This window comes from Nocardia sp. NPDC003999 (assembly GCF_053604885.1).
The window spans coordinates 1-57,671 of the sequence record NZ_JBSGIB010000033.1; the positions used below are offsets into that span (position 1 = coordinate 1).

General features: G+C 66.8%; 41 protein-coding genes and 2 pseudogenes (1 of these 43 running past the window's edge). 11 read left to right on the top strand and 32 right to left on the bottom strand.

What is annotated here, in order from left to right:
• From ACWESM_RS34805 to ACWESM_RS34815, 3 genes and pseudogenes are all read left to right on the top strand, one after another.
• Positions 1-475, top strand: a pseudogene (locus ACWESM_RS34805) (hypothetical protein); the annotation flags it as partial.
• A gap of 338 nt (positions 476-813) precedes the next feature.
• A pseudogene (locus ACWESM_RS34810) lies at positions 814-1,128 on the top strand (toll/interleukin-1 receptor domain-containing protein); the annotation flags it as partial.
• Positions 1,129-1,668: 540 nt separating this feature from the next.
• Positions 1,669-3,570: a hypothetical protein gene (locus ACWESM_RS34815; RefSeq protein WP_452495431.1), complete on the top strand. Its 1,902-nt coding sequence runs from the start codon at positions 1,669-1,671 to the stop codon at positions 3,568-3,570.
• A gap of 112 nt (positions 3,571-3,682) precedes the next feature.
• On the opposite strand, the gene ACWESM_RS34820 is transcribed toward ACWESM_RS34815, so the two are convergent.
• The 4 genes from ACWESM_RS34820 to ACWESM_RS34835 all read right to left on the bottom strand — a co-directional run bounded on the left by ACWESM_RS34820 (position 3,683) and on the right by ACWESM_RS34835 (position 6,941).
• The gene (locus tag ACWESM_RS34820; RefSeq protein ID WP_452495387.1) at positions 3,683-3,886 is read right to left on the bottom strand and encodes a hypothetical protein; all 204 of its coding nucleotides are present in this window, start codon (positions 3,884-3,886) and stop codon (positions 3,683-3,685) included.
• A gap of 992 nt (positions 3,887-4,878) precedes the next feature.
• The gene (locus tag ACWESM_RS34825) at positions 4,879-5,433 is read right to left on the bottom strand and encodes a hypothetical protein (protein WP_397280960.1); all 555 of its coding nucleotides are present in this window, start codon (positions 5,431-5,433) and stop codon (positions 4,879-4,881) included.
• 3 nt (positions 5,434-5,436) lie between these two features.
• Positions 5,437-6,351, bottom strand: a complete 915-nt coding sequence (locus ACWESM_RS34830; protein WP_452495389.1) for an ABC transporter substrate-binding protein — start codon at positions 6,349-6,351, stop codon at positions 5,437-5,439.
• Positions 6,336-6,941 (bottom strand): ABC transporter substrate-binding protein, encoded by a 606-nt coding sequence (locus ACWESM_RS34835; RefSeq protein ID WP_452495391.1) that lies wholly within the window; start codon positions 6,939-6,941, stop codon positions 6,336-6,338. The genes ACWESM_RS34830 and ACWESM_RS34835 overlap by 16 nt, the downstream gene beginning before the upstream one ends.
• On the opposite strand from ACWESM_RS34835, the gene ACWESM_RS34840 reads away from it, so the two are divergent.
• From ACWESM_RS34840 to ACWESM_RS34850, 3 genes are all read left to right on the top strand, one after another.
• Positions 6,909-7,094, top strand: a complete 186-nt coding sequence (locus ACWESM_RS34840) for a hypothetical protein (RefSeq protein ID WP_452495393.1) — start codon at positions 6,909-6,911, stop codon at positions 7,092-7,094. The genes ACWESM_RS34835 and ACWESM_RS34840 overlap by 33 nt on opposite strands.
• A gap of 529 nt (positions 7,095-7,623) precedes the next feature.
• Positions 7,624-8,979, top strand: a complete 1,356-nt coding sequence (locus ACWESM_RS34845; protein ID WP_355074381.1) for an MFS transporter — start codon at positions 7,624-7,626, stop codon at positions 8,977-8,979.
• 178 nt (positions 8,980-9,157) lie between these two features.
• Positions 9,158-9,481: a hypothetical protein gene (locus ACWESM_RS34850; protein ID WP_452495396.1), complete on the top strand. Its 324-nt coding sequence runs from the start codon at positions 9,158-9,160 to the stop codon at positions 9,479-9,481.
• Positions 9,482-9,726: 245 nt separating this feature from the next.
• Here the strand turns inward: ACWESM_RS34850 and ACWESM_RS34855 are convergent, their stop codons facing one another.
• From ACWESM_RS34855 to eccA, 11 genes are all read right to left on the bottom strand, one after another.
• On the bottom strand, positions 9,727-10,206 hold the full coding sequence (locus ACWESM_RS34855; protein WP_452495398.1) for a TetR/AcrR family transcriptional regulator: 480 nt from the start codon (positions 10,204-10,206) through the stop codon (positions 9,727-9,729).
• 144 nt (positions 10,207-10,350) lie between these two features.
• Entirely contained in the window at positions 10,351-11,880 is a 1,530-nt protein-coding gene (locus tag ACWESM_RS34860) for a long-chain fatty acid--CoA ligase (RefSeq protein ID WP_397280967.1), read from the bottom strand.
• Positions 11,881-12,143: 263 nt separating this feature from the next.
• The gene (locus ACWESM_RS34865; protein WP_364433891.1) at positions 12,144-12,848 is read right to left on the bottom strand and encodes a hypothetical protein; all 705 of its coding nucleotides are present in this window, start codon (positions 12,846-12,848) and stop codon (positions 12,144-12,146) included.
• 133 nt (positions 12,849-12,981) lie between these two features.
• Positions 12,982-13,905: an alpha/beta fold hydrolase gene (locus tag ACWESM_RS34870; protein WP_364433993.1), complete on the bottom strand. Its 924-nt coding sequence runs from the start codon at positions 13,903-13,905 to the stop codon at positions 12,982-12,984.
• A 35-nt stretch (positions 13,906-13,940) separates the two neighbouring features.
• Positions 13,941-14,825, bottom strand: coding sequence for an SCO6745 family protein (locus ACWESM_RS34875; RefSeq protein ID WP_397280969.1), 885 nt, complete (start codon positions 14,823-14,825; stop codon positions 13,941-13,943).
• A 607-nt stretch (positions 14,826-15,432) separates the two neighbouring features.
• Positions 15,433-16,122: a TetR/AcrR family transcriptional regulator gene (locus tag ACWESM_RS34880; protein WP_355074393.1), complete on the bottom strand. Its 690-nt coding sequence runs from the start codon at positions 16,120-16,122 to the stop codon at positions 15,433-15,435.
• Between the two features lie 222 nt (positions 16,123-16,344).
• Complete coding sequence (locus ACWESM_RS34885) at positions 16,345-17,346, bottom strand: phosphotransferase family protein (RefSeq protein ID WP_355074454.1); 1,002 nt, start codon at positions 17,344-17,346, stop codon at positions 16,345-16,347.
• A gap of 34 nt (positions 17,347-17,380) precedes the next feature.
• Positions 17,381-17,527 (bottom strand): hypothetical protein, encoded by a 147-nt coding sequence (locus tag ACWESM_RS34890; RefSeq protein WP_355074394.1) that lies wholly within the window; start codon positions 17,525-17,527, stop codon positions 17,381-17,383.
• A 2-nt stretch (positions 17,528-17,529) separates the two neighbouring features.
• Positions 17,530-18,756 (bottom strand): acyl-CoA dehydrogenase family protein, encoded by a 1,227-nt coding sequence (locus ACWESM_RS34895; RefSeq protein WP_364433898.1) that lies wholly within the window; start codon positions 18,754-18,756, stop codon positions 17,530-17,532.
• 91 nt (positions 18,757-18,847) lie between these two features.
• Entirely contained in the window at positions 18,848-19,663 is an 816-nt protein-coding gene (locus ACWESM_RS34900; RefSeq protein ID WP_452495401.1) for an SDR family oxidoreductase, read from the bottom strand.
• A 489-nt stretch (positions 19,664-20,152) separates the two neighbouring features.
• Positions 20,153-21,973: a type VII secretion AAA-ATPase EccA gene (eccA, locus tag ACWESM_RS34905; protein ID WP_356967624.1), complete on the bottom strand. Its 1,821-nt coding sequence runs from the start codon at positions 21,971-21,973 to the stop codon at positions 20,153-20,155.
• 226 nt (positions 21,974-22,199) lie between these two features.
• Between eccA and eccD the strand changes: the two genes are divergently transcribed.
• Genes eccD through ACWESM_RS34925 form a run of 4 tightly spaced genes read left to right on the top strand, consistent with a single transcriptional unit; the run spans position 22,200 to position 29,412 of the window.
• Positions 22,200-23,657, top strand: coding sequence for a type VII secretion integral membrane protein EccD (gene eccD, locus ACWESM_RS34910; RefSeq protein ID WP_364433905.1), 1,458 nt, complete (start codon positions 22,200-22,202; stop codon positions 23,655-23,657).
• Entirely contained in the window at positions 23,650-25,047 is a 1,398-nt protein-coding gene (mycP, locus tag ACWESM_RS34915) for a type VII secretion-associated serine protease mycosin (RefSeq protein WP_364434000.1), read from the top strand. Before eccD ends, mycP begins: the two co-directional genes overlap by 8 nt.
• Positions 25,048-25,058: 11 nt before the next feature.
• Complete coding sequence (gene eccCa / locus ACWESM_RS34920) at positions 25,059-29,093, top strand: type VII secretion protein EccCa (protein ID WP_452495403.1); 4,035 nt, start codon at positions 25,059-25,061, stop codon at positions 29,091-29,093.
• 25 nt (positions 29,094-29,118) lie between these two features.
• Complete coding sequence (locus tag ACWESM_RS34925; RefSeq protein WP_452495405.1) at positions 29,119-29,412, top strand: hypothetical protein; 294 nt, start codon at positions 29,119-29,121, stop codon at positions 29,410-29,412.
• A gap of 45 nt (positions 29,413-29,457) precedes the next feature.
• Here the strand turns inward: ACWESM_RS34925 and ACWESM_RS34930 are convergent, their stop codons facing one another.
• From ACWESM_RS34930 to eccB, 11 genes are all read right to left on the bottom strand, one after another.
• Complete coding sequence (locus ACWESM_RS34930; protein ID WP_397280984.1) at positions 29,458-29,988, bottom strand: type VII secretion system-associated protein; 531 nt, start codon at positions 29,986-29,988, stop codon at positions 29,458-29,460.
• Positions 29,989-30,014: 26 nt separating this feature from the next.
• Positions 30,015-42,746 carry a WXG100-like domain-containing protein gene (locus ACWESM_RS34935; protein WP_452495407.1) on the bottom strand — a complete coding sequence of 4,244 codons (12,732 nt, stop codon included), beginning with the start codon at positions 42,744-42,746 and terminating at the stop codon, positions 30,015-30,017.
• On the bottom strand, positions 42,746-44,302 hold the full coding sequence (locus tag ACWESM_RS34940) for a hypothetical protein (RefSeq protein ID WP_452495408.1): 1,557 nt from the start codon (positions 44,300-44,302) through the stop codon (positions 42,746-42,748). The genes ACWESM_RS34935 and ACWESM_RS34940 overlap by 1 nt, the downstream gene beginning before the upstream one ends.
• 71 nt (positions 44,303-44,373) lie before the next feature.
• Entirely contained in the window at positions 44,374-45,774 is a 1,401-nt protein-coding gene (locus ACWESM_RS34945) for a sensor histidine kinase (protein ID WP_452495410.1), read from the bottom strand.
• A 9-nt stretch (positions 45,775-45,783) separates the two neighbouring features.
• Positions 45,784-46,443 (bottom strand): response regulator transcription factor, encoded by a 660-nt coding sequence (locus tag ACWESM_RS34950; RefSeq protein WP_356967639.1) that lies wholly within the window; start codon positions 46,441-46,443, stop codon positions 45,784-45,786.
• 147 nt (positions 46,444-46,590) lie between these two features.
• Positions 46,591-46,854 (bottom strand): hypothetical protein, encoded by a 264-nt coding sequence (locus tag ACWESM_RS34955; RefSeq protein WP_452495412.1) that lies wholly within the window; start codon positions 46,852-46,854, stop codon positions 46,591-46,593.
• A 212-nt stretch (positions 46,855-47,066) separates the two neighbouring features.
• Positions 47,067-48,683 carry an MFS transporter gene (locus ACWESM_RS34960; RefSeq protein ID WP_452495414.1) on the bottom strand — a complete coding sequence of 539 codons (1,617 nt, stop codon included), beginning with the start codon at positions 48,681-48,683 and terminating at the stop codon, positions 47,067-47,069.
• Between the two features lie 102 nt (positions 48,684-48,785).
• Positions 48,786-49,226, bottom strand: coding sequence for a YbaB/EbfC family nucleoid-associated protein (locus ACWESM_RS34965; protein WP_364433932.1), 441 nt, complete (start codon positions 49,224-49,226; stop codon positions 48,786-48,788).
• Complete coding sequence (locus tag ACWESM_RS34970) at positions 49,186-49,593, bottom strand: YbaB/EbfC family DNA-binding protein (RefSeq protein WP_452495416.1); 408 nt, start codon at positions 49,591-49,593, stop codon at positions 49,186-49,188. Before ACWESM_RS34970 ends, ACWESM_RS34965 begins: the two co-directional genes overlap by 41 nt.
• Before the next feature lie 53 nt (positions 49,594-49,646).
• A complete protein-coding gene (locus ACWESM_RS34975; protein ID WP_452495418.1) occupies positions 49,647-50,729 on the bottom strand; it encodes a hypothetical protein in 1,083 nt (360 codons plus the stop codon).
• A gap of 110 nt (positions 50,730-50,839) precedes the next feature.
• Complete coding sequence (gene eccB / locus ACWESM_RS34980) at positions 50,840-52,246, bottom strand: type VII secretion protein EccB (RefSeq protein ID WP_452495420.1); 1,407 nt, start codon at positions 52,244-52,246, stop codon at positions 50,840-50,842.
• Positions 52,247-52,383: 137 nt separating this feature from the next.
• Here eccB and eccE point away from each other — a divergent pair, with 137 nt between their 5' ends.
• Positions 52,384-54,132 carry a type VII secretion protein EccE gene (gene eccE / locus ACWESM_RS34985; RefSeq protein WP_452495434.1) on the top strand — a complete coding sequence of 583 codons (1,749 nt, stop codon included), beginning with the start codon at positions 52,384-52,386 and terminating at the stop codon, positions 54,130-54,132.
• A 57-nt stretch (positions 54,133-54,189) separates the two neighbouring features.
• Here eccE and ACWESM_RS34990 read toward each other — a convergent pair whose 3' ends face one another.
• From ACWESM_RS34990 to ACWESM_RS35015, 6 genes are all read right to left on the bottom strand, one after another.
• Complete coding sequence (locus ACWESM_RS34990; RefSeq protein ID WP_356967652.1) at positions 54,190-54,483, bottom strand: hypothetical protein; 294 nt, start codon at positions 54,481-54,483, stop codon at positions 54,190-54,192.
• A 42-nt stretch (positions 54,484-54,525) separates the two neighbouring features.
• Entirely contained in the window at positions 54,526-54,843 is a 318-nt protein-coding gene (locus tag ACWESM_RS34995) for a WXG100 family type VII secretion target (protein ID WP_356967654.1), read from the bottom strand.
• Positions 54,844-54,921: 78 nt separating this feature from the next.
• On the bottom strand, positions 54,922-55,704 hold the full coding sequence (locus tag ACWESM_RS35000) for an ESX secretion-associated protein EspG (RefSeq protein ID WP_364433948.1): 783 nt from the start codon (positions 55,702-55,704) through the stop codon (positions 54,922-54,924).
• Positions 55,701-56,705, bottom strand: coding sequence for a PPE domain-containing protein (locus ACWESM_RS35005; RefSeq protein ID WP_452495423.1), 1,005 nt, complete (start codon positions 56,703-56,705; stop codon positions 55,701-55,703). Before ACWESM_RS35005 ends, ACWESM_RS35000 begins: the two co-directional genes overlap by 4 nt.
• 36 nt (positions 56,706-56,741) lie before the next feature.
• Positions 56,742-57,047 (bottom strand): PE domain-containing protein, encoded by a 306-nt coding sequence (locus ACWESM_RS35010; RefSeq protein WP_356967660.1) that lies wholly within the window; start codon positions 57,045-57,047, stop codon positions 56,742-56,744.
• A 13-nt stretch (positions 57,048-57,060) separates the two neighbouring features.
• Positions 57,061-57,671, bottom strand: the end of a protein-coding gene (locus ACWESM_RS35015; RefSeq protein ID WP_452495425.1) for a hypothetical protein. 730 nt of this gene lie beyond the right edge of the window; only the last 611 of its 1,341 coding nucleotides appear in the window; its start codon lies beyond the right edge, outside the window; its stop codon occupies positions 57,061-57,063.

A 57,671-nucleotide genomic window follows, 5' to 3' on the forward strand; every position in this document is an offset into this window, starting at 1 on the left:
GGTGCTCGACGACGGTTTCTCGTACTGCACGGAAGCCGTGCTCGGCCTGGATTGGTTCGCGCAGAACTTCTATCAGCCACGCACGCTCGGCGTGGCGTCGCGCACCGCAGGGCGGTGCCACCCCATCAACTACTTCGAAACACCCCCTAGCCGCGGGGCCACTGCTGCTGGCCTCGGCCCGCCACCACTTCACTTGGGCCCGCGAGCAAGCCCACACCGGAGATACGGCCTGGAGCTCGGCCTTCGTCGAGAAGGCCAGCTGACGCCGGCCCTGTCCACACCGCCTGCATCGACCGGACCCGTGATGCACAAATTGACCCGAACCCGACGCATCCCCGGCAGCATCACCACCCTGCTCTTCAGTCGGTTCGGCAGATCGCTGCAGGACCTTATCTCCGGCGGGCGCCTGGTCTTCCACTCCTTCGCCGCGCTGGCCGAATTCATCCGCGAGCTGATCATCGACGGCACCGAGTAGGGCTTGGCCCGCCGCACGGACCCACCGGCAACACCTCGTCACACCACCGGCGATTACCGCCGAACAGATCCACCAGGCCCGTGCCAGGCGGAGGAGACCGTCTCCTCGGTCCCGAAAACTGATCGGCGTATCGCGAGCGATGATCTACAACTACCTGCGCGGATTCAACAGCTACGACTCAGTGGCCGATTTGCCGCGTCATTCGCCGATAATCAGTTCCGAGATGCTGTTCCATCGGATTGCTTCTGCGCTTCGACCGACGTTGCCCGTGAAGCCGGTGTAGGGGCTTTCAGCAGTCTTTGGCACCGGCACGGGTTTGGGTGCGCCATGCTGGTGCGGTGGCCGATTCGCGGAGCAGACAATATGACTACAACGCGTTCATTTCCTACAGCCACGGCGAAGACCGGGTGGTTGCGACCGCGGTACAGCAGGGTCTGCACCGTTTGGCCCGGCGCTGGTACACATTACGTGCGTTGCGGGTATTCCGAGACGACACGAGTCTGCCCGCGAACGCAGACCTGTGGGCCACCCTCGAACTCGCGATCCGGAAGTCCGAGTTCTTCATTCTGCTGGCCTCCCCGCAGGCCGCCGCGTCCACGGGGGTGCGGCGGGAGGTGGAGTTCTGGAAGCAGATCGGCACGCCGGAGAAATTCCTGATAGTCGTAGCCGCCGGTGAGATCCACTGGGACGAGCGGCTCGGCGACTTCGATCGATCGCGCACCACGGCGCTACCACCGCAGCTCGACGGATGGTTCCGCGGTGAGCCGCTGTGGGTCGACCTGCGCGACCTCGATTCCCGTCGGCTCACGTTGCGCAACAGTCCATTTCGGTCCGCGATAGGCAAACTGGCCGCACCCGTGCACGACAGGAGCCCGGACGACCTCGACAGTGCGGATCGCAGAGGGTTGAGGCTGCGCCGAGCGGCCCTCGTCATCGTCGTTTTTTCGACCGTGGCGACGGTAGTGGCTGTGGTCTTCGCGGGACAGCAGCTGCTGGAAGCCAGAAACCAGGGCGATATTGCGCTTTCGCGTCGGCTCGCGGCGGATGCCGCGGGGGTTCGACCGACGCAGCAGAACCTCGCCAGGCAGTTGAACATTCTGGCCTACCGGTACGCGCCGACCTCCCAAGCGTGGTCCGGACTGCTGGCCGCGGTCGCCACCCCACGGGAGACCTACCTCGGTTTCACCGATTCCGTGGCGGCGATCAATTCCGGCCGGATGCTGCTGGCTACCGCAGGCGAGTCACAAACCGTCACACTGTGGGATCTGACCGCTGCGGACAGGTCCAACGCGTTGAGCAGGCTGGCCCTTCGATTCACCTATTCGGTGACTTTCAGCCCGGACGGCCGGCTGCTGGCCACCGGCAGTCTCGACGGCACCGTTGGTCTGTGGGACATTACGAATCCGGCCGACCCAATTGCTGTCGCGCAGTTCGTCGGCCCGCCTGTCGTATCACTTCGATTCAGTCCAGACGGCCGCACATTGGCGGTCGGCGGGCAGATCCGGCGCGAGGGCTGGCGGGTTGACCTATGGTCGATCGCTGATCCCGCGCATCCGAGCCGGGCCGGCAGCATCACCGACGGTGTATCCGGTGTTCTGTCGATCCCCTTCAGCCCGGATGGGCGCATGCTGGCCGTCGAAGCTCCCGACGGCGCGATCCGCCTGTGGAACGTGGCCGACCCCCTCTCCCCGGCGCCGGGCGCGGTTCTGTCAGGCCGTCCGGAAGGAGTGTGCGTCGCGGATTTCGGACCGGATGGACGGTCCCTGGTGGCTGGCGGTAACGACGGCCGGGTGGCGGTATGGAATTTCGCGGGTCCTGCCGCCCCTGCGATAGTGAAGAAGCACGAGAGTCCTGTATGCACTGCGGTCTTCAGTCGCGATGGTCACCACTTGGTCACCGCGAGCCGCGACAGCGCCAGATTGTGGAACACCGCGGACCTGGCGAGGATTCATATCGAGAAGGTTCTGGACGACGGCGTGAACATGGTGTCAGGGGCCGTTTTCACCGCCGACGGCCGCGATGTCGTGACCGCTTCCTTCGGCGGGCGGGTCCGTACCTGGCGTCTTTACGGCCCCGCGCTCACCGATCTGACGGACCAGGCCGCCGCGATCGCGGTGCGTCCGGACGGACGGCTGCTGGCATCCGGCAGCAGCCAAGAGGTGGTGCTCCGGGATCTCGTCGATGTCGACCGACCAGTGGTGACCGCCGTCCTGCCTGTTGCTACCGGCGTGGCACTGGCGTTCAGCCCTGATGGGCGCACGTTGGCCGTCGGCGGCTACGACACCTCCGTGTTCCTCTGGGATGTAGGCGATCCGGCTGCCCCGGTGCAAGTCGGGACCGTGAACATACGCAACAGTATGACCGGGCTCAGTGCAGCGCTGTCGTTCGACCCAACAGGTACCGAACTGGCGATTGGCGTACCCGACGGACTCGAGATCTTCGATGTCGGTGACAGAACCCATCCGGTGCCCTTGGGCACGCTCGACAGCGAGTTCCGAATAAGCCGGGTGGAGGCCGTCGAACGGGGTTTGATTCTCATCGCCGGTGGCGACGGCAGCATGTCGATCGTAGACGCCACCGACCCGCGAACTCCCCGGATCGTCGCCACGTACCCGGACAAGAAGAACCGGGTCTCCGCGACGACCCTCAGCCGCGACGGTCGTGTGCTTGTATTCGGCGACGAGGACGGCCGAATACGGGTATTCGATCTGACACATCCGGACAAGGCGCGGCTGACCGCATCCATCGGCAGCCCGTCAGGTCTCTCGACGTATGCCATTGGCCTGTCCTCGGACGCGACCGTGCTCGCAGTGGGCGACAATCGTTCGGTTCGACTGTTCGACCTGCGCGACCGCTCCGCACCGCAGGAACTGTTCGCCTGGTCCCTACCCGCCGAGCTGTCCGTCCACCTGCGCGCGCTTCGGTTCGACGAGCGCGGACGGGTGCACGCCCAATACGACGATCACCCACCTATGTCGTGGGACACCACGCCAGACGAACTCATCCCCCGCATCTGCGCGCAGGTCAGCGGGCCGCTCTGGGAAGGCGACTGGGGACTCTACCTACACGGCCGTCCCTATCGGCCGCCCTGCTGAACACGCCCGAACACCGGGTGACCGAAAAACACCGAACCGCCGTTGTCGCGGAGCAGTTCCCATCGAATGCCGGACTGGCCGCCGCCTCGAAACGGTGGCGCGACTCGATGCGTCATCCGTTCTCGGTCACGGTGGTGTCGGGGTGACGGCGGCTGGTGTCAGGCTTGACGAAATGTCCAGTAATTGCTGAGCGGTCGCGCCGGTTGTCCTCGTCGTGAGGCTCATCCTCACCGAGGGTGGTCTTCGGGTTCTCCACTGCGGTCTCCTCGCTCACGTATTCGCCGGTATCGGCGGAGCGGTAGCTCTTCTCGGCCACGTGAACCTCCTTGATCGTGTTGTCGAAGCCGTTGTCGAGGCACTATGTCGTGTCCTTCACCGAATAGCACCACCGCGCCGCTGTAAACGGCCGGCCCCCTCGTCTCGGCACCCGGTACCAAAGGCCTCCACACCAGAAACTCGCTGCGACCAGCTGCGACTCACCAGCACACGCTAGACATGCTGAGCCGAATACCGCAGACACGCATTGATTCTGAAGGTCATTGCTGCCAAACTTGCTGGAGGCGCCTCCGGTACACCTCGATCGGCGTGGTGGCATCGTGCACGCGGCCGGAGCCTGGTGATCGGACCGGCTCGCACGACGAGCGCAGTGGGCGGCCGCGCCCTCAAACCTATCTCGCCCGGTTCGTCCACCTCATCGCCAAAGGCCGCGATGCGTCCGCCAGGGCACTCGGTCGTCGCGTGCCCAAGCCTGCCGATGGACTCGGAGGACCGAATGCGGTTCATAGACCAGAACAAGCAGCATCGAGCTGGCCCTGTACTACGGGCTTTGGTGCTTGCCGATCGGCGCCCGCTGCGGGTAACCACCCCGACCACGAAACACCTGATCGGAGAGATGAGCCAGAACCTGACACAGAGCGGATTCCGACGCTCGATGAGGATGCTCTTCCGGTGGAGACCATGCGGCCGTACTGGACCAGTGCAACCACCACGTGTAGTCGGCTGGTTTCCGCACACGACCATTCCGGCGGCTGAACGCCGGGCAGTTCTGGCCCCGCCGCTTATGTCAGAAAGCCCCATTGCGTAGAGCCAGCGCCACCAAGGCTGTCGGAGGGGAACGCTACCGTTGCCTGATACGCGCCTGCACCGAAACGGGCGATAAGACGAAGGAGGCATCATTGGACGAAAGGCTCTCCGCCACTGGGCAACAGGCCTCCGGCTTTCGGAGGCGTACGAGACCGTCGAACGAGCTTCCCGTGACCGTGGGCATTGATGCTGCACTCGTGCGCACCGGCGACATCGCGATCGCGCTCAGCGGTGCACGCGCCTACACCCAGGGAATCGAATTGTTTTTCCGGTTGCACGTTCGCCAGCCCGGCTCTGGAACGAAAACACCTGCAGGATCGCCGATCCCACCAGGAACACCGGCACCGACACACCCGCCGCGGGCAGCGCGGCGAACAGGCCGCTCAGCCACCGCACGCGCGTGTAGGCGGAGATCAACGTGACCGCGAGCGCCAGCAGCACCGCCAGGACCAGCGCGCAGGCGGCGAGCAGCGCGGTCTGCGGCAGCACCGACACGATCAGCGGCCACACCTGCTCGCCGGTGCGGGTGGATGCCCCGAAGTCACCGCGGGCGGCCGCGAACAGCCGGTTCAGGTATTGGCCGAGCAGATCGTGGTCGAGTCCGTAGTACTCCCTCGCGTTCTGCTTGTCCTGCTCGGTGACGAGGTCACCCTGGGTGGGGTCGAACAACAGATCCACCGCGTCGTAAGGCAGCACGTAAAGCAGCACGAACGTCACGGTGTACGCGCCCCACACCACGAACACCGCTTGGCCGAGTTTGGCCAGCACATAGCGGAACATCGGTTACCTCGGCTCGATCCAGGTGTCGTAGAAGACGTTTCGCGACTGCGCCTCGTAGCCCACGTTGTGCACCTTCGGATTCGCCGCGGTGACCTGGGCCGGGTTGTACACCGGCACGGTGAGCACCTGGTCCTCCAACAGGAACCGTTGCGCCGCCTGGGCCGCGGCCGCCCGCCGCTGCGGGTCGATGGTCTTGCTGACCGCGCCGAGCGTGTCGATCGCCTGCTGGTAGACCGGATCGCCCTGGGCCAGCTTGGCCATGTTGCCGAACTGCGGCGAGTACACCTGTTCGAGCACCGCGACGTCCGCGCGGCTCTGGTTGGCCACCTGGATGTTCCAGCGCTTCGGCTGGGTGATGGCGGCCTGGTAGTCCGGGATCGGCAGCACGTTCAGCTTCAGGTCGACGCCGATCTTGCGCAGGTCCTGCTGGATCAGCTCGTAGGCAGGCTTGTTGTTCACCAGGTTGTTGATGCCGATCAGCGCCAGTTCCAGCCTGCGGCCGTCGCGGTCGACGCGGATGCCGTCGGCGCCCCTGCGCCAGCCCGCGTCCTCCAGGATCTGCTCGGCCCTGCGCTGGTCCTGCTTCAGTGTGCCGGAGAAGTCGACGTAGCCCGGCACCCGTTCGGACAGCACCGAACTGGACACCTTGTAGCTCGGAGTGAGCACGGTCTTGCTCAGCGCGTCGCGATTCCAGGCCAGCTTGACCGCTTCGCGCACCGCGCGGTCGTTGGTGGGGAACAGGTCGGTCTTGAAGTCGAAGGCGATGTCGCGACCGGGAATGAGCTGCGGCACGATCCGGTAGCCCTCGCGGGTCAGCGGCGCCTCGTCGGTGTTGTTCACATCCAGGATCGCGTCCACCCGGCCCGCTCGTAGCGCTCCGGTGCGCACACCGGCCTCCGGGATCACCGAAATCTCCACCGCGTCCAGATACGCCTCGCCGTTGTGTTTACGGCTGGCAGGCGCCCAGTTGTACCGGAACGCTTCTTCAGCACCGTCTTCTGCTGGTAGACGTGCTCGGTGACGGTGAAAGGCCCGGTGGTGACCAGATTCTGCGGCAAGCTGCGCTGCTCTTTGGGCAGCTGCAGGGTGGTGTGCCCGAGGATGCCGGAGAAGTAGAGCGAGAGCGCCTGCAGGAAGCCCGCATTCGGGCGGGTGAAGGCTACCTCGACGGTGCGCGGGTCGAGCACGCGGGTGCCGGAGTAGCCGACCCAGTACGCGATCACCGGCACGATGCCGAGTTCCTTGTTGCCGAAACCGAGCAGGTCGAAGTTCTCCTTCACCGAATCCGCGGTGAATTTCGACCCGTCGCTGAAGGTGACGTCGTCGCGCAGATGGAAGGTGAATCGGGTGAGCTCGGGATCGATGTCCCATGAGGTGGCCAGCCACGGTTCGATGGCGCCGGTCTCGGGGTTCTGGTAGGTCAGCTTGTCGGTGATATTGCTGGTGATCAGCGATTCGGGGTAGGAACTGCCCGAATGCGGATTGAGGTTGGCCGGTGCGTCCAGCACCGCGAACCGCAATGTCCCGCCGCGACCGGCGTGCCGCCGTCGCCGCCGCCCGCGACCCGGTTGGCCGGCGCCGCGCATCCGGCCAGCACCGCGGCGGTGATGGTGACGGCGATGAGCGCCGCCGCCCTCGAGAACCTGCGTGATGACATCTGACAAACTCCTGACGAGTGGCCGTCCCCTTGCGGCGAATGCCGTGGGTGGCGAAGTGGTGGCCGAGAACCCCGGGAACAAACCGTCCGGGGCGGCGCGCGAAGTGGTTTCGCGTCAGCGACAACAGTCGGCGAACGCCTGCCGCACCGCCGAGCGCGTGGACACCGCGAATCGCATGGTCACGCTCCTTCACCGCTCGACGGACAGCGGACCGCACCGGCGATCCACAGTGCAGTCTGCACAGCGCCGGTAGCCGGAACAACCAAGCTCGTCTTCGAGAATCGTTCAGTTTTCGTGAAACCAGGAATGCCCGGTCTCCGCACGGTGGAACGGGATCACCGTGTGGTCCAGCGCCCGGCCGGTTCCCCGCTCACACAGTCGCGTGAGCATCACACCCCGGACCGGCCCATGCCGGAGTGCATGCCGAGAATCTCGCGGAATCTATTGAATACGACGTCAACTTCAAGTAGCGTGCCGACCACTGACGGTGACCCGCGTCACATCAGGTTCGTTTCTCACCCTGGAGATAGGTATGACTCCGAATTCGGATTCCGGCAGCCCGGACCAGAAGAAATTACGGCGCCTCATGGCCGCTGCCCTGGTGGGCAGTTCGATCGAATGGTACGACTTCTTTATCTACGGAACAGCCGCTGCCTTGGTATTCGGCAAGCTGTTCTTTCCCCATGCGTCGCCGCTGATGGGCACCTTGCTGTCCTTCAGCACCTTCTGGGCGGGCTTCATCGCACGGCCACTGGGCGGACTGATCTTCGGGCACATCGGCGACACCTTCGGCCGCAAGCCGGCACTGGTCTCGTGCCTGATCCTGGTCGCCGCATCCACCTGCACGATCGGCCTGCTGCCCACCTCCAAGACGATCGGCGTGGCCGCGCCGATTCTGCTGGTGGCATTGCGGTTCCTCCAGGGCATCGCCGTGGGAGGCCAGTGGGGCGGGGTCACTCTGCTGCTCACCGAAACCACCAAGCCGAACCGCAAGGGCCAAGCGGGCACCTTCGGCCAGATGGGCGTGCCCTTGGGACTGCTACTGGGCACCGGCGCGTTCCTTCTGGTCAGCGCATACGTCAAGGGTGCCGACTTTCTGAGCTGGGGTTGGCGTATCCCGTTCCTGGCCAGCGCCGCGCTGTTCCCGGTGGTGCTGTTCATCCAACTCCGCATCGAGGACTCCCCCGAGTTCCGCCGGCTGCAAACCAAAGCCGCCGTGGCCTCGACCGCGGTCGCGCAGGCCCCGATTCTCGAAGTACTGCGCACGCGCTCGAAGCGGGTTCTGCTCGGCGCCGGGCTGTTGTTCGGAACAAACGCCATCTTCTACATCAGCGTCGCCGGTGTGCTCGATTACGGTGTGCGCGAACTCGGCCTGGCCCGCAACAGCCTGCTGGCCGTCTCTCTGCTCTCCTCGGCCATCGGAGTGCCCATCATCTATCTCGCCGGCTCGCTGTCCGACCGTGTGGGTCGCCGCCCATTGATACTGATCGGGGCAGCGCTCATGGCGCTGTGGGCATTCCCCTTCTTCTGGCTGGTGGGTAGCGGCTCACTCACGGCGATCATGATCGCAACCACTGTCGGCAGCGGCATCGGCTCCGGGCTGGTGTACGGCCCGTTGGCGGCGTATCTCGCGGAACTGTTCGAGCCCCGAATCCGCTACTCCGGCATAACGCTGTCCTACCAGCTGGCCGCCATCCTGGTCAGTGGTGGCACGCCCTTCCTCATGACCGCGCTGCTGGCGGCAACCGGTTCGACAGCGTCGGTCTCCGCCTTCCTCATGGTCATGGCGCTGTGCACGCTCGGCTGCGCATGGGCACTGCCGGAAACCGTGTCGGCCGGTCAGCCCGCGACGGCCGGCGGGAACGCCTCCGTCTCCGTTCCGTCCTGATCAGCATCGTCTGATCAATCCGGGTAACTGCCAACAGGATTCACGTAAACGCCACCACTGGGCGTTGGCCTGCTGCAAAGTTGTAAACGCTCACGTACCCGACTTATACGCGAGCGTTTACAACTTCAGGTTCATGATTGGATCAAAGACCCCCATGAGGACGAGAACATCCGCCGCGGTGGCCGGCGCTGCTGCCATCACAGCCCTGGCCGTTGAAACCGCAGGCGGATTCCCCGGAACGGACCATGCCGACAGCGCGCCCGCTGGGGATACGCCGGTGGTGATCACGGTCGACACCACTGCGGACGAAACCGCGGCCGATCTCGGAAGCCGATTGTGCCGCACGGCTTCTGGTACCTGCACCCTGCGCGCCGTGGTGCAGGTGGCCAATGCCCGTCCGGGCAGCACGATCGTGGTGCCGGTCGGCCGCTATGTTTGGCGATACCGCCCGACCCGCAGAAAGTGCAGTGCCGCAACGCCGATCCGACCACGGGAGACCTGAACGTCACCGCGCCGACCGTGCGGAACTCCACCATCAGGGCGAATATCTCCGGTATCGCATCGGCCAACTGCGCGACGGCGTTCGCGCGGTTTGTCTCCGAGGGTGGCGACACCAGCGACGACGCTTCCTGCGAGTTCACCGGGGCAGGCGACACAGTCGTGTCCTAGTCGGCAGGCGTAGCCAGCCCGAGTAATGCGCGGTGAATGTACATCACCGCGTCCTCGAGCGCGAGCAAATCCCCGCCGTCACGCAAGATCCGGCGCACGGCCTCGTTGGTCGCCTCGGTCACCGCCAGATATGCACGAGACCCGGCCACGGCGGTCTCCAAATAGAACGAGCCGGGCAAACGACGGTTCCCCACGCAACAGGGTGAGATACGCCTGGATCCCGCGCCGGAGGGCCTCGAGTGGCTCCACCGGTTCGGAGAGCACCTGCCTCATCACCTGCTCCAGATGATCGATCATCAGATCGCGACCCGTCTCCGCTGCGGCGAGAAAGCACGCCTCTTTGTCCGGGAAGTGCTGATAGAACGTCCAGCGCGAAACCTTCGCCGCGGCAGCGATATCCGCGACCGTCGCAGTGAGATAGCCGCGATCCGCGACAACGACGGTCACACCGAACAACAGCCGCTGACGCTGCGACCCCGTCACCAGATCACGAGCGAGGCTGTGCGGCCCGTGCGGCAAGGTCGTCAGAGTCGGTTCCAGCAACTTCCTGCGTCGCACCCACATCTTCCATATCAGAGTGCGCGCACGGCTCGGCACAGACTTCACGAGCCGGGTGACGCAGGGACGACAGGCCTGTCCTGCCGACACCTGCGTCACACCCATCAAGGCGCGGGGAGACCTCGACGGCGTAAGCCGCCCAGCTCACCGACGGGCAACCGCTCCCCTGTCCGCCGGATCGTTCAGGCCTGGCAGCGACTTCCAGTCGATCGCCCGCTTCAGGATCTTTCCGGTGGCGCCCTTCGGCAACTGGTCCACGAACGCGAACAGGTGTGGAACCTTGTATGCCGACAGCTGCTCCTTGGCCCAACTCCGCAGTTCATCCGGTGTCGGCTCCGCTCCGGGCGCCAGGGCGATCACCGCGGCGACCTCCTCGCCGTAGTGCTCGTCGGGCACACCGATCACCGCCGCTTCGACGATATCGGGGTGCCCGTACAACACTTCCTCGACTTCACGGGGATAGACGTTGTAGCCGCCCCGGATGATCATGTCCTTGGCCCGGTCGATGATGTAGACATAGCCGTCGTCATCGACCTTGCCGAGATCCCCGGTGGCGAGCCAGCCGTCGCGCAGGTCGCATGCGGTGGCCTCCGGCCGGTTCCAGTATCCCCGCATGATCGTCGGACCGGACAGGTACAACTCGCCTACCTCACCGGGAGCGAGTACCGAGCCCGAGGCGTCCCGGACTTCGATTCGCATGCCGGGCAACGGAAGACCCACAGAACCCACCCTCGGGTCCTTCCCGACGGGGTTGAACGTCGCTATTCCCGACGATTCGGTAAGCCCATAGCCTTCCATGATCTCGCAGCCGAACCGGGCGCGAAAAGCTCGGATGACCTCCCCCGGGAGTGAGGCACCGCCCGACGAAGCCATCCGCAGACTCCCGAACTGCTCGGGCCCGAAGTCCCCTCCGGCGTGCAGCATCGCGTTCCACATCGTCGGGACACCCGACATCAGGGTGATCTCGTCCGCGCGCACCATCTCGAGCATGCGGCCGGGATCGAACCGCGACAGCAGCGACAGCGACGCACCCAGGTGCAGAGCGGTATTCATGACGACCGACTGTCCGAATACGTGGAACAGCGGCAGCGCGGTGCCCATCCGCTCCTCGCTCGTCACCCCGAGGTAGTCGATCAAGATTGTCGACGCGGCGTGCAGGTTGGCGATCGTGAGCTCTACGCCCTTCGGCTTGCCGGTGGTACCGGAGGTATACAGCAGAACCGCGACATCATCCGGGGCGAGATCGACGGGTTCGGACAGCGGCTCCGTCCGATCACGCTGTGCGCCCGGCTCGAGCACCCAGAGCGGGAGTCCGCGCTCCCGCGTGGCCGTCTCGGCCGATGTCGTCGCCTCGTGCCACGCGATCACCAGGCGTGCCGTGGAATCGTCGAGGACATAGCCGATTTCGGCTCCGGTCGCCATCGTGTTCATGGTGATGACGATGGCGCCGACGAGGTGCGCACCCAGGTAGGCAACAACGAATTCGGGGACGCTCGGGGCCACCAGCAGTACGCGGTCGCGACTGTCGATCCCGGCGGCACGCAGTGCACCGGCGAAGGCCGCCACCGAGTCCTTCAGCCGGCCATAGCTCCATTCCTCGCCCTGCGCCCTGATCGCGATCGCCTCGGGCCGATCGAGCGCGTTCTTCCACATCGGACCGGCGACGTTGACCATCCGATTCCTCCTTCTGGCCTAGCTGGTAATCCCCCTCGCACCGTAATTGAATTCGGCGTCAAGTTCAATAACTGTCAAAAGGGAAATCTGCGACAACCGCATCGGCAAGGAAACCGTGTGATGCGACCAGAACAGCCGCTAACGGTCTACCGGAGAGGCCTCGTCCGCACTCCAGCCGAGGTTCGGCAGCTTCGTGGCGGCGAAGTCTGTCATGAAAGCCCAGACCCTGCCCAGCCGGCGAAACCGGCTGGGCAGGGTTGGCGTCACTTCGCCGGGGCCGGGGCCGGCATCGGCTGGTTGATCGTCGTGAAGTACTGGACTGCCGCCATGATCGCGACCGGAGCGGTGACGAGAATCTGGCCTGCCAACGTCCCCAGCGCGCCGAGGGCCATGATTCCGCCCACACATCCGATGGCGGCTGCCGGAATGAAGCCTCCGAACAAGCCGATAATCGCCGCGGAAGCGACGGTCGCCCCGGCGATCCCGCCCAGCACGCAACCGACAGCCGCGCCGCCGATGCCGCCGACGGCGGTACCGATCGTCGCGCCCATGAGGATCGTGGAGGACAGTCGCGCCCAAGCGGCTTGTTCCCGGTCGTACTGGGTCTTCCAGGGAGCCTGGTCTTCGTAGGGCAGCGCCACCGGCTTGTAGGCGGCGTGCTCGAGGTCGAACTGCGGCGTCAAGGTAGCAGTGCGGTCGCGGATATCGGCGGCGATCGGGAAGACGAAATCATCGACCCGGAAAGACAATTCCGAACCCGCCACCACAGCACCGCCGGGGGCCTTGATCTTCAGCACCCCCTCTTCGACGGCAATCGAGCCGGCCGCGAGATCGATCACCGATGACCGCTCTCCGACCGATACCTTGTAACCGACCGCCGCGGTATCGGCCGGTGCCGCCGATACCGTTCCGGCGGTTATGCCGAGCGTCGAGACGAGCAGCGACGCTGCTGCAATCGTTTTCCTCATCTTTTTCCTTCTTCTTTGTGCCTCGAACCAGACGTTCGAGAGACTGCGAACACGCACGGGTGCGATTCGATTCGGTTCCGCCGACGAAACCGTCTCCGACCGCTCCCGCGCATCGCGCCCGACTCCATCCACATCAGATGGAATCGAGGAATTTCACCAGCGCCTCGTTGACTTCCGCTGGTCGCTCCTGCTGAATCCAATGGCCGGCGCCTGCGATCACAATGTTTTCGCGCAGATCCGCGAGGACCGATGTCATCGTTTCGGCCGGCATGAACATGCGAACCGCATCTTTGGAACCGGTCAGGAAAAGCGAGGGCTGCGTGATGACGTGACCGTCGAGCGGGGCCGTGAGCTCCCAATTCCGGTCCATGTTCCGGTAGTAGTTCAGTCCTCCGCTGAAGCCCGTGTGCTCGAACGCCTCAACGAATACCCGCAGCTCGTCCTCCGACAACCACGGGGGACGCGGTAGTTCTCCGCTCGGCCGCCGTGCCAGAGCCTGCGGCGAGGGAGTGTCGTTATTGAGGAGCGTCCATCGAACGTCCTGCGCGAGCATGGCATCCGCGACTCCCGGCTCCTGGAACCAGCACATGTAGAACGAATCTCCCAGCCGGGAACGCAGAATCCCCAGCGGTGGAACCGGCGCGCGCGGCGCCGGTGGAACGCTCAGTCCAGCCACCGCCCGCACCCGGCCGGGATAGGCCAGTGCCATCTGCCAGACCACGGCGGCACCCCAGTCGTGTCCGATGAACACGGCATCCTCCACGCCGAGGGCGTTCAACAGTCCCACCAGGTCGGCGCAGATCGTCAATACGTCGTAGTCCTCGATCTCGGACGGCCGCGAGCTACCTCCGTAGCCGCGCATATCCGGGGCGATCACGCGATACCCGGCCTCGGCGAGGGCGAAAACCTGATGACGCCACGAGAATGCGAGTTCGGGAAATCCGTGGCAGAGAACAACCACCGGTCCCTCGCCATGATCGACGACCCGCAGTTCGATCCCGTTCGTGGCGATCCGCCGAGATCCGAGCGCCTGCCACGCCGCAACATCGACCGTCATCCGCACCTCCTCCTGCTCGAGCCTCGGCGCCCCGGTCACCGGCCGTCCCGGTACCGGGCGATCAGCTCGGCCGGGAAACCCAGATCGGCCTGCGCAACCGCCTTCGTCAGCGGCATGCCCAACTCGCCCAGTCGCGAACACCCCTCCGGTCCGATTGCTTCGTACGCGTACACGGCGAGTTGGTCAGTCCGGTCCTCGATCGATTGCCGGCGCCGCCGCCCTTCCTCGCTGAGGGCGAGTCCGGGCCCATTCAGAAGCCACCCGCGAGCACGCAACCGCTCGATGCCCGCAGCCCACTCCTCTTCGCTCCAGTACCGGCTGACGCGGAGGACTTCCGCGCTGATGGCCCCCGTCGCGGCATGCGTGATCAGCGCCTCCATACCATCGAGGCCTTCGGTGAACAGCAGCGCGACGTGTCCGTCGCCTCGGAATTCGCGCAGCAGAGTCTGCGCGTGCCACAGCACCAGGTGCGGAGCGTCCGGCCACGGCAGCTGCGCGTGTCCGGCGAACAGCGGACGTCCCTGAGGCCGATCGCAGGCGCGTTCCGCGGCACGGCGTGCGAGATCGGCCGCCTCCCGAACCGTTGGACCGTCGACGTCGTCGCCCCATGCTTGGCGCAGCGAGCGGTCGACGGCCTCGTACCGCGCCTCCAGGACGTGCCCAGGCGTGGCGGTGTGCCAGGCCGCGGGCAGCGCGGAGCGCACCGCCACCGGATTGAAGTTGAAGAATGTCGCGACGGCGACTTCCGCGGGTACCGGGCCCATCGCTGCCGAGCGGGGCGCGAAATATGTCGGGGCCCGCCCCTGCAAGCCGATTTCGGCATAGCACTCCTGCCCGTGCGGGCTGAAGTAGATCATCCCGTGAATCAGTTCGAGAGCACGGAAGGTGAGCCGGGCGGTCTCCGGCGAAACAGTGGACATCGTCATTCTTTCGAATTCGACTGGCAGAAAGGTCACGGAACTCATCGCCGCTCGCCGACCGGGCCGGCTCCCTCGCTTGCGGCGGGTGCGACACCGACCTCGCGAAGCGGCCTGCCCGCGACCAGAAGCCTGCGAGACAGATCGTTCACAGTCAGGAGTGGGGCCATGCGGTTCCCTCGATCGTCGTTGTTTCGGATCTGGGCTTCGACCCTCCCTCCGGAGGGCCGAACATTGAAGCTGAACTCAACATCAAGTTGTGACCTACGTCAAGTCTCGATCCGAAATCAACGTCATTTACGGTCCTGCCGGAACGGCGGAACTCCCGGAGGCGCCGGTGTCGGCTGTCGCCCTACCCGCAGGGCTCACGGGGGGCTTCGACGACCTTGCCGGGGGCGACCCCGGCCGGTGGGCCGGGAGCTATATTGTCGAAGACGACGGTTCGCCGTTCGCCGAAAGTTCGAGTACCACCGTCTGGCACACCGGCCTGCGACCGGTCACACGACACACAAAATCACACAGAAACGACCGGAAAAGGCGGGAAATGATGAGCACCATTCAGCGCGGAGGTCGCCTGAAAGGTGCTTTGTGCGGCTCGGACGGGCCTGGCTCACAGCGGGGAGATGCGCAGCGCGTTGACCCATAACCGGGTTCCGATGCGCGTCAGTTCGTCCAGGTCGACCCTCAGATCCTCCGGTGCGCCTTCACCGGTCACGAAGTAGTCGAACGCGAGTCGACTGATCATCCCGGACAGTGCGCGCGAGGCCAACAGCGGATCGACCTCCGTGTCTGCGAGTCCCCGCGCCTGCAGGGACTCGATGCTGCGGGCGTTTCGCCGAACGAACGCCTCCGCGCGCCGCCGACGCAGTTTGCGGAACTCCGGATCGATGCTGGCTACCTGTTCGAGCAACGCCATCAGCTTGGCATTGCGCTTGTACGCCTCGAAGTACGCCCGGTTGCTCGCCTCGATGATCCCAGCAGGGTCGGCGTCGGGGTCCACATGCGGCATTCCTGGATGCATCATGTCTTCCTGCGCCAACTCGAGGACAGCCGCGAAGATCTCCTCCTTGCTGGAGAAGTACGTATAGAAGGTGCCGGACGAGCATTTGGCCTCTGTGGTGATGTCGACCAGCCGGGTGTCGAGGTAGCCCGAACGCTCGAACACCGTACGGGCAGCTGCGATCAAGGCCGAGCGCGTCCGCAATCCCCGACCGGTGGCCGGAAGCTCGCGCAGCAGCGCGGAGTTCGCCATGGACGGCGGCGGGCCCTCGTGTTCGTCCCCTGCGGTCGATCGTGACATGGGAACAGTTATAGCAACGCAACCATCGGAGCTCGCCAGATCATGCCGCGGCGAACCGCAGGCGACGTGCTGGAGCAGCCAACACCTTCACCCTGCCTGACCGTCACCGGCGGTCGGCTTGGCGACGTCCTCGAGCTTCACGACGTCCTGCGGCCCGCCGAGTTCGTTGACGCGTCATGCCTTCATAGAAGATTCTCCTGATAAGTGTCGATGGCCGGGGATTCATATCCCCGCGGCATCGGCGATAACGATGGCCTTGTGGACCAGAGCATCGATGCGCTCGACGGTCGGGGTGCCGGCTGCCGCCTTGTTCGCGGGGGTGTCCATCGCCCGGCGCAGGACACCTTCGGCGATGATCGCCACCTTCCATAGACCGAGCGCGTGCCAGAACTTCAGCGCCTGCGGGTCCCGGCCGGTCTCGTCGAGGTACATCCGGGCGAGTTCGTCCCGGTTCGGGAATCCCGCGAGTGTGGAGACCGGGAAGTCTCCCCCCGTGTCCTCCCCCGGCTCGGGCCAGTAGGCGAGCATAGAACCCATGTCGGCCAACGGATCTCCGAGCGTGGACAGTTCCCAGTCCAGCACGCCGATGACCTCGCCGCTCGTGTGGGCGACGATCACATTGCGCAGGTGGAAGTCGCCGTGCACGAGCGCGAGTTCGGTCTGCTGGGGCACCGCGGCCATCAGCCTGCGGGTCAGATCGTCGAGTTCGGGCAATTCCCGCGTCTTGGACTTCTCCCACTGGCCGGACCACCGCGCGAGTTGGCGTCGCGCGTACGGCTTATGGCTCGCCAAATCGGACAGTCCGGTCCGCTCCAGGTCGACGGCGTGGATTTGCGCGAGGGCGCGCGGCAGGGACTCCGCGATCTCGCGACGCCGTCGCTGAGGTAGTGACTCCGCGATCTCCATCGTGTCGACGACCTGGCCGTCGATGAAGTTCATCAGCACCAACGGCACGTCGGAGATCGCGGAATTCTCCGCGACACCGAGGATCCGCGGTGCAGGGACGGAAGTGCCCGCGAGCGCGGACATGATCCGCGCCTCCCGCGCGACGTCGTGTGCCGAGGCCAACAGGTGCCCCAATGGGGGCCGGCGCAGCACCCAGCGCCGACCGGCGTCGTCCCGCACGAGGTAGGTGAGATTGGACTGACCGAGACCGATCCGGTGGAAGCCCAGCCGGCCGGCGAACTCGATCCCGAGGTCGCCGAACCAGCGGGTGACCGCCATCGGATCGATGCCGATCGCATCTCGCGCCGAGGTCTCAGGCACCGAGCGTCGCTCCGTTCCGGTAGGGCACCACGTCGCCGAGCCGCTGGCCGCCGATGCCGCGCGAAGCGCCGGTGACGATCGCGGTTCTGCCGCTCAGATCCAGAAAAGACGCTCTGGCACGCGACTGCATGGGAGTCATGCTCAGATACCGTCCGGTCGCAGGTCGCGGTACTGGCGCAGTTCGCGGCGGGCGATAGCGCGCTTGTGCACTTCGTCCGGGCCGTCGGCCAGGCGCAGGGTCCGCAGGTGTGCGTACGACATGGCGAGCGGGAAGTCGTCGGTGACGCCCGCGCCACCGTGCACTTGGATGGCCCGGTCCACGATCTTCAGCGCGATGGCCGGGGCGGCGACCTTGATCGCGGCGATCTCGGTCTGTGCTTCCTTGTTACCGACGGTGTCCATCAGATATGCGGCCTTGAGGGTGAGTAGCCGGATCATCTCGATGTCGATGCGCGCTTCGGCGATCCAGTCCTGGATGTTGGCATTGTCGGCGATCGGCTTGCCGAACGTGACGCGCGACTGGGCGCGCTTGCACATCAGTTCCAGCGCGCGCTCGGCCGCGCCGATGGCACGCATGCAGTGGTGGATGCGACCGGGGCCCAGCCGGGCCTGGCTGATCGCGAAGCCCTCTCCCTCGCCTTTGAGGAGGTCCTCGACCGGAACCCGTACGTCCTTGAAGTCGATCTCGGCGTGACCTTCTCGGTCGGCGTAACCGAAGACCGGCAAGTTGCGCAGCACGGTCACACCGGGTGCGTCGATCGGTACCACCATCATCGACTGCTGCCGGTGCGTCGGGGCGGCCGGATCGGTCTTGCCCATGACGATCATGACCTTGCAGTTCTTGTGGAGGGCGTTGGAGGCGAACCACTTCCGGCCGTTGAGGACGTATTCGTCACCGTCCTTGACCATAGACAGTTCGACATTGGTGGCATCGGAGCTGGCCACACCTGGCTCCGTCATCGCGAACGCGGACGCCATAGTGCCGTCGAGCAGGGGTTTCAGATACTTCTCTTTGTGCTTCTCGGTGCCGAAGAGCTCGAGGACCTCCATGTTGCCGGTGTCGGGGGCGTTGCAGTTGCACGCCTCGGGCGCGATGTGGCTGCGGCCCATGATCTCCGCCAGCGGCGCGTACTCGAGGTTGGTCAGTCCGGCACCGGTGGCAGGATGTGGATGGAAGAGGTTCCACAGGCCCCGCCTTCTCGCCTCGGTCTTGAGTTCCTCGAGTATCGGCGGATGGAAATGTGGATCGCCGGCCGCGCGCATCTGCTCCTCGTACACGGTCTCGGCCGGGTATACGTGTGCATCCATGAAATCCAGCAGTTCGTTCTGCAACTGCTGGGCGCGTTCGGAGATGTCGAACAGGGACATGAGAACTCCTGACGGGTCCGGAGGGAATCGGGGGTGCGGCGCTCGTTGTGGCCGACGACAGCCTCGACGAGGTCGATGCCGCGGGAGGACCTCAGTCCCGCGCCAGCACCTTCGTCTGGTAGCGCCGCATGCCGCGCAGCCATCGGTCGTAGTCGGCGGCCTTGTGCCGGTACATGTCCAGCACCTGCGGGTGCGGCAGGATCAGGAAACGCTCTTCGTCGATCGCGGCGATCACGTCGGCCGCGACCTGGGCCGGTTCGAGCACCTCACCGGCGCTGGTGACGGCGCGGGTTGCCGCGGCGCCGAGGACTTCCCCGGACTCCCCACCGAACAGCAGCTTCGTATTGACGCCCTGTGGGCACAGGCAGCTGACCCGCACCCCTTGGTCTCCGTAGGTGACGCTGAGCCACTCGGCGAAACCGACCGCGGCGTGCTTGGTGACCGCGTAGGTGGCCGACCCGATCTGGGTGAGCAGCCCCGCCGCGGAGGCGGTGCTGACGAAGTAGCCCGCACCCCGCTCCACCCATGCCGGGACCAGCAACTGCGCGGCCCGGATGTGGGCGCGCAGGTTCACGTCGATCGCCAGGCTCCAGGCGGCTTCGTCGGCCTCGAGCCCAGGCGCACCGACGATTCCGGCGTTGGCGAAGTACATGTCGACGGGACCGAAGTGCTTGTCAGCCAACGCGATGAGTTGGCGAATCGCCTCGGTGTCCGATACGTCCGCGCCGGCGGACACCGCGGTACCGGGATGGTCGGCGTTGATCCGGTCGGCGACGGCCTGAGCGGTAGATGCGTGCAGGTCTGCGACGACTACGCGGGTACCCGCACCGACGAGAGCCCGCGCGATAGCGCCGCCGATGCCTCCGCCGCCACCGGTGACAATGGCGACCTTGCCTGCAACCTGCACTACCGAACCTGCTTTCGTGTCGATGGGGGCGCGCCGCCACATCCGAACGGACGGCTCCTACTACCAGCTGGACCCGATGCGGCCCCTGACATCTGTATAGTTGAAGTCGACGTCAGTTTCAAGCACTGCCACGCGCCGAGAATCGGCTCCAGTGCCGCCTCATCGCGAGCCGGACATGACCACACCTCCGTTGGTCACGCCACCCACCCCCGCTCCCTGCGAACGCGCAGGGTGGCGCGAAGCAACCAAGGTGCGCTTCGATAGATGTCGAAGGAATCAGCAGACGGGTCACGAAAGAGGTGACTTCATGCTGTTTCATACCTGTCTCGCGGTAGCTGGTGGAAGGTTCCCGGCATCCGCCTCGACCGTTCCGACACAAGTCGCGCGACGTCCTCGCGCTCGTGGCTGACGTCGTACAAGTTGGCGAACTTCGCCGTCTGGGCAGCAACAAGCTCGGCGAGATGCTGCTACTTCCAGTTGTGTTCGCACTCAGGGCATCAGGGTTGAGAGCACCACTTCCAGTGCCTTGCGCATATCGTCGGCCTCGATGCGCATCAAGGTTTCTTCGTCGAGCGCGCGGTGGTCGAGGCTGTCGTCCATGGCTAGGCGGTATTCGCGCTCTTCCTCTGCACTTTCGATGACATTTCGGATGAATCGACCGTTGCCGGCGAGGTCGACGCCGCGGCGGGGCAGGCCGCTCTGGTCGGTGCCTTCGGTGGCGTAGAGCGTCGCGCACGACTCGCGCAACAGTTCGACCGCATCGTCGGATACGGCAGAATCGCGTCTGGCGGCGATGAATTGGGCTATCTCGCAGAGTTCGCCGGGCGAGTAGGAGTCGAACTTCACGCGCTTGGCGAAGCGGGAGGACAGGCCGTCGTTGCTGGCCAGGAAGCGGTCGATCTCGCCGTCGTAGCCTGCGATGATGACGACCAGGCGGTCGCGATCGTTCTCCATCCGCGCCAGCAGGGTGTCGACGGCCTCGCGCCCGAAGGCGTCACCACCGGAAAGGCCCGCCTGGATCAGGGTGTAGGCCTCGTCGACGAACAGCACGCCGTCCATGGCCGAATCGATCAGCTGGTTGGATTTGATCGCGGTCGAACCCAGGTGCTGGCCGACGAAGTCGGAGCGTTTGGCCTCCACGACCTTGTCGGTCTTCAGCAACCCGAGCCCGCAGTAGATCTTGGCCACCACCCTGGCGATGGTGGTCTTGCCGGTGCCAGGCGGGCCGGTGAAGGCGAGATGCTGGCCGCGGGGCATGCTGTTGAGGCCCTTCTCGGCCCTGATCTTGGCCATCATCGCCGAGGACTGCAGCTTGGCGACCTGCACCTTGACCGCACCCAGGCCGATCTGCGCCGCCAGTTCCGCGCGGGCGGCGGCCAGGATCAGCTCGGCCCTGTGATGCTGTTCCTCCTCGGCCGCCTCCGCCAGCGACGGCGCGGACGCCGGATCCCAACGGTCGGTGCGTGATTCGATCTGTTCCTTGGTGGTCACCATGATCCGGAACTTGGGATCGCGCATCGCGGTGGCGTTGGCGGCGAACCCGGGGACCTGCGTGTAGACGGTCTCGAACAACGCCCGCGCCTCGTCCTCGTGGCCTTGTTCGCGCAACGCCAGCCCACGGCAGTACATGGCCGCAGTCCGGGCCGCCGGAATCGGGCCGCGCTCGGCCAGTTCCAGCCTGCGGGTCGCCTCGCCGAAGAGGCCGAGGTGGGCGCAGGCGGTGCCGACCATGACGTGCGCGCCGGCCGCCATGTATTGGTCCTGCCAGTCGGCCGACCCGGCCAGCACGCCCATCACCTCTTGCCACAGTTGACCGGTGAAATAGAGCACGCCGCGCGCATAGGCGCAGACCTTGTCGTCGACGGCACGGTCGGGATCCTCGGTCAGCTGCCTGCGACGCTCGTCGAGTTCGTCGAGAACGCGTTCGGCCGCATCGAAATCCCGGTCCTCGACGAGATGCATCGCCTGGGCGAGCCAGATCTCGGTGAGGCTGGCGATCGGATAGTCGATGTACTGGCCGATCTGGAACCGACCGGCCAGTTGCCGCGGCGGCAGACCGAGACGGCGCTGCTCACGCAGATGCGAAGTCGTCGAGGTGCGGTGTAACTGGCGTAGCACTTCCTGGGTGGCGTCCCCGGCGGCGACGCGCCCGAGCCAGGCGTCGCACATGTCGGGATCGAGCTCGGTCGCCCGGCGGAAGGCGACCTTGGCGTACTCGAGATTCTTCGCGGCTTGCTGGCCGTCGACCATCAGACCGAGCGAGAGGACGCCCGCATCGAAGACCTGTTGCGCTTGCCGAATCGCTGACATGCCCGGAAATTAGCGCGGACTCGGCTGTCCAGCCCAGCGAACCCGGACGGCGAGCACCGGCCATTCACGGACAGTTCACCCCGCCGCGCGGGCTCGACGCGATAACCGCATGTCGTTGCCACACCGCGGGTTACGACAAAGCGAACTCCGCCTCGGGCCACCGCCGCGCGGCACCGTGATTGCTACCTTCCTGATCGTCGTAACCAGGGAATTCGGGAGTCATCACGTGATCGAGTCAACGGCGATCGAGCCGCAGCTGTGCAGAGTCTCGGTGATCGGCGGGAATACTCAGGTCGATGTCGCGCTGCCCGCCACGATCCCGATCGCCACTTTCATTCCAGATGTGGTGACACTCATCGCCTCTCGCAATCCGGACCTGTCCGAACACGAGGAGGACGGGCCGCTGGTCGCCCGGCACTGGACGCTGTCCCGGCTGGGCCACACCGCGATCGACCCGGTCCGGACGCTCACCGAGGCCGAGGTCTTCGACGGCGACCTGCTGGTGCTGGCCGCAGTGGATTCGGTCGACTCCCCGGCGCTCTTCGATGACGTGATCGACGCCGTGGCCCGGCTGACCGACAACTCGTTTCGCGGCTGGACCGCCGAGTCCGCGGGCCTGGCCGGGCTCGGCGGCGCGATCGCCGCGGTCGCGAGCGCCTGCCTCCTGTTGCTGTACGCGGCGGGACACGGGGCCGGCGGATGGGCTGGGGCGGCGGGCAGCGGGTTCGGGCTCCTCGTCCTGGTCGGAGCCGGGCTCGTCGCCCGGTGGTATGCCGCGACACTGCCCGCCACGGTCCTGGCGCTGTGCGGGTTGCTGCTGATGGGCGCCGGGGCCGCGGCGCTCGTGCCCGGTCTGCCGGGCGCACCGCACCTGCTGCTGAGTTGCGCCGTCACGATACTGCTCGCGACGGTCGCGATGCGGGTGATCGCGGTGCGCCCAACCATGTTCACCGCCGTCATCACGATCGCGGCGTTCGGCCTCGGCGCCGCGGGTACGACCACGGTATGGCAGGTGGCACCGTCCAAAACCGCGGCCGGAGTCATCTTTTTCGCACTGCTCGGCATCACGCTGACGCCGCGGATCGCGGTCGCGGCAGCGCGGCTGCCGGTGCCGCCGGTGCCGACCGCGGGCGGAGTGATCGATCCGCGCGACCATGAGCCCCGACCGACCATCGAGGGCATCGGCGCGATCGGCGCGACCTCGATTCCCTCGGCGGCCGGGCTGGGCGAACGGGCCCGCCGGGCCAACGACTATCAGTCCGGGATGATCGCCGGGATCGTGACGGTGACGGTGATCGCGACGATCATGGTGGTCGCGACGGCCCGGGACCACCTCTGGCAGACCGCGTTGCTGGCGGTGGCGGTCGGCATCGTGCTGGCCCGGCGCGGGCGTGCCTTCTCCGACCTCACCCAGGCCGCGCTGCTGGTGCTCGGCGGCTGCTCGGCGCTGATCCCGCCGATGGTGCTGCTCGGCACCCAACTCACCGATGCCGCGTTGCCCGCTGCGGGCGCGCTGCTCGTCGTCGCGGCACTCGCGCTGCTGATCGGGGTGGCCGGGCCGAAGCTCGAGATCTCGCCGGTCGTGCAGCGGGCCGGCGAGCTGCTGGAGTACCTCATGATCTGCCTGATCGGGCCACTGGTGTTCTGGATCATCGACGTCTATGCCCTGGCCCGCAATGCGTGACCACGCACGATCGGCACCGGCCGCGCTCGCCGTCGCGGCACTTACGATCACGGCGGCGTTGCTGCCCACCGGTCCAGCCAGGGCCGTCGCTCCGCCCGGGGTCGATCCGGGCCTGCTGATCACCGGCGCCCCGGTGGCCCCGCCGGAACCCTCGCAACAGCGACTGCTGTGCTCGGAACCCAACTGGACGGGACCACCTCCGGCTGGGGTGCCCGCCGCCCAAAAGGCGCTCGGGCTGGCCGCTGCCTGGGAATTCGGTCGCGGCGCGGGACAGGTTGTCGCGGTGATCGACACCGGAGTCACTCGCCATCCGCGGTTGACGGTCGACGCGGGCGGGGACTACGTCTCCGATTCCGACGGCACGACCGACTGCGACGGGCACGGCACCCTGGTCGCCGGGATCATCGCCGCACACCCGTCCCCGGACGGTGGCGATGGTTTCGCCGGTGTCGCGCCGGGAGCCACGGTGCTCGCGATCCGGCAGACCAGCCTGGCCTATCAAGCCAAGAACAGCTACGGCAATGACCGGCCCGATGGCATGTCGGCCGGTGGGTACGGCACCGTCGCCACCCTGGCGCATGCCGTGGTCCGCGCGGTGGATCTGCACGCAACGGTCGTCAACATCTCCGAAGTGTCCTGCCGGCCCGCCGGTGCCGGCCCGGTGGACGGGATGCTCGGCGCCGCATTGAAATACGCTTACGACCGCGATGTCGTCGTGGTAGCGGCGGCGGGAAACCTGCAATCGCAGGGCGCGTGCAAGCAGCAGAACGGCGCCGGCTGGGATTCAGTCAGAACGATCGCGACGCCCGCGTGGTTCTCGCCCTATGTCCTTTCGGTGGCCTCGGTCGAGCCGGACGGCTCGCCGTCGCCGTTCACGCTGTACGGGCCGTGGGTCTCGGTGGCCGCCCCCGGCAGCAACCTGATTTCACTCGACAGCAAACCTGGTGCCACCGGCCTGGTCAACGGCACCCCACAAGCCGACGGTCAGGTATCGCCGGTGGCGGGAACCAGCTTTTCCAGCGCCTACGTCGCAGGCCTGGCGGCCCTTGTGCGCGCACGCTTTCCGCAGCTGTCCGCCAAAGAGGTGATGGATCGCATCATCGGCACGGCGCATGCACCCGGCGACGGCCACGACGCCCGGATCGGCGCGGGCATGGTCGATCCGGTAGCCGCGCTCACCGCCGTACTGCCGAATCCGCCGCTCCATGATCCGGCGGCCGGCGAACAGATCGCGGGCCCGGCCCCGATCGCACCGGTGAACCCGTGGCCGCGGCGCATCGGCGTGACGGGCGCCGCGATCTGCCTGACCCTGCTCGCCATCTTCTCGACGCTGTCGATCCCCTTCCGCCGCAAGCAGCGCATGCCGCTCGTTCTGCCCGGTGACGACTGAACGGAACAGCTATGAGTACACAAGGTTTCATTCGGCTGGCCCGGATCGCCCCGCCGCGGCCGCCCGGCGGCGACGTGGTGCTCAACGCACCGCCGGAGATCACCGCGCCGGTGCCCGGCCCGCTGTGGCAGCGCCTGCTTCCGCTGGTCATGGTGGTCGCCATGGTCGGCATGATGGCGCTGATGTTCACCATGAGCGGCCGGTCGATGCTGACCAACCCCATGGCCATGATGTTTCCGATGATGATGCTGATGTCGATGGTCGGCATGTTCGCCGGTCGCACCGGTGGCGGTGGCAAGAAGGCCGCCGAGCTCAATGAGGAACGCAAGGACTATTTCCGCTACCTCGATCAATTGCGCCGTGACGTCCGCGGCACCGGCACTGCGCAGCGGGCGGCGTTGATCTGGAGCCACCCCCACCCGGTCGACCTGCACGCCCTGATCGGCACACGGCGGATGTGGGAACGCCGGCCCGGCGATTCCGACTTCGGGCATGTCCGGATCGGCGTCGGCAGCCATCGCATCGCCACCAAGCTGGCCAGGCCCGAGACCGGCCCGCTCGAAGACCTGGAACCGGTGGCGACGGTGGCGCTGCGCCGGTTCGTGCGCACTCACTCGGTCGTGCACGGCCTGCCGACCGCCATCTCGCTGCGCGCGTTCCCCGCGGTCAACATCGAAGGCCCGCGGGAGCACGGGCGCGCGCTGCTCCGGTCGATGCTGATGGAGCTGGCGACTTTTCACGGTCCGGACTTCATGATCTTCGCCATCGTCACCGCCGACCCCGATGCGGACGCCTGGCGTTGGGCGAAATGGCTTCCACACCTGCAACATCCGCGAGACCGCGACGGGATCGGCGCGGCGCGCATGGTTTACGAGTCGCTATCGGAGCTGGAGACCGCGTTGAGCGAGGACCTGCTCGAGCGCGGCCGGTTCCTGCGCAACGCACCGCCCACCGCGGGCCGGCTGCACGTGGTCGTCGTCATCGACGACGGCTATGTCAGCGGTTCCGAGCGCACGATCAGCGACGCGGGCCTCGACTCGGTCACCGTATTGGACCTGACCGCGCCACCAGCCGGGCTCGCGGTCCGGCGCGGCCTGCAATTGGTCGTCGACGAGGAGGTGATCGGCGCGCGCACCGGCGGGTCGGTGGAGAATTTCGCGGGTCCCGATCGGCTGAGCCCCGAGGTGGCCGCCACCTTCGCGCGCGCCATGGCTCGGTTCCGGATCGCCACCACCGCCCAGATCGTCAATCTCGGCGACGACGTCTCCGGCGATCCCGGTCTGATGTCGCTGCTGTCGATTCCCGACGCCGCGACGATCGACGCCGAGTCCGTGTGGCGGCCTCGATCCGCGCGCGAACGCCTCCGTGTTCCGATCGGCGTCACTCCCGACGGCACGCCCGTCGAGATCGACATCAAGGAATCCGCGGAAAGCGGCATGGGCCCGCACGGACTGTGTATCGGTGCCACAGGTTCGGGCAAGTCGGAGTTCCTGCGCACGCTGGTGTTGTCGATGGTGACCACCCATTCACCGGATCTGCTCAACCTCGTCCTGGTCGACTTCAAGGGCGGTGCGACCTTCCTCGGCCTCGACCCTCTCCCCCATGTTTCCGCGGTGATCACCAATCTCGAGGAAGAACTCTCGATGGTCGACCGCATGCGTGACGCTCTCGCCGGTGAATTGACGCGCCGGCAGGAACTGCTCCGAGCGACCGGGAACTTCGCCAACGTCACCGAATACGAGAAGGCGCGCACCAACGGAGCCCAGCTCGATCCGCTGCCCGCGCTGTTCATCATCGTCGACGAGTTCTCCGAATTGCTCTCGCAGAAACCAGATTTCGCGGAACTGTTCGTAATGATCGGCCGGCTCGGGCGATCGCTGCGGGTGCATCTCCTGCTGGCATCGCAGCGCCTCGAGGAGAACCGGCTGCGTGGTCTGGACTCGCACCTGTCCTACCGAATCGGCCTGCGCACCTTCTCCGCCGGCGAGTCCCGCCAGGTGCTCGGCATCACCGACGCCTATCACCTGCCCGGTCAACCCGGCGCCGGATATCTCAAGAGCGATTCCTCGGACCCGCTGCGGTTCAACGCGACCTACGTGTCGGGCACCTATGTGCCGCCCGCCGGTGACCGTGCCGTCGCCGAGGCGACCGGCACAGCGGGCGCGGTCGACCTCTTCACCGCCGCGGCCGTCGCGGTCCGCGCGGCGCAGCCGGTCCCGGTGGAACTGCCGGACCTGAGCGAACTGCTCGGCGAGACCGCGACCGAAGCCCCCGCCCCCACGCACGAGCAGTCACTGCTGCAGGTGGTGGTCGAGCGGTTGACCGGGCACGGCAGACCCGCGCACGAAGTCTGGCTGCCGCCGCTCGACATCTCGCCCACCGTGGATATGCTGCTGCCCGAACAGGATTGGCGTTCGGAGAGCAACCGCAACGGCAATCTGTGGTTGCCGATCGGCATCGTCGACAAGCCCTACGAGCAGCGGCGCGATGTCCTCACGATCGATCTCGCCGGCGCCCAGGGCAATATCGCGGTGGTCGGTGGGCCGCAGTCGGGCAAGTCGACCACCCTGCGCACCATCATCACGGCCGCGGCGGCCACCCACACCCCCGAGCAGGTGCAGTTCTACTGCCTCGATTTCGGTGGCGGCACATTGTCCGCGCTCACCGGTCTCCCGCACGTCGGGTCGGCGGCAGGTCGCCTCGAAGGCGACCGCGTCCGGCGGACAGTGGCCGAACTCAGCATGCTGTTGCGGCAGCGTGAACGCCGCTTTCTCGACCTCGGCATCGAGAACATGCGCGACTTCCGGAAACTGAAGGCGCGGCTCGCCCAGCTGCCCGAGGACGAACGCGCGGCGCACCCGCTCTCGGCCGACCTGTTCGGCGATGTCTTCCTCGTCATCGACGGCTGGGCGGCGTTCCGGGAGGATTTCGACATCGTCGAAGGCCAGGTGCTCGGTTTGGCCGCGCGCGGTCTGTCCTACGGCATCCACCTCGTGCTCGGCGCCAACCGGTGGGCCGAGATCCGGCCGGTGGTGAAGGACCAGATCGGCACCAGGATCGAACTGCGCCTCGGCGACCCGTCGGACTCGGAGATGGATCGCCGCGCGGCAGTGGGCGTTCCGATCAATCGCCCGGGCCGCGGCATGACTCCCGACAAACTGCACATGTTGATCGCGCTGCCCCGCCTCGACACCGACGTCGACCCGAGAACCCTCGCCGAGGGCGTCGTCGCGGCCAAGGAAGCCTTGGCGCGGGTCTATGGTGACCGCCACGCACCCCCCGTGCGCCAACTCCCGCTGGAACTGGACCGGGCGCAGGTGCTGGAAACCGCACGAGCGCAGGGCCTGCGCCTGGACAACAAGCGGGTCCTGATCGGACTGAGCGAATCGGAACTGGCGCCGATGGTGCTCGACTTCCAGGAGCAACCGCACCTGCTGGTCTTCGCCGACGTCGGGTGCGGCAAGACCACACTGCTGCGCAATATCGCGCAGGGAATCGTGGAGAATTGCAGCCCGAACGATGCCCGGGTCATTATGGTCGACTACCGCCGCACCATGCTCGGCGCCATCGATGGCCCGCACCTGGCCGGATATTCGACCTCGGCGCAAACCTCGGTCCCGACCCTCAAAGAGGTCGCGGGATTTGTGTCCCAGCGGATGCCGGGCGCCGACATCACCCCCACGCAGCTTCGGGAACGCAGCTGGTGGACCGGCCCGGAGGTCTATGTGATCGTCGACGACTACGACATGGTGGCGTCGAACAATCCGCTGCTGCCGCTGATCGATCTGCTCCCGCAGGCCCGCGATATCGGCCTGCATGTGGTGATCGCGCGGCGAGCCGGTGGCGCGTCGCGTGCGCTCTACGACAATGTCCTTGGCCCGCTCAAGGACATGTCGGTCGACGGCATTCTGATGAGCACCCCCAAGGACGAGGGTGTGCTGCTCGGTGACGTCCGCCCGGCGCAGTATCCGCCGGGCCGGGGCATGCTGGTGTCACGCACGCGTGGGCGCGAGCTCGTCCAGATCTGTCAGCTGCCCGCCCTGTGATCCGGTCCGATCGGAAAGGCCTGTGATGAACGAGCCGAGCGTCCCCGCGCACCTGCCGAGGATCGTGGCCGAGCGCGGCGATCGAGCTCCGGTCGTCGCGGTCGGCAGCGTGTGCATCGTCGTCGACGCGCGCATGGTCGATGCCGCGGGTCGCTACACGGTGGCGCCGGCTGATCTCCAGGTACTAGCCCTGGCCGCACTGCTCGCCCGGCCCGGCTTCACGCGCCGCGACGAACCGGTACCCGACCGGCTCCTGACGCCCGAGCAAATCGCCGAAATGCGCCGCCGATCCGACGCTTTCGAGGAATACCGGTTCTGAACGACGGTCGCTGAGCCGGCGCACACCCGCTCAGCGACCACACGCTCAGGTCGCGACCGCGACCGCCGCCTTGACCGCGCCGGCGAGCAGCCGCATCGATGCGGGAGCGCCGGGATTGATCAGGACATCGATGCCCTCCTCCGGCAGCGCCGCGGCGAGTTCGGCCATCGAGACCTCGGTCCAGCCTTCGACCTGCGCGTGCCTGCGGTGCTCGGGCGCCGAGGTCACCAGCACGCAGGGGATCTGATCCGGGGACGCCGCGACGACCGGATTGCCGTTCTCGTCGACCGCGACACCGACCACCGCACCGCGCAGGGTCGCCAGCAGCTGGCCCGGTTCGGCCCGCTTCTCCAGGACCAGCCGCAATGTCGCGTCGATCGGGTCGATGAACGACGCCTCGTCGGCGGGGCGATAGTCCGGATTGGGCTGGAATTCGCCTGCGGTGCCGTCGGTATCGACGAACCAGCCACCCAGCACCGCGTGTGCGGGCGGGCGATCGTCCTCGTCGGCGGGCTGCCAGCCCGGATCGATCAGGAACAGCCATTCCGCGTCGTTGTCGTTGCTCTGCTCGGTCATTGATGAGCCCTTCTCGGTCAGTCTTCTCAGCTGGATTCGGTCGAATCGGGGTGTGGCGGTGGGTGCCGGGTATGGTCGTGCCGGATCTGCTGGCCGTTGCGATAGGACATCCAGCCGGCATTGTGGCTCGCACCCAGCCAGCTGATCCGTATCGGCGGCCCCTCCTCCTTGTCGACCCGCAGGACATGAAAGTTGACGGTGCCAGTGCTCGCATGGACCGGGCGCCCCGGGAACACCCTGCCGAAGACCTCGGCGAAACTGGATCCCGCAACGCCCGCTGCCGCCTTGCATGCCATCAAGACGAACGATTTCGGCGTCTCCAGCGCGGCGGCGAGCCCGGAGGCAAGCGCGGCGCCGAAAGGGTGCGCGGACTGGACGATCGAGGCAAAGGTCCGCCCGTCGACGTCGATGGTCACCCCGGATCGCAGGTTGATTTCGAAGAGGTTCGCATCGGCGTGCGCACTGATATATACCGGTCCATTCTTCCCGTTCGCATAGTCGAGGGCCCACGGCGCACGGACGTTTTCGGTGCGCGACGACTCTTCACGCAGGATTCGTTGCACCACCACACTCAAATCGTCGTCGCCGTCGCGCATTCTGGTGACCACGTTGTGGAAATTCTCCGTCCGCGCCCACAACAGCTCGCCCGCGAGATGGTCTGGCTGATGAAAACTGACGCCGATCGTGTCGCCGTGGTGATCGAGCATCGGGTTGACGAGTACGTCCGCCCCGAAGAAGCCGATTACCCGGTGGTCGCTGGTCACCGCGAAGTACGGTTCCTCACCGAAAAATGCCTCCGTCGACCGCAACTGCTCGACCCAGTCGCCGATATCGGTGTCATTCGCCGTCTGTTCGACGAATGCCGCCCTGCCATCGGTGGCCGGAGCGTCGTACCTCGTCGCGGCGTGGTCGGTCGCGACGGCGTTCAGGTAGGACATCCACCCCGCGTTGTCGCCGACGGCCAGCAGGCCCACCCCGCGACCACTCTCCGCATGGACATCGACATCGCCGCGAGACCCGTAGATCCGGCGGTCGGGGAAAGTCTGGTGCAGTGCGGCCGAGAACTCCTCGCCCGCCGAGCCGTTCGCTACCGCACAAGCGATCATGACGACCGACCGCGACGGACCCGATGTCATTGCCGCCTGAAAGGTCGGCGACGCCTGCACGATGGCAGCGAAGGTCGTACCGTCGACGGCGATCGACCGCCCGGCGCGCGAGCGGACTTCGAAACCGCGGCTGTCGGCGTGCACCGAGATGTAGAACGGTCCCGGCTTGCCCTCCTGGTACTCGGCCACCCACGGAGCCGGGACGAACCGGTCCAACCCGATCCGATTCCGGTCACCGGCGAGCGCGGCGGACCCGGCCTCGCCCGGCCGAGTGCGGAAAACCATCCCGTGGCCGTTCGGCGCGTTCCCCCAGGTACGCAGCACCTCCAACTCGTCGGGCCCGTAAAGGAAGGTGATGCCCACCGTGCGGCCCTGCTGATCGAGGATCGGCTCCTGGATCAGATTCTTCGCACGGAACCGCACCACGGTGTGATCCGCGGTGCCGGACAACTTCTTTCCACCGCCCAGCTGTCCGAGTACACCGAGGTGCTTCTTCCAATCGATCGGATGCGAGACGTGCGCGACCGCGTGACCGTCGCCCTCGTCGGCGCCGGGCAACTCGACGCCGAGCAGTTCGGCTGCGTCGGCCGACTGTGCCGGTTCCGGTGCCTCCGAATGAGTTCCGACAAGATCGTCGACGCCAGGCGGGGCGAGCCGGTCGAGTCCGAACAGGCCGCGCGCACCCGGACCACAGATCGCGAGGGTGGCGAATTTGTTGAGATGCCGCAGTTCCACGTCCACCACCCCGTCGGCCTGGAAGGTGATTCCGGGCAGCGGAGGTTGTGCCGATCTGTTCGTGCCCCATGGGTTGCGCAGCCGCAACGCCACCGGGTTGCCGTCCTCATCTCGCTGCACGCCGAGTGCCGTGTAGCCGTGATTGCCCGCCAGGCCTGGGAATTGGACGGTGTCGTCGCGACCCCAGTTGCGCGTACCCAGCATCACCAGATCGCCTCGGCCCAAGGCGAAGTAGACGCGTTCGGCGATGTGCCTGCCGGTCTGCTGGTCCAGCTCACGGGTGCGCCAGGACGCCGCCCGGTCCACGGAATCGACGAGGCGCTCGATGTTCGAAGCCCAGCGCGTGCGCTGCTGCGGGCTCAACTCACGGTGCAGGAAGCGCCGGAACCCCTCGGTCGAGCCGGGGTTGTCCGGCCGGATCAGCCGGTAGAACTCACGCACGGCCGCCCACACGTCGTTCCCGTTGCCGGCCACCAGTGCCAGCACCTGCGCGCGATCCGCGTCCGCACCCATCGGATTCGCCTCGCGTGCGCGATGGTCGCGCACCCGACCTTCCCACTCGCCACGCAATGCGCAGACCGCGCGAGCGAACTCGTCATCGCTGCCGGCCAGGCTGCGGAGTTCGTCGATGTCCATCCGCATCGGATGATGGAAATAGGCATCGGTGACCGCCCGGGACGGCTGGAACCGCAAGCCGCCGGGCAGCGTGGCGGGCAGCATCGTCGCGGCGGTGGCGCCGGGACTGCCGCCGTCGAGTCCGGCGTAGCCGAATTCACCGACGAAGACCGCGTAGGCCTTCTCCAGGACCGCGGGCCACAACACCCCCAGGTCGGCCGCGTAGCGAGTGCTGTTGTCGCCGTTGACATAGAGATCCTTGGAGACCCGCACCCAAGCCGCGTCACCGTTCTTGTCGAAGAACCGGACGGCGACGGAGTCACCGAGATCGGTCATCATTTCGCGGAGCAAGGGCAGCGGGCTGCGGGCCAGCGCCATCATGTTGGCGGCCAGGAAGCAGTTGCCCAGCGCGCCCTGCCGCACGTCCGACACCCGGGGACCACTGATCTCATCCCAGAGGGGATTGTTCGACCGGCGCAGTTCGGGGACGAGTGGACCGAGGATGTCGCTGTCGAGGGTGTGCCAGGTAGCGGCCTTCGGACGCCCGAGCATCGTCCGGCTCGGATCCGGTGTCCCATCGGAATTGTGCGCGTGTTTCACCGCCACGACGGCACGCGGAGGTAGCCAGACCGGGGTGTCGCCGGACCCTTCGATTCCGATACCGGCACGGGCCAGGAAGTAGGTGGTCTCCCAGAAGAATGTGGCGGCATTCTCCTCGAATGCCTCGGCGAGCAACGTCTTACGGATCCGGATCGGACTGGCGTCGTGCTTCTGATCCAGCGGAACCAGCCCGATGTATTCGGCGCCGGTGCCGGGATGGCTGAATGTTCCCTGCACGGCGCGCCAGCCGCTGCCGACGTCGAGCCGGTGCGCGGTACCGAGTCCGTCGATCAGCACGCATCGATCGCCGCGAACGAACGCCTCGGCGGCCGGGGCGACGTGCAAAGGCAACGCCCCCAGGATTTCCGTGGTCGGTGGGTGATGCTCCGCCGTCGCAGCGGGTGGGCTCGGCGCCGTTGCCGTCGAGCCGGCGTCCGGGTCGGCGAACAGCGCGGCGAGTGCGTCATCGCCCCATTGGATCTCGGCGGTGTCGGCGAGCAAGCCCGCGCCCGGCGCCGGGTGCCGGGCATCCTCGGACATATCCTCGAGATCGGACAGTTCCTCGAGACCGGACCCGTCGCGCAGCCTGCGTCCGCGCACCGCGTGATCGAACGCGTCGTCGAACATGTTGCGGATCAGCCACTTCCACAGGCTAGCGGCGTTCGCGGCCGCTTCGGCGGAGGTTACCGCCTCGACCACCTCGGTGGCTTCCTGGTCCGAGGAAAAACGCAGCGGAGCGCTGAGCGTGCCACCGGTGGTCGATCCGGAGCCGACCACGCCACTCGAAGCGGCGGCCGGGCCTGAGTAGCGAGTGGACGCGTGCTCTGTTCGAGTGCCGTCGCTGTGCAATGTCACCCAACCGGCATTGCGGTCCGCCGCGAGCAGGCGATAGTCGACATTCGGCCGTGCCGTATAACGCATAGTCGACTGCCACACCGAGGTAGCGGCGGCATGAACCGGCACATGCGGGAAGTTCTGGTGTAGCGTGCGCGCGAACTTCGTCGCCGCCGAACCCTTCGCGGGTTTGCAGGCCAGCAGGACGATCGAGGTCGCCGCGCCGGTGCTCAGCGGGCCTCGCAGTCCCGGTGACCACTCGACGATCTTCGCGAACGTCGTACCGTTCACCTCGAGCGTGGTTCCGGTCCGAAGCCGGATCTCGAACGTGTTCGGACCCGCGTGGGCGGTGACGAAGACCGGTCGGTGTCCGGTCCGGGTGAACTCGGCAACCCACGGCGCGTCGACCACCTCCTGTCCGACCCTTTTCGGACCGTCGAAGGCTTGCTTCCCGGTCTGCCCCGGTTGGGTGCGCACCACCTTGTCGTGCCATTCCGTCGCTGCCGCCCAGCGTCGATTCGCGTCGAGTTCCAGATCGCGGTTCTGGAAGCAGACGCCGGTCAATGCTCCGGTCGAGCCGAACATCTCGTGCGCGACGACGTCGGCGTAGGTGAAATTGATCGGCAACTCGAAGGCGTTCTTGCCGTGCAGGACGTCCGGATCGTTGGATACCCGCCACGAGTTCAGATACGTGCGCCAGCCACTGCTCACCGCCGGGGTGACGAGTGCCCCGGACTCCGCGGTGGTGTCGGCCACCGTCTCCTCGGCAACCTCGGGCACCACGCCGGTCGGCGTCCCCGTAGACCGCCCGGGTGACCCACTCACCGCGGCGGACGCATGCTTGATCGTGTTCTGCTGCACCACCTTCGCGCCATCGGGACCGATGGTGACCCAGCCCCGGTTGTCGTTGACACCGAGAGTGGCGATGGTCTTCTGCGCCTTCTTGACGCCGACCCGCACCACGCCCGCGCCCGCGTGCACCGGGGCGGTGGGCAGCAGATCGCGCATCGCCAGGGCGAAATCGGTCGCCGCCGTCCGCTTGCCCGCCTTGCACGAGATCAGCACCAGCGACCGGTCCGTCGCCTGACCACCTGGCCCCAGCGCCTCCCGGAAGTCCTCGGCGGCCTTCACGATCTTGGCGTAGTTGGCACCGTCGACCCGCACCGATCGAGTCGACTCCTGCTTCGTCCCCTTCTTCCAGATGATCTCCACCATGAACCCCTTCGAGTCCGCGTGCGCGTCGATATAGACCGGACCCGGACCGTTCTGGGCATAGTCGGTCTTCCATGGCGCGTCGACGAAATTTTCGCCGAATTCCAAGCGCCGCTTGGTGACCTGGTCCACGGCCTGACCGGTATCGGTCAGCACCACACTGTCCTGCCCGGATGCCGCGCGCGCCCACTTGATCGCCTCGCGCTGCCCCTCCGACTCGAGGACGAACGACACTCCGATCGTGGTGCCGTTCTTGTCGAGCAGGGCTCGGGTGAGTACGTCCGAGACATCGAACTCGGTGTGCCGCTTGCTCGCGCCGCGCACGCCTTCCGCGGTGGTCGTCGTCAGGGGCGAGCTCACCGGTGGATCGAGGACTTCTTTCCATTGCCGCACGATCGGATTGCGGCTGGAACCCAGTGAATTCGACCCTGCGAGCTCGGTGGCGGCGGTGGTCGACGATCCGGTCGCACCGGTGGGATAGCGGGTGCCGGCGTGCTCGACCCGGGTGCCGTCGCTGTGCAAACTCACCCACCCGGCATTGTTGTCGGCGGCGAGGTAGCGGTAACGAACAGTGGGCACGGCCGGGTTCCGCCAGTTGGAGATCCAGACCGCGCTGGCGGCGGCGTGCACCGGCGCGGCCGGAAACCTCTGGTGCAGCGTAGCCGCGAAGTCGGTGGCCGCCGAACCTTTCGCAGGCTCACACGCGACCAGCACGACCGAGCTCGGACCGCCGGCGGCGCGCGCGGCTTCCAGCGCCGGGGACTGCTCGACGAGCTTGGCGAATGTAGCGCCGCTCACCTCGAGCGTCGTTCCGGTTCGCAGCCGGATCTCGAAGGCGTTCGGACCAGCGTGGGCGTTGACGAAAATCGGTTCCCGGCCGACCCCGCCGTATTCGGCCGCCCACGGCGCCGCGACGACCTCGTGCCCGACCCTGGTCTGACCAGCGAAGACATCCTTGCCGGTTTGACCGGGCCGGGTACGCACCACCTTGTCGTGCCACTGTTGCGCACCCGCCCAGCGCTCGGCCCCCTCGATCTCCGACTCGACGTGCTTGTAACTGACCCCGATCGGCGTCCCCGCCGGTCCGATCAGGTCCTGGGTCACCACGTCGGCGTAGGTGAAATTGACCGTCACGCCCAGGAAGTTCTTGCCGTGCAGCGCATTCGGATCATCGGATGCGCGCGACGAGTTGAGATAGGTCTTCCATCCGCTGCTGATCGCGTGGTCCGCCTGCCCTGGCTTGTTCACTATCGGCGGGGCCGTGTGCGGGAGTACCTTCCAGGGAATTCCGGCTGCATGGAGCTGATCCCGCAGGGCTGATTCCGGCTCCCACTTGAAGACCACATGATCGATGTCGGCACTGGTGACGCCACCGTGCACCTGCGCCTCCACATACCCCCACTTCCGGAAGTCCGGATGCGTCAGGTCTCGCCGCAGACCGACATGGGCGGCCGGCAGGCCGGGCCTGCGGGGCGGGTAGACGCCGAAGGACTCCGGTGCGGGATCCTCGAGGCTCGAAGGATAGACATTTTGCTTATGCTCGATGGAATCTCCCACGCACACCGTCGTGCGGGCCCGCACTGCGGACTTCAGGACCACCACGGCGTCGCCGTAGACATTCAATCGTTCGTCGTTCAGCTCGCCGACCGGCTGTTCACCGCCGACGCGAACGTACCCGTAGACGGCCCGCTTATCGATCGGATGGTCATTCACGTCATGGCCGAACCAGCGGGCTTCGAGCAGCGCTCGGTCATTCATTCCGGTGTCGGTGTCGCCCAGATCGAATATCGTTTTGAACCGGCCATCCCGCAGTACTTCCAGCAGCGACTCCTCGAAGATCCGCACGGCGATATCTTTGCCCGCGAGCGCCGCGACCAGCTCGGCCTTCATCTCCGCGCGCGCCGTATCAAGCGAAATCTCGTGCTCGGCAGCAAGTTTCGCCGTGTGCCGATCGATGCTCCCCAGCTGTTTCGCGCGTGCCACAGCGATGGTGCGCTGCTCCTCCGGCAGTGTCGCGAAGTGATTCTCCAACTCGTCGTGCAATGCCTTCCGCTGCGCCGTCAACTTGTCACGCAGTGCGGAATCGTTGCGACTGGCTGCGATCTCGTCGGTCAGCTCCGCGAGCCGCTCGCCCAGCACACGACTCCGCGGGTCCGCGAACACTACCGCCGGCGCGGGTACGTGGCCGTTGACAATCGCCGCTTCGGGGACATCGTCACGCTGGAGCGGGCCGGTCGCCCGGCGTGGCGTCACGCCGATCCGATTCGCGTCCACGGACAACCAGCCGACAGTCGACCCGCCGTACAGCGTGAACTTGGTCGAGTCGAGCGGATCAGGACGTCCGTAGACGGACCCGGCGGGCAACATCGACGTTGTCCCGGCGGTGACGACATGCGCCCCCGTCGCCGTCGAGCTCACCACCACCGTGCCGTCATCGCGCGTCCGGGTGGTGAAAAGCTCAGCCACCAGTGCGCTGTCGAGCACCACCGGACCGGAGTCCGGATGTTCGATCTCGTGCACGAGGTTCTGCTCGTGCGAATAGGTCCGCACCACCGGCATTTCCTCGGTCCCGAACGCGACCAGATGCCCAGTTGTATCGGCTACGAACAGGCCCGGGAAGTCGACGACGGCGAGCGGCGCCGGCGGACCGAACTGATCGTCGCCGAACAGCTGCGGCAGTTCGGTACCGCTCAGGTCGTCCGAAAGCGAACCGGTAGCCGACTCAGAGACATCGGCATCCTGCTGCCCGAGGTCCGCCCGCTGCTCGTGTATCGGCGACGGGATATCCAGGTCCCGTGCGGATGTGTGTGCTGCCACGCTCGCGGGGACGGCGGTCGGCGGCAGCACCGTGCGGCCCATCCGCCGTGCGGCGTTTTCCGCTTGCAGGTGCGACGCCGCGGCCCGCACCGCGGCCTCGGCGGCTTCGCGTTCGGCCGTCGCCGCCCGGTGCGCGTCCTCCGCGATGGTGTAGTCGCCGAGGGCCGCGTCCCGGACCGTGCGGGTTTGCACGGTGCGACGCAGGTCATCGGCATGCTCCGCGCGGTCCTTTGTGGCCAACGCCTCATCGAGCCGGACGGTCGCGTTCTCATGGCTGGTGACCGCGTCGGTGTAGCGGATTATGGTCTGGGCGTGGTGCGGAGCGGTGGCGAACAGCGCGTCGTCGGCGGCCAGGAAGTATTCGACACTGCCCTGCTGGCCGTTGCGCGCGGCGCGGTTCTCGGCCTGGATATCGATGTCACGCACATCCGACTTGCCCGAAATGCTGACATGCAGGCCACCGGCCGCGTTGACGGCGTCGCTGATCTCGATATCGACGCCACGGCCGCCTTGACGGTTGATGATCAGGATCTTGCCGAGCTGCCCCGCCTTGTCGAAGATCGCTTTCAGGTCGGCTTCCGCGGTGGGGCCCCGGTCCGCGAACCACCGGGCATCGACGACCTCGTGCGGAATATTCGCGAGCTTCAACCGGGCCGAGATCTCGGCGACCTCACTGTTGCGGTTGGTGATCACCAGTTCGGGACGCGCCCGGGCACCGTGCCGACCGATGAGTTTGTCGGCGATCGCATCATGCTTGGCCGACTGGTTCGGAGCCAGATTCGCCTCGAGAGTGTCCAGTTTCGATTCCGTGAAGCGCGGAACCGTGACTACCGGCTTCATCCCGTAGTTGTCGACCAGGTGGCCGGACACCCCCTCGGCCGTGCCCGAAGCACCCGAGAGCCATTCGTACCGCTCCGCGAGCATGGTCTTGGCGGTGAGGCTTTGTGAAGACACCGAGTCGCCCCGGATCGTGATCCCGTGCTTGGCCTCGATCGCCTGAGCCAGACCGCCGTTCCACCGGCTCTCGGTCGAGGTCGCCGGATCGAACATCACCTTGTGGGTGGTTTGGTCGATGATGTAGACCTTGTCGACGCCGTCGCCACCTCGGTGCACGATGTAGTGGTCGTTCTCGACGAACTCCCAGTGCGCCGATGCGGCGGAATTCACCCGGTCGATCTGGACGGCGAGGTCGTCGGGGCTCGCGCCGGGATCCTCCTCGGCGAGCAGTCCTCTGACCTTCTCGGCGCCTTCGGCGTTGAGCTTCGCCGGGCCGCCGACCTGCCCGTCCGTCCGATCGAAGTCCGCGGGGCTCAGATCCCCGGAAGCAAGCCGATTGTCGAGGAAGTGCCGAGCCGCCATGATGCGGGAGGCGATATGCGGATCCGCGGCCAGGCTGGGGCCGTCGGAGATGATCCAGGTGGTGTCGGCGTAGTACAGCGCCTCGTCGAGCTCGTCGATGACGGCGATATCCCCGCGCATGAACTTGCCGCGGAGTTGCCCGAATGCCGCATCGTCGAGGGTGCCGATATAGATAGTCGGCTTCGCCGGATCGAGGCCGGTCTCGTCGGCGCCGTTCGGATTCATCCTGATCACGTTGAACACGTCCGGACCGAGCACCCCGAGAACCTGTTTGTACAGATTGACCGCGTCGTTGGCCAGAGTGTCGCGAGTGGTGAAAACGTGCACCGAGTCACCGGCGGCGGCCTTCAGAATCGAATCGGCGAGGAAGACGAACGTCTTACCCTCGCCCGCGTCCATATTGATGGGGCCCTCGCGCATTCCCATCGTGCCCATGACCTGGGTCCAGCGCAGGACCTTGCCCGGCGCCACCTCCGCACCGTCGTCGTCGAACTTCGTTGTCCCCCGCCGGATGGTTTCGACGGCGGCGGTCACCGCGCGGTGATATTTCGCAGCGCTTTCCGCGTCGCGCGCATCGTGGTGGACGCTGCCTCGCAGCGCCTCCCGCAGGTCCTCAGGTGTGGCGTTCTCCCAATCTTCACGCCTGTACATCCGGGTGATGTCTTCGGCTTCCCGGAGGAAGTCCCGCTGCGGCTCATCGGAGACGGCACGGGTGACCGGCTCGGGCAGCTCAGTCGAATCAATCTCTGTCGCAGACGTCTTTCGCGAAGTCAGCGTCGGTTCGACGGCCTGCGTCCACCCCTCGCGATCGGAATCGGTGTACTTGCGTCCCTGCTGGTCGTAATGGGCCAGGTCGCCGTAGATCCCGAGCTTTTCCAGCGCGGCTTTCACCCGAGTCGGCGAGGGCTGGTAGGCACCTGCCCAGTCGTGCACCGCGACCATTTTCCCGTTGACGAATTGCGCTTGGAAAGCCACGTAGACGCCCGCGTTGTGGAATTGCTCGTGGTGCATGTTCTTGCCGACGTACCAGTTGCCGTCATGGTCGCCGACCACGGTCCGCATCGCGGGCGCGGATATTTCGGCCCAGCGCTTCAGAATCGGGCCCTGGCGCGGCACCTCGATCGTCGTGGCGCCCTTGCGCGGGATCACGTCCGATCCGGGATCCGGCTTACCGTTGGATTCCGGATCGGAGGCTTTGGACCAGAGGCCGTCCTTGTCGATCGTGTACCGGTGATCGGGCAGCTCGTCGGTGTTGAACCGGAACACACCCCGGGAGTTCCGTTCGTCGTAACCGCGGACGCCGCCGCCCGCGCCCTCGCCGAGATCGTCGGCGCCGGCCGTCTTCTTCTGGCCGAAGCCAGGGCGCATCGGCAAGTCGCCGTCCTGGAATGGCCGGAACAGCTCCCGGCCTTCGTGCGGGGACTTGTTGCCACGGAGCATCTGCATTGTCTGCTCGAAGCCCAGGACTTCCCGGATGAAGGCCTTGCCGCCCGGCCAGGCCGGATCGAGCAGCGATGTCTCGACCAGCCGCCAGCGCAGGCCGGTGGCCTCGTCGATCCTTCCGACGAGAGCCAGGTCGTCGCTGACGCCTTTTATGCCTTTGGCGCCCGCGCGGGCCCGCGGTTCGGCCACGGGCGCGGCCGAGGTTTCGCGCGCCGGAGCCTTCTCCCCTTTGTCGCCCTGGGGATTCGGAGCACCGGCTGGTTCCTTGACCGGCGTTGTCTTGTCGGATGCCGCGGCCGAATTCTCAAGGGTCGGCCGGGTTCCCTGCGTAGCGTCCGGCCGGTTCAGGGACACCGAATTCATCTCGGGTTGCGCGGATTCCGCACGCCGCTGGACCGGGTTCGACGGCACCTCGTCCGGCTTGGTCGCGACGGTCGAGTCGGCTTGTTTCGCTTGAATGGACTCCGGAGCATCGAATGCGCCACCCGCCCGCGGTTGCGCACGCGCCGAGTGGTCACCGGATACGTCGTGCTCCGGTGCCGTCGGCACGTTGTCCCGGCTTGCAACAACTTTGGTGTCCGCGCCACGTTGCGCGGATGGCGACGAACTCGTGGACTTGTCCCCGCCGGTGGCGTTCGACGCCGCCTGCTGGGATGCGGTTGCCGCGTTGTGTGGCTGCGGTACGAGCTGACCGCCGTCGAGCTGCTGCGACGCGGGCCCGGCCGTCTCGGAAGACTGCCGTTGTGCAGTCGATTCCGATTGTTCATGGTTCGCCAGCGCGTGACCGGTGTTCGGTGCGGAAGAGTCGTCACCACCCGATTTCGCGGACGACGACTGCTGCGACAGGTTGTCCTCGGCGGTGTTCCGGTGCGTTGAGCTCACGATCGAGTCATCGGTCTGGTCACCGCCCTGGTTGGATGCCGAGGACCCACTGCGGTGTTCGGACAGCGATTCGTTCGGCTGCGCGCCACTCCCTCTCCCCGCGTTGCCATTCGGCGAGTCCGAAGCGCTCTTGGGTGCAGCCGCGGGCCCGGTATCCGAGGCCGAGGGCGGCACTTCGGTCGGTGGTGTCGATCCGGCCGGACTGCGCGGGCCGCCGACGGGATCGACGTGCACTTTGCCGGCGCCGGCGCCACGCCAACGTCCCGCGCCGGAGCTGAACGCGCCCGCGGCACCGGCGCCGAGCATCCTCGGGTCCAGTTCGAATTCGCCACCGTTGATGACCTGGTTGGCGATGCCACCGCCGATCATTCCGCCGACACCACCGGCGCCGCCCTCGACGGCGCCGCGCATGAGCTGCTGGAACCTGCTGTCGAATTGCGAACGGGTGATCTTTCCGCCCAGGAGCTTGAACAGATCACCACCGAGCTTGCCGAACATCGCGCCGAACGCACCACCCAGCGCGCCGCCCAGCGCCGCGAACCACAAATCCTTACCGTTGACACCGTCGCGATGTCCGGCCGCCATCTGTCCCAGCTGGATCAGGAGCGTCAGAATCACCTGCTGCCCCATGGCTTTCAGCGCGGCGACGAGCATCTGCCGCAACAGCTGCTTCAGATATTGGAAGACAATGCGGTACCACCCGATCAACGCCGCCTGCGTCGGGCCGGCGGTCGGCGGGAACAGCCACGCGAGCGCGATCTCGTAGACCAGCTGTACGAGGCCGACGATGATCATGATCTTGTTCTGTTGAATCGCGCAACCGACCTGATCGCACGAATCAGCGAGCTGACCGAGCGATTTGGCGATAGCTTGCAACGAGGCCTGATCCGACTCATCGGTGAGGTTCCGCAGGGTGCGCGACATGGCCGAACCCGAACCGGCCGACGGATACGCCGAGAGGATATCGTCCACCGCGTCTTCGATAGTCGAGACCAGCCCGGTCAATCCCGCCGAGGCTTCCGACCAGGCGTCGGCGAGGGCGAACATGCCGTTCTCGCTGCCCTCCGGCCAAGCGCTACCGGCGACCCAGCTCAACCACCGCAGGTCCTCGGGCAGGTTGATATCGGATTGCCGTACCGCATCGGGAATCGACATCACCGGCCGCCGTCTCGCGGACCGAGCCCATGCCACGGGTCGGCAGCGTCGGGCTCGGGCTCGAACTGCTCCTCGACCGGCGGCTCACGACGCTCTTGCCGCTTCTCCTTGCCAGAGACCGACTGACCACTACTCCCCATCGCGGGCGTCCCCGGCATCCCCGGCATCGCGGCCTGGGGCAGTACGCCCGCACGCGACTGGGCGCCGATGCCACCGGCTTTCGGCACCAGCTTCTCCCCGTCATAGGCCGCCCCGAGCACCCGCGGCAGCGGCGCCGACGGAATGCCTCCACCCTTGCCGCCGGTCGCCGGACCACCGGTCTTGTCAACTGGCACACCCGTTCCCGGATCGGTCGCGCGGTACACGTTCGGACCGAGAGCACCGGGGAGCGCGGGCGCGCCGGGGTGTGCCGGGACGCCGCCGAGCGTCGGTCCCGGCATCGGGAGTGCGTCGATCGGGGTCGAGGAGGAAGCCTCTACGCTCAGTGGCGTGGCAGGATCGGGAGTACCGGTAGCCGCGAGATTCGGCGTGGAAGGCCCGTTCGGCCGGTCGGCATCCGGGTCACCGGCCGAGGAGCCAGCGGGATCAGAACCACCGCCGGTGGATCCACCCGAATTCTGTCCGCCTCCATTGCCGGACTGCTGGTCCTGATCACCCGGCCGCGGGCTGGACGGGTTGTTGTTTCCGGTGTTCTTGCCGAAGTTCGGATCGGAGCTGAGCGGGCCCTTGTACGGACCGGGGTCGCCACTGGCGTTCTCGTCTACGTAGTTCTTCAGAATCCACTGGGCGTAGAGGTCCTCGCCCGCGGCGAATGCTCTGCCCGCCTGCTCGATTGTGGTGCCATAGTTGACCAGTAGCTGTCCGAAGATCGGAATCGCCCCGGTGGCGTCCGATTCCCGACTCGCGTTGCCCACCAGCGCTTCGGCCGATGCCGAATAGCCTGTCGCGCCCTCGGCGAACTGTTTACCGAACTCGTCCGCCCCCCATGGACTTCCCAGCCGCTGCAAGGAGTCGCTCAGTGTGCTGAGAATGTCGAACAGACCCTTCGGCGCGCTCGGCAGTTCGGCGAGCCGCTTACCCTTGTCGATCAGATCCTGCGGGTCGACCTTGATCGGGTCGCCACCGGAGTTGTAATTGGCCCGGCCGCCGTAGGGGTTCGAACCGCTGTTGGGCTTGCCGCCAATGTTCGGGTTCCCACCGCTCGGGCGGTTGTTGACCGGTGGGCCGCCGCTCGGCCCCGCACCGCCGCCTTTCGGCGCGGGCTTCCCCGAGCCGCCCTTGCCGGACCCGCCTCCTGGCGCCGGGGCGCGATCGTCCCTGTCGCCCTTCGGATTCTTCTCGTCTTCATCTTTCTTATCTTTGTCGTCCTTATCCGCGTCCTTGACGCGCTTTCCGTCTTCGGGCTTGCCTTCGCCATCGAGATCCCAGGGCAACCCCGACGATTGCCAGACCTCACCCAGATCCAAGAACGACAACCCCGCCGGCAACCCGAACCGCCCCGACTCACCGAACAGCGAAAGGAACGGGTTGCTACCGGCGTCAGGGTTAGGTGCCACAAGGCGATCGTGCCGTCGCCCTCGTGTCGCTCGCGCGGCGCGCCGACGGAGTTCACCAAACCTTCAGGCGTTCACCCGGATGTAAGGTTCGGCGCGACCGCAGCCGGAAAGCTGGCCGTGACGACCAGACCGCACGGTTCGGCTACGTCGACGAAGAACAATCCCCCGTACTGGGCCGCCATGGTCGCCGCGATCGGCAGGCCGAGACCGGAACCGCCGGCCGTCGCCTGGGCTCCGCGAAAGAATCGAGTGGTCAGCTGATCGAGCTCATCGGGTGACACCCCGACACCGTCGTCGCGGACCGACACGATCACCGACTCGCATTCTTGGCTGACGGTGATCGCGGTATGGGCATCTCGGCCCGCGTAGCGTACGGAGTTACTCAGCGCGACATCGAGAATCTGGGCGAGCACACTCGCCGGAACACCCGCTTCGGCAACCTCGGTAGTCGCGTCGAGGGTGAGGGTCATGTCGGCGCGCTGGAACGCGGCATGCCACGCGTCCACTCGATCCCGTGCCACCGCTACCGCGTCACAGTCCGACGTGTTCGAGCGCGCGGCGGCGTGTCCGGGCGCGGCATCGGCCACCGCCGAGGCCAGCAAGCCGTCCAGCAACTCCGTGAGCCGGTCCACTTCGCTCACCACACCGGCGAAGGTGGCCGACGCGTGATCCTGGGCGATCATCGGCTGTAAGGCCTGCAACCGAACCGCGAGCGCGGCCAGTGGATTTCGCAGCGAATGCGCCGTATCGACCACCAGTTTTCGCTCGGCCGCGGCCAGGTCGGCGACGGCTCGGGTAATCGACGCGACACCGACCGCGAGTTCGACGATCTCCCGCGGCCCCCGGCCTCTGGACCGGGGACCCCCCGGCTCCGCGCGCCGCACCGGCAAGGTCGAGGTCAGCGCGTCGACATCGCGGCGCAGCTTGGACACCGGTCGCAGGATCCACCCTGATACCCCGAGCGCCACGCCGCCGAACGCCAGCAGGGCGGTGGCGGTCACGCAGGCGAGTTGAATCCAACTGTCGGTGATACCACGGCGAGTCGCCGAGGTCGAGATCGCGATGACGACCACACCGCCGGCTTGCTGCGAGGTTCCGATGGGCTGGCCGACCACCATCGGGTGCGTACTCCACGGATACAGCGTCTCCGGCGGGATGAACCGGTGTGCGTTGTTCGATACCTCGATGACCCGTGGGTCGGCGCGGTTCACCCCGACATCGACCATCACCGTGCCGCTGCCCGCGATCACCAGGACACCGTTGCCGGTCTGCTCGAAATAGCTCTGCGCCTCCCCCTCGAGGCGTGCCGGATCAACCGACGCCGTCGCCGCGAACTGGTTGGCGACCTGGATCCGATCGATCACCATCGCCTGGGTCCGGCTCGACGCCAACTCCATCCCGATCCCGATCGCGAAGCAGATCATGCAGATCGCCGCCAGCAAGGTGAATACACTGACCAACCGAACGCGCATCCGGCGAGGTCACCGAGTCCAGCGGTAGCCGAAGCCGTGAATGGTGGCGATCAGTCCTGGGCGGTTCAGTTTGGCCCGCAGCGCGCCCATGTGAACGTCGAGCGAACGAGACGTGGACGGGGTTTTCTCGCCCCAGATCTCGTCCATGATCGTGTCCCGGGCCACCGCGACGCCCGCGCGCTCGACCAGCACGCGTGCTATGGCGAATTCCTTCTGGGTCAGCTGTACCGGCAGACCGGCCACTTCGACGGAACGAGCTCCCAGATCCACCGCGACATCACCGGTAACCACCACGGCCGGAGCGGACTCGGTTGTCTGCCTGCGTCGCACGACCGCTTCCAGGCGGGCGGCGAGTTCACCGAGCCGCGGCGGTTTGACCATGTAGTCGTCGGCTCCGGCACGCAGGCACGACACCACCGCCAACTCGTCGCCCTCCGCGGTCAGCATGATCACCGGAACCGTGCTGACCTTGCGGAGCTGGCGCAACACCAGGTAACCGTTGACGTCGGGCAGCCCGATATCGAGCACGACCGCGTCGTAGCCTGCGTGCGAAGTCAGCAGATCGAGCCCGTGTGACAAATGGTCGACGGCCGGGAAACCATGCGCTCGGAGGCCGTCGACAACAGCGCCGGCTACGCCCGCGTCGTCCTCCACCACCACCACACGCACGAACCCGGTCCCTTCCACACGTCCAGACCCGCACCTGAACACGAGGTGAGACTACCGCAGACGATCACGCCTGCCGTCGCGGAGTGGAGCGCCGCCGATCGGTCAACATTGTTGTCCGGCAACGGTCCTCATCGAGGCGATCCGAAGTCAGGCAGTCGCTCTACCTGCACCGGCGCGCGGCTCGGCCTGCGCGGCCGGTGCGACCGCGATCGGCGGATAGCCGCTCGGCCGGGGGACGGGCGGCAGGCTGGTGAATCGTCGACGCAGGTTGTTCAGCTGCCGATAGACCTCGCGCTGCTCCTCGTGCAGCCTACGGATCTCGTGGTGTAGCTGTTCTGCCTGATCGACAAGCTGGGCATAGAAGTGGCGACCCTGCTCGAGTTGGGCCCGTTCGGCTCGCGCGCGGGTCAAGATCTCTTCGGCCGAGGTCCGCGACACAGCCGATCGGGCCGTGGCAGCACTCGGCCGGATCCGGCGCGGAACGGGAGTGCCATCGTCAACCTCTTTCACGACAACCCCAGCCTCTCGATAGAATAGTCAATGCGCCCCGAAAATGAATTATGCGCACCGCATCGAAAGCGATCAAGCTCGCCGCGAATTCTTGATATCGACTTTGCGATTATTTACATATCTCGAATATTCTTTGGAATCTCTTGACAACCCCTCGAGTTCCCAGCACTCCGCCGGCGGGCGCGCGCGGTCAGGGCGACGGTTACGAGCATCATCACGACGACCACGACGATGGTGGCCAGCAATGCGTGCCGGTAGCCGACCAAAAACGCGTTCTGCACCGCTTGGGCGAGCGGCCCACCGAGTGTGTCGCCAACCGCGGCCGCCGTTGCCACGTTCTTGCCGAGCGGTTGCCCGACCGCGACGATGCCTTCGTGCGCGGCGACTTTGGCCGGAATGACGAGCTCCGCTCGATATCCCTGGTCCACGAGACCACCGGCTACTGCCAAACCGAGCAGGCTACCGAGTTGGACGACGGCCGACTGTGCCCCGAACAGGACGCCGTTGCGAGCCGGGGGCAGCGCGGTAGCGATCGCATCGAGCGCGACCGCCATGACAATGCCCATACCCACGCTCATCACCGCGACCATCCCCACGATCCGCTCCAGGCTGCCCGCCGCGTCCGCGGTCAAACCGACAGCCAGGCCATCCAGCACCATCGTCAAGCCGATGATCAGCGGAGTTGTCGCGCCGGTACGGCGTTGCAGCATCGCACCGGCCTTGGCACCCAGCGCGGAGGCCACGCAGGCGGGCAGGAAGATGAGCGCGCCCGCCACGACCGGGTCGGTGCCACGCACCGCCTGCAGGTATTGGATCGTCACGAAGACAATGCCGAATTCCGCCACGACCGCCGCGGACAGCGCGAACATCGCGGGCTGCGCCCGCGGATCGGCTCGCAACAGAATGTCGTGCGGCAACTCGCCGCCACGGCGGGTAGCCGCCGCCACAACCAAGAGCACGGCGCCTGCCCCCAGCAGCGCCACGACGGGAGCCGCGGTCCAACCCCAGTCGGGCGCCTTGAACAGACCGAGCGCGACCAGCCCTGAACCTATCGTCGCCGCAACGACACCCGGCCAATCCACCGGGGCTTGCGGATCGCCGGGCCAGCGCGGGACGAACTTGACGATGCCGACCAGCAGCGCCACCGCGACCACGGCATCGGCGAGGGCGACCCGGGGCCACCACAGATTGTTCAACAGCAGGCCGCTGACCAGCGGAACGACTGTCACGCCCGCGGCCAGACAGCCTGCCCACAACAGCAGCGCCTGGGCACGTTGCCGACCGGCATTGCTGACCAGCACGAGGATCGACAACGACGCGGGGACGATTGCGGCGACACCCGCACCCATGACGATTCTGGCCACCAGCAACGGAATCGAGGTCGCGGCCAGCAGCATGTGGGCCAGCAGACCAGCGAGAAAGGTGACATACCCGGCAATCAGCACTCGCTTGGCGCCGCAACGGTCGGTGAGCACACCACCGACGAGCAGAAACACGATGAGCGACAACACATAAGACTTCGGGATCCACAGCGAGAACTCGAGCACGTCCCGGTCACCCAGCTGCTGCAGCAAGGTCGACACGGCGATGCTGTGCAACGAAACGTCCTGGCTGATCAGGAATCCGGTGCCGCCGACGAGCGACAGGACGAGTGCGCGCCGCCCGCGGCTCGACGGCAGCGCCGGTTGCGTCCGGGTCACTCGGCCTGGACGGCTGATCTCGACTGCCATGGTGCGCCTTCGACTCGATAGCTCGGCCACCCCCGATCGGAAGTCTCGACTATCGGTGGCGATCTCGCCAATCGGCGCGGTGCCGGTCCACTGCGGTCGGCGTCAGCCCAGGTGATCGCGCAGTGAGTTGATTGTGGCGAACAGATCGTCCGGTTTGGGCGCCTCGGCCTGATCGATGTCGAGCGGTGCCATCAGTTCCTTGGCTTTGCGCGCGACCTCGAGCACCGCCGCCCGCGACGCCGCGGTGACCGCGTCCGCGAGCTCCGCCGGGGTCAATTCGCCGATCGAGCCGGAAAACTTGATGTCGGTGGCGATCCCGTCGGCATTCACGGTGACGCGCACCCGCCGTCGCGCAGTGGTGGCGACGCCGACAAGTAGCGCACGTTCGGCTTGCAGATCGGCGATTTCGGCCATCTTGGCCTGAAATTCCTCGACGGCAGCGTTGAAATCATCATCCATCGTGTCGGGTCCTTCTGTCGCGCTCACAATTCGACGGGCGGCTTCATCGGTCGAGAATCCGATGACTATCGCTTCGACGGTCATTCAGCGGGTTTTGCGACTGCGAAGTAAGCGGTGCGGGGGTGTGCTTCGGCAGTTGCGCCCGCAGCGCTGCCAGGCCTTCGAACAGATCCTCTGGCTTGGGCATTCGCGACCGCAACTCGGCTGCCGGGGCCAGGAGCGTTTCCTGCTCGGCGGCCACCTTCGCGGCCGCCGCCTGCGCCGCCTGCACTGTCGCGCGGGCGATTTGGCCATAGCTGAGCGTGTTGATGTCGTCGGCGTAGTACGTCTCGATGATCGAGCCGGAAGCATTGACCACGACGGTGATTCGGCCGTGTTCCACGGTGGCGGACGCGGTCAGCGCGTCGCGCGCACCGCGCAGACTGCGCATCTGGCTCAGGGCCCGGCTCACCGCATCGATCAGTTCAGCGGCATCGGCCGCCGTGCTCGCGTTCTCCGGTCGTATCACTGTGCCGCCACCTCTGCCATCGCTGCCGCCCGTTCATCGAATTCGACCCGTAGTCCGGCGTATCGCGATAGATACGCGATCACCGCCACGGGGTCTTGCTGGCCGTCGAGATCGGGCAGCAGCACCATGAACCTCGCCGGGTCCGGGTCCTGCTCCCCCACCAGCGCGATCAGCTGGCCGCTCCGCAAACGCAAGACCAGCACCGCCTGATCGTCGTCGGGAACCTCCGCAAAGCCCGCCTTCACCGCCCACTCCAGGGCGGAGATGCCGATATCCAGCCAGCCGATGAGCCTGCTCGACCCCGGCGTCGGCCAGGTGCGCGGGTCGACCGCGACCGTGACCGGGTCGGGCCAGGGCCGCCGCCGATCCAGCTCCGCCAGCAGGCGGGCGAAGAAGCCCAGGATCTCGTCGCGGTCGACGCCGTCGGCCGCCTCGACGGCGGGATCGGGCACCGTCTGCGTCGAAACGGCCTGCGCCAGCGCCGGATAGAACTCCTCGACCGTCTGGGCATAGCTGACGCGGTCGATCAGGTCTTCGGCTGCCGCGCCGACGACCTCGGCAGCGGACAGATCGTCGACATGGGCCATCGATGCGCAGAGCTGAACCAGCGCCGCGGACGCATAGTCGGCGAACTCGGGCGCATCGGTCGGCCCGACCGGTGCGGGCACGATGACGGGTTCGAGCGAGAAGAACGGGCGGTCGACCTCCGCCACGGCCGGCCTGTTCGGATAGTCGTCCCCGGTATCAGGTCGATAGCGTAGGTAGAGTTCGGTTTCGGCACTGCTCAGTCCGGGCCGCTCACTGTCGCCTGGTTCGCCCTCGACGAACCCGACCTCCCAGGCCAGGATAGTCGCGAGCTGCGCCGGCGACAGCAGACCGGCGGGCATCGGCTCGTCGGTAACGGTGCAATCGCCGTCGTCGGCCGTGGCGCTGACCAACATCACCCGCAGTTGCTCCGGCGGTGTCGCACAGTGCCCGGCGGCGTCGAGGGCGTCGGATCCGACGATGACACACACCCCGCCGGCAGCGACAACCACGCCGCCATCGCTTCGCCTGCCCACAATCCGCGGCATCAGCAAGTTCCCTTCGCGCTCGACTGCCAGGAAAGTACCCAGCCCACGCACGGGCGGCGACCGGGCATGATCTGGTCGCCACAGCCGTTCACCTTCTCGTCACCCGCGGACACCGGCTACGCCCCGCCGGTGCGGACGACATCCCTGGCGATGAGGGCGGATTGGCGATCCAGCATCGGCCCGGCTGGCAGTTGACTGATGATCTGCCACGGCACCAGCTTCGGCTCGGCGGTCTGTCCGAGCACGACTGCCGTCGCGGCGTCCGGAATACCGAATCGAACGCCGGTGTCGGTGACATAGAACAGGCCATCGCGCCGGGTACTGTCCAGCTCGATACCGGTGGCCTGCACGAATTCGCCGCTGGCAGCGGGTATATAGGCCGTGTGGGCAGCCTCGCCCCCGACGAGACGCACCGGTGTCCGGCCGGACGCCAGCGGCAGTTGCCTGCCGACGAGCAAGCGCAGGGTGGCGGCTTGATCGCTCGCGCTACGCGCCCAGCTCGCGCAGGCCACCGGATCGGTATCCATGGCGACGATGGACGGGACGCCGGCCGGGAACTGCCCGATCGGCAGGGTGTTCAGCACCGGCAGACCGCCGATCGCGTCCGGGGACAGCAGCGGAATGACGGTATGCCCCATCGAGTTCGACGTGCGCAGTACCTGCGCGGTGAACTCCGAAATCTTCTGCAGCCCGTCGGCGAGCACCACATACGGCTGCGCGCCGTTGACGCCTTGGACCCGGATCACCGACCCCACAACGACATTGCCGACGCGCACGGCGCTGGGCGCACCCGCGTCGGGTATCGCCGGAGCGAGGAGTTCGGGGGCGGCGGCGGTCGCGTTGAGCAGTCCGGCACCGATCGGCCGCGGCCGCATGTCGCGAATCTGCAAGGTAGCCACGACCGCTTCACTGCTCATATCGATGCGTGCGTGCTTGCCGTCGTAGATCAGGTAGGTGGCGCCGTCATAGGTCGCGAGCACCGCCTCATCCGGTGAGGCGGGCCGGATCTGCGGGCCGAGCTGTGGCACGCCGTCGAGAACCGTACTGCGCAAACCGTCGGTCGCGTCTTCGCACAGCGTCCACTCGGAGCGATCGCGATCGACCGCCCCCGGCAGCGACGCGGGTGCGCCGGGGATGCCGAGCATCGGTCCGCGCGGTACCGAGGCCAGCTTCGAATCCGGCACCGACGTCGGTGATTCACTGGTGCCGGTGATCAGCCTGGCCGAAGCCAGATTCAGCACCGGGTGCATGGTCTTGTCCACCATGACGTAGAGGGCACCGCTGTCGCCGGCCATGATGATCTCGGCATCGCCGAGTTGCCCCTGCGGCCGCAGGAACGCCAGGACGCCGCAGCCTGCCGTCACCAGCACTGCCAGCACCAAACCCGTCAGCAACGAACGGAATTGGATGCGCATGGGATCGTGCAGCATTCGCACATCGCGGCGAACCAGCGCGTGCTCGAAACGCTGCAACAGAAATCTGTATCCATTGACCTGCGCCCGGGTCGTCAACTGTGCCGGCATTTCAACTCCTCCGTGCGCACGAACACGTGCGCATGAACACCGTGTGCCTGAATGTGCACACTCGTACGACATATGAGAGGCTACCGCACCACACAGGCGAGCGCCGAATGGAGATGTTCTGAATGAATAGCGAGATAATGCCGCCGGAAGATACCCGGGAATCACCTGTTGTGCCATTGCTGACTTCGGGTCCGAGCGAACTGTTCACACGGATTCCATTGTCCATCGTGCTGCCATCGGCGGCCGCGGGAACAACGGCCGCCACCACAGCCATCGCCCTCTGCGCAGATATTGGACTAGCTCTCGGCATCGGGATCACAATTGCGTTGCTCGGTGGCGTCCGAGTTTGGAAAACCAATGTTTGGCGAATTCTGGGAATGCGCGGCTCGCTCTGGTGGCGCAATCGGCGCGGTAGTGGTAATGAACCACGCCCCGAGTCGTTCGATGTCGATATCCCGGACTCCGGTGGCGCCCGCTGTGGCATGCGCTGGGACGGCAGCCACCTGATCACCATGGTCGGGCTCGGCGACACCGTGGTGCGGCCGACCCTGCTCGGATCGGCTCGGATCGAGGCGGGCGCGGCCATCTCACTCGCCGATGTGGCGCGGTGCCTGTCCCAGTTCGATATTCGGCTGGCCGCCGTCGACGTCGTCACGCTCGGTGTCCGCACCCAGGGCCCGCACAACGTCGTCCGGGTCTACGAAAAACTGCTCGGGCCACTGCCTGCCGCCGCTACCCAGACCGTCTGGCTGGTCCTGCGTTTCGACCCGCTCGACAACGTCGGCGCGATCGACAACCGGGGCAACGCACAGGAAGGCATGATCCGCACCGCCCTGGTCGCGACGCGCCGGGTCGCGGGTCGCATCGCCGCCAGCGGCGTCGGGGTATCGATCCTCACCGCCGACGAACTGGCCGCCGCGGAGGCCGCGGTCCTGCACGACAACGACCCACAGCAGTGGGCCGAGGATTGGCGCGTCTTGCGCAGCGGCGGCATCGAACTGGCCGGTTACGCGGTCCGGCCGCACCTGCTCGAACCGGGGGTGCTGGCGGCGGTGTGGACATTGCCCGGCAAGTCGGTGCTGACCCGCTTGCGCATGACACCGGCCGTCGATTCGGACTCGCCGGGCCGGCGTGGCACCATGGTCGCGCTGAGCGCGGTCGTGCGGCGCGACCTTGCCGGCGTCGGTCATCACGACGCCGAGGAACCGCCCGCCGAACTCGGGTTGCGTCCGTTGCGCGGACTGCAGCGCCAGGTCCTGCTCGACGGCGGGAACCTCGAGCCATCCGCCGCGCTACGCGGGGTACCAGCGGCGATGTCGCGATTCACGGTGCAGGCCGCAGGGTGCGGTCAGGTGATCGGCGCTACCGATGACGGGCTCGGTGTCGCGGTGCCGCTGTTCGGGCCCGCGGTCCGGCGGGTGGAGATCGTCGGGTCGCTGCGGCTGACCCAACTGATGGTGCTGCGCGCGATCGCGGTGGGTGCGCAGGTGATCGTGCACAGCGTTCGCCCCCGTGAATGGGAATGCCTGGTCGCGGCGGTCGGCGCGCCTGCCGCGCTGTCGTTGCCCGCGTCCGGTAGCGCGCGATACACGGCCGCGGCGACGATGATCGTTTTCGACGGTATCGCCTCGGCCGGACAGGTGTCGGAAGCGACGGCCGTCCATGTCCGTTCGCCGCGGGAGTCAGCGGCGGTTCTGCGCGGCGCCGATGTCGCGCTGATCGAATCGGCGGACGTGCCCGGGCGGGTGCACATTCGCAGCGCGGGCCGGGAACTGACCGTCCAGGTGGTCTCGATCCGGGAGGAAGTCGAGTATCTCGAGGGCGCTGGAACCGACGCCGAAACCGAGGTCGGGCCGCAACCAGAGCCGGCACTGCGATCCGCATGAGAACGGGGGCCCGCGGCCAGTTGGCGGCGGGCCCCCGGGGACTCCTCGGTGCCGGATCTACCAGACGAAGTCGTCCGCGACGTGCTGATCGGTCGCCCGGGCCTTGTCCAGCGCGGCCTGCACGTTGTCACGTCCCTTCTTCAGCAGTACGAGCAGCTCGTCCAGGTCGGCGATCAGGGTCTTGTGCTTGGCCAGGAACGAGCCGGCGGCGCCGCCTTCGCCGCTATGCCAGCCCTCCCGCACCAGCGAGGTCGCCGCGTTCTGCGCGTTTTCCCGCTCCGTGGTAATGGCCGCGTGGTAGTTGTCCATATCGGTGATCAGCTGGATGACGCCCGCCGGGTTGTACAACATTGTGCTGGTTCCGTTCTCAGAAGTGGTTTCGGTCGGTTCCGGTCAGAGGTAATTCGTGTTCAGCGTGGTGAACCCGCCCATGCTCTCGTTTTCGGTTGCCGCGACCTTCGTTTCACCGGTACGCAACGCCTCTGAGACCTGGCCCAGATCGACATTCACTTTGCGGATCCTCGCCTGCAGTTCGTCGGCGAATTTGGTGAACGCGACGTTGGCTTCACCTTCCCAATCCTTCTTCGCGGCGATCACTGTGGCCTCGAGGTTGTCGACGCTCTTGTCGATGGGCGGAATCACGTCGGCGTACGCGTTCGCGTACTTCTGAAATATGGCGAAATCAAGGTGGAGAGCATCTGCGCCGGCCATTGACATTTCCTTTCGGATGATGATGTGTTGAGAATTCCGGAGAAGTGACTCCGGACGATGGGTGGATGCGCGTACCGATTACGGCATCCAGCGGCCCTCGGGCAGCGCTTCGATCTGCGCACCGACGACATGGGCCAACCGGCGATCACTGCCGGGGGCCAAGGTCGTCCACGGTTGCCCGTCAGGGGCCATGCTGCCGCCGCCGATGATCCGGCCGGCCGCGGTGTCGTACACGGCGACGGCGGCGGGCGATCGCTCCGCGCTGCCGTCACGGTGGGAGTAGCACACCAACTCGGCGACCGAAATACACTGGCGCAGTGCCAGCCCAAGGGCCAGCGCGTCCGATTCGGACATGCCGAGCTGGTAGGCGGCGCTGGCCTCGGTGGTTCCCGCGTCGTCGAGCCGTCGACGCAGTTCGGCGGTGGGTGCGGTGAGCACCGGGATGTCCGCGGGTGGACGGGCGCCGAGCGCGGCCAGCAGCGGCCGGGCCAGTGCGACCGGATCCTCGTCACCCCACACGGTGCCGACCTGGATTTCGTCGCCCACTCGCACCGCCACCGCGTGGTCCAGGCCGCGCCGGGCCAAGCAGATCCGATGCGCGCCGGCGCGCCGGATCCGCAGGGCCAGTTGCCTTTCCGGACGGGCCAGGGCGAGTATCGCCGTGGTCAGCTCGTCGTCGAGGACGTTCCCGTCCTCGTCGAGCACGCCGCGCGCATAAAGCTCCGCGACAGCGGCGACGCGGGCGGCAAGGAAGTCGGCGTGCTCGCTGTGTTGTGGGCGCAGGGCGAGAACCACCGGAAGGGTTTGCGCGCCGAGCGTTTCGGCGACGACGAGGGCGGCATCGACGGTCAGGGTCATCATTGCGACGCCCCGGCGGTACGGGACTGCGCAACGCCGCCCAGAACTGGTGGTGCGGTGGCGAGCCCGGCCTGGACGACGATCTGCTCGCCGAGAGCTCCGGCCTCGGCTGCCACCGCCCGCTGACCGGCTTGCGGCGACACCGGAACCCGCGAAGTCGTGGGCGGCGCGAGCATCGACGGTGGCGGTACCTGCGAGGCCGTTGCCACGACGGGAGCGCCGGCCGTTGCCGCCACGATCGGCGAGACGGGTTGCGGCATCGGCGTGATCACCAGCGACTCACCGCCGACTGTCAGGGTCGGAGCCGGAGCGACAGTCGATGCCGACAGGTCGACGACCGGCGAACCCCGCAGCGCGGGAGAAGAAACGGCCTGCGCGTCGGGCGGCGGCCCCGATGACCCGTCGCCGACCGGCTTCGGCGCCTGCTCAGCGAGTAGGGCGGCTCCCGCGGAGACGACGGGGGCCGTCTCCTGCTCCCACGCTGCGGACAGCTTCGCACTGCCCGCCTCGTAGGTGCGCATCACCTGGGCGGCGTGGTCGCGCAAGGCGTCGATCTGATGCTCGGCAGTGTCGAACAGTCCGGCAAGCGGTGCGCCGAGCAGCGTGCCGCTGACCGTCTCCTCGGCCATCCGCACCGCCGCCGCCACCTCGTCCACGTGCGGCATCGTGAGCTGAGCGATCTCGTAGGCCGCGGCCTGCTCGGCGGCCGTGGCAGCATTGTGCTCGGCGGCGGTGGTGAGGTCGTCGAACCAGTCGGCCAGCTGCGCCAACCGGGCAATGCCCTCCGCGCTGGAATCCGATCCCCACGCGTTCCCGACAATGGCGAGAATGGCGCGATACTCGGCACCGGCCTCACCCAGGTGCAGTGCGAGCGCTGCGTAGGCAAGCCCCGCCTCGGCCATCGGCACGACGCCGGGACCGGTCGTCAGCTCGCGTGCCAGCTGCTGGGCCGGTACGGCGTCCCACATCGTGCCGGTGAAACCGGCGTGCGGAAGTTCGACCATCGCGTCACTCCTCGTCTCGATGTTCGGCGCGCGGTGCTACGCCAGGCGCTGGAACGACTGCACGGCGTCGTCATCGGAATCCCCGACGAGGTCGGCGTGGGAACGCAGGTTCGCGGCGATCTTGCGCAGTTCGCCGACGCCCCCCAGACAGGACTGCTCGAACGAAGCGCTGACTTGTCGCAGCACCTGCGCGGTGTGCCGCGACACCGGGTCGGCGGCTGCCGGCACCGGACGCAGCGCGTCACTGCGTTGAAGTAGCCCGCCCTCCAGGTCATCGGCCAGCATGTCCAGCCGACCGGCCGCCATCCTGGCGAGTTGGTGATCTATCGCGATGCTGCTCATCAACGTTCTCCTCTTAAAGGCTGAATGGCGTATCCGGGTCGGCGGTCGTTTCCACGCCGATGATGGGTGCTGCGGTCTCGGGCAGGCCGCCTCCGACCAGTTCGTCGCCATAGCGGGCATCGACAGGCGACTCCTGGCGGCCGCCCCCCGGGCGTGCCCGGTCGTCGCCGATCGAGCTGGCACCGGGTGCGAAAGGCGGTAGTACTTCATGCGAGTACGTGGAGGCCGACGCCGAAATCAGCGGCGTGCCGATCGGGCTCGCGGTCACCGTGATGACGCCTTCGGTTTGCCACACGCCCAGCGGAGCCGCCGCCGGGGCGACCGCCGCTCCCCCACTCGTCGACCCGACCGGCACGGCTGCCGCAGCGGAGCGCGTCGGAGCCGGCGCCGCGGGGTCGGCGCCAGGCTTGGCCGGGAACTGCGCGGGGACCTCTTTCCCGACGGTCTGCGCGACCGAGATCAACGGCGTCACCACCTGCTGCAATCGCGACAGCAACTGCGTCACGGTGGGCTGGTTCGGCGAGGAGGGCGCGACCCCGGCGGTGGCGAACGCCGATCCCGGGGAGGACCGCGAACCGACCGCCGACACATCCGGCGCCGAGGGACCGGCCGCCGAAACCGTCT

Excerpts from the sequence above, each read along its gene's own strand:
- ACWESM_RS34825 (WP_397280960.1), bottom strand. The coding sequence starts at position 5,433 with ATGTTCCGCTATGTGCTGGCCAAACTCGGCCAAGCGGTGTTCGTGGTG.
- ACWESM_RS34840 (WP_452495393.1), top strand. The coding sequence starts at position 6,909 with ATGCGGATTGAGGTTGGCCGGTGCGTCCAGCACCGCGAACCGCAATGT.
- ACWESM_RS34845 (WP_355074381.1), top strand. The coding sequence starts at position 7,624 with ATGACTCCGAATTCGGATTCCGGCAGCCCGGACCAGAAGAAATTACGG.
- ACWESM_RS34860 (WP_397280967.1), bottom strand. The coding sequence starts at position 11,880 with ATGGTCAACGTCGCCGGTCCGATGTGGAAGAACGCGCTCGATCGGCCC.
- ACWESM_RS34865 (WP_364433891.1), bottom strand. The coding sequence starts at position 12,848 with ATGAGGAAAACGATTGCAGCAGCGTCGCTGCTCGTCTCGACGCTCGGC.
- ACWESM_RS34870 (WP_364433993.1), bottom strand. The coding sequence starts at position 13,905 with ATGACGGTCGATGTTGCGGCGTGGCAGGCGCTCGGATCTCGGCGGATC.
- ACWESM_RS34875 (WP_397280969.1), bottom strand. The coding sequence starts at position 14,825 with ATGTCCACTGTTTCGCCGGAGACCGCCCGGCTCACCTTCCGTGCTCTC.
- ACWESM_RS34880 (WP_355074393.1), bottom strand. The coding sequence starts at position 16,122 with ATGTCACGATCGACCGCAGGGGACGAACACGAGGGCCCGCCGCCGTCC.
- ACWESM_RS34885 (WP_355074454.1), bottom strand. The coding sequence starts at position 17,346 with ATGGCGGTCACCCGCTGGTTCGGCGACCTCGGGATCGAGTTCGCCGGC.
- ACWESM_RS34890 (WP_355074394.1), bottom strand. The coding sequence starts at position 17,527 with ATGACTCCCATGCAGTCGCGTGCCAGAGCGTCTTTTCTGGATCTGAGC.
- ACWESM_RS34895 (WP_364433898.1), bottom strand. The coding sequence starts at position 18,756 with ATGTCCCTGTTCGACATCTCCGAACGCGCCCAGCAGTTGCAGAACGAA.
- eccA (WP_356967624.1), bottom strand. The coding sequence starts at position 21,973 with ATGTCAGCGATTCGGCAAGCGCAACAGGTCTTCGATGCGGGCGTCCTC.
- mycP (WP_364434000.1), top strand. The coding sequence starts at position 23,650 with ATGCGTGACCACGCACGATCGGCACCGGCCGCGCTCGCCGTCGCGGCA.
- eccCa (WP_452495403.1), top strand. The coding sequence starts at position 25,059 with ATGAGTACACAAGGTTTCATTCGGCTGGCCCGGATCGCCCCGCCGCGG.
- ACWESM_RS34925 (WP_452495405.1), top strand. The coding sequence starts at position 29,119 with ATGAACGAGCCGAGCGTCCCCGCGCACCTGCCGAGGATCGTGGCCGAG.
- ACWESM_RS34930 (WP_397280984.1), bottom strand. The coding sequence starts at position 29,988 with ATGACCGAGCAGAGCAACGACAACGACGCGGAATGGCTGTTCCTGATC.
- ACWESM_RS34935 (WP_452495407.1), bottom strand. The coding sequence starts at position 42,746 with ATGTCGATTCCCGATGCGGTACGGCAATCCGATATCAACCTGCCCGAG.
- ACWESM_RS34945 (WP_452495410.1), bottom strand. The coding sequence starts at position 45,774 with ATGCGCGTTCGGTTGGTCAGTGTATTCACCTTGCTGGCGGCGATCTGC.
- ACWESM_RS34960 (WP_452495414.1), bottom strand. The coding sequence starts at position 48,683 with ATGGCAGTCGAGATCAGCCGTCCAGGCCGAGTGACCCGGACGCAACCG.
- ACWESM_RS34965 (WP_364433932.1), bottom strand. The coding sequence starts at position 49,226 with ATGACCGTCGAAGCGATAGTCATCGGATTCTCGACCGATGAAGCCGCC.
- eccB (WP_452495420.1), bottom strand. The coding sequence starts at position 52,246 with ATGCCGGCACAGTTGACGACCCGGGCGCAGGTCAATGGATACAGATTT.
- eccE (WP_452495434.1), top strand. The coding sequence starts at position 52,384 with ATGCCGCCGGAAGATACCCGGGAATCACCTGTTGTGCCATTGCTGACT.
- ACWESM_RS34990 (WP_356967652.1), bottom strand. The coding sequence starts at position 54,483 with ATGTTGTACAACCCGGCGGGCGTCATCCAGCTGATCACCGATATGGAC.
- ACWESM_RS34995 (WP_356967654.1), bottom strand. The coding sequence starts at position 54,843 with ATGGCCGGCGCAGATGCTCTCCACCTTGATTTCGCCATATTTCAGAAG.
- ACWESM_RS35000 (WP_364433948.1), bottom strand. The coding sequence starts at position 55,704 with ATGATGACCCTGACCGTCGATGCCGCCCTCGTCGTCGCCGAAACGCTC.
- ACWESM_RS35005 (WP_452495423.1), bottom strand. The coding sequence starts at position 56,705 with ATGGTCGAACTTCCGCACGCCGGTTTCACCGGCACGATGTGGGACGCC.
- ACWESM_RS35010 (WP_356967660.1), bottom strand. The coding sequence starts at position 57,047 with ATGAGCAGCATCGCGATAGATCACCAACTCGCCAGGATGGCGGCCGGT.